Origin of the sequence: Streptomyces sp. NPDC014734, from assembly GCF_043083325.1 — a bacterium.
Taxonomy (GTDB): domain Bacteria; phylum Actinomycetota; class Actinomycetes; order Streptomycetales; family Streptomycetaceae; genus Streptomyces.
This window is the reverse complement of record NZ_JBIBYN010000028.1, coordinates 1-56,988: the sequence shown is the minus strand read 5'-3', so window position 1 is coordinate 56,988 and position 56,988 is coordinate 1. Positions and strand designations below refer to the sequence as shown.

Here is a 56,988-nt window from a genome sequence, read left to right as displayed (position 1 = left end):
GACGGCTCCATGTACATCGCCGACCTGGTCCCCGGCCGGGTCTGGCGCCGCCGACCCGACGGCACGTACACCCTCGTCCGCGACGACATCATCAATCCCAACGGCATCACCTGCATCGGCGACCGGCTGTTCGTCAACGAGATGAAGCCCAACGGCCGCCTGATGGAACTCTTCCCCGACGGCGGCGACCCGGTCGTCCTCACCGACGGACTGGCCCTCGGCAACGCCATGCAGCGCGGACCCGACGGCCACCTGTACTACCCGCACATGGTCACCGGTCAGGTCTGGAGGATTCCGCCCGACGGCGGAACCCCCGAGATCGTCGCCGAGGACGTGCACGAACCCGTCGCCGTGCGCTTCGACCGGGGCGGCGTCCTGCACGTCCTGTCCCGCGGTGCCGAGGGCATCGTGACCCGTATCGACCTGCACGGCACCGGCGCCCGCACGCTCGTCACCAGCGGCCTCGTCGGCCTGGACAACGCCGCCTTCGACGCCGAGAACCGGATGTACGTCTCCAGCTACGCGAGCGGCGGCATCACCGAACTGCACCCCGACGGACGGACCCGGGCGATCGTGCCGCGCGGCCTCGACGGTCCCTACGGCGTGACGATCGACCTCGCCGGAACCGTCAACGCCGCCGACCACTACCGCCTCGCGAGCCCGACGAGCCCGACGAGCCCGACGAGCACGCCGGGCGAGCCGGGCGAGGGCGGCGTCACCACGCACGCGCTGCTGACCTTCGCGCACGGCATCGCGTCCGACGGCCGACTCCTGCACATCACCTCCCAGTTCGGGGAGGTGCGGACGTACGACCCGGAGCACGGCGACTCCCGGAGACGGGCCGGCGGCCTGGACCAGCCGCTCGGTATCGCCGTCGCCCCCGACGGAACGCTCGTCGTCGCCGAGACCGGCGCCGGACGTGTCGTCGCCGTCGACGCCCGGGACACGGTCACCGTGCTGGCCGAGGGGCTCGACCACCCCGTGGACGTGGCCCTGGACGCCGAGGGCCGCTGCTACGTGAGCGACGACCGGCGGGGCACGGTGTCCCGGCTCGACGACGGCGTCGCGGTCGTCGTCGCGGAGGGGCTCGGCGCGCCGGAGGGGCTCGCGGTGCTGGACGGCGAACTGTTCACCGTCGACACCGCACGGCGCCGACTCCTCGCCGTCTCGCTCGGTACCGGCGAACTCAGGGTGGAAGCAGAGGAGTTGCCCGTCGGCCCGCCCCCGGGCGCGCGTCCGGAGGTGCGGCCCGCGCTGTTCGCGGGCGGAATGCCCGGCTCGGCGCGCCGTTTCGCGGGCCTGGCCGCCACCCCGGACGGCGGACTGCTGCTCTCGGCCGACGGCGAGGGCACCGTGCTGCGGCTCACCCCCGGACCGGACTGCGGCCGGGGGTGACCGCGGCACGGTGCCCCCTTCCCTTCTGCTCCCTTCCGCGCACCACGTGGTGGTCGGGTGACGAGGACGCGGAGGGCGACGGTCCCCCAGATCTGCGTCCACGGGATCACCGTCCGCGCGCCGACCACTTCGCCCGGCGCAACGCGCTGTCAGCCGAGAACGAACGGGAGCCGCGCGGCCGTTTCGCCAAGCTCCGCACGTTCCGCGTCGTCGGGGGCACGCCGCCCGGTACCCACCAGCAGCGCGTCCTTGTCGGAGAACGAGGAGGGGAACGCGGTCCCGGCGATCCGCTCCAGCATCTCGCGGGACCGGGCGGGCCCCTCCGCGGGCGGTGGTGGCACGTCCGGGAGGTGTGCGATCAGGTCGAGGTGGTGCAGCGTCCACTCCAGGACGTACGCGGTGAGGTAGTCGCCGACGGTGAGGACCTCGTCGCGGGTGCCCACCAGGGCGCCGGGGTCGGCGAGACCGGCGGCGCGTCCCGCCGCGGAGCCGACGTCGTCGAGGTGGAACTTCAGCAGCCGGGGATCCTCGTACGCGGCGGCCAGCCGGACGGTCAGCGCGTCGAGCGGGTCGTCGCCGGCCGGTGGCGTTCCGGTGACGTCCCAGTAGGTCACCGCGTCGCGCGTCGGTTCCGTCCGGGCCGGGGTCGCGAGTGTGATGAGGACGTCCTGCGCGTCGACGACCAGATGGCACACCAGGTCCCGCACGAGCCAGCCGGCGCAGCCGGACGGCCGTGCGAAGTCCTCGTCCGGGAGTCCGGCGACCGCCGCACGCAGGGCCGCCCAGGTCCGTGAGAAGAGATCCACGGCGGCACCGTAGTGCGGCACGGCGAGGACGGACAAGCGGATGCCCCGGGCCGGAACGGTTCCCGGGAACGGCTCCCGGGGGCGGGCCGACGCAGGGGCACCGCGGTTCAACCTCCGTCGCGGTGCGGCGGCCGGGCCCGGTACGCGGACGGGGCCCGGCCCAGCAGGCTCCGGAAGGCCACCGTGAACGCGGCGGGATTCTCGTATCCGAGCGATGCCGCGACCCGGGTCACCGGCGTGCCCTCGGCGAGCGCGTGCACCGACCTCAGGATGCACGCGCGCTGCCGCCACTGGGCGAAGCTCAGGCCCGTACCGCGCCGGAACAGCCGCCCGAGCGTGCGCTCGCTGACGTTCAGGGCGGCTGCCCAACGGGCCGGGGGATCGTGGACGTCCGGTGCGCGCAGGAACGCGTCGCACAGCCGCCGCAGCTCCGGGTCGGCGGGCAGCGGCACGTCGAGGGGGAGCGGCGTCAGGTTCCGCAGCTCGTGCAGGATCAGCTCGACGACGGTCGCGTCCCGGCCGTGCTCGGGATAGCGGGGCGCCATGTCGACCGCGTCGAGGAGCAGCGCCCGCAGCAGCGCGGAGACGTCCACCACCCGGCACCGCCGGGGAAACCACGCGACCGCGCCCGGCTCGATGTACAGACTGCGGGTGCTGACCCCCGTCATGGCGACCTGGTGCCGTACTCCGGGCGGGATCAGGACCGCACGGGCCGTGGGCACGGTCCAGGACCCGTCCGCCGTCTCGACGCCCATCACGCCGGTCGCCGCGTACAGGACCTGGGCGCGGCGGTGGGCGTGGAAGGGGAGCAGGTGGTCGTGCGGGTAGTCCGTGCCGATGGCCAGTACGGCACGGTCCAGGCCGTCCACCTCGTCGACCGGAACGTTGCGCATCCCCCGACCCTACGCCGTGCTGTCGTCTGCGCGTAAGAAGTCGGCTGATCATCGATTGTCCGCCGCCGAACCGGTGCCTAGCGTTTCCACCGTGCTTACCTCGTTCCTCCCGCTCCTCCCGCTCCTCCTGTTCGGCTGCCTGACCGGCGTCACGACGGTGCTGTTCGGCTTCGGCGGCGGCTTCGTCACCGTCCCCGTCGTCTACGCGTTCCTGACCACCGCGGCGCACGACGACGCGGGCGACGCCATGCACGTGGCCGTCGCCACCTCGACGGCCGTCATGGTCGTGAACGCGGTGACCGCCACGCTGGCCCAGTACCGGGCCGGACGGCTGCGGCAGGAGTACGTGTGGCCCCTCGCCGGTTTCGTCCTGCTGGGCGCGGTGCTCGGCTCGCTCGTCGCCACCCGCCTCAGCGGTGGCCTGCTCCACGTGCTGTTCGCCGTGTACCTGGTGGTCACGATCGCGGACAGCCTGTTGCGCAAGGGGTTCCTCGTCGTGGCCGACGGCGAGGAACCGCGTCCGCTCGGCAGGTTCACCACGACGTTCGGCGGTGTCGGTATCGGCGCGGTCGCGGCGAGCCTGGGCGTCGGCGGCAGCGTCATGACGGTGCCGCTGCTGCGCCGCCGCGGACTGCCCATGGCCTTCGCCACCGCGCTGGCGAACCCGCTGAGCGCCCCCGTCGCCCTCGCGGGCACCCTGGTCTACGCGCTCGCGCCCGCGGCCCAGGCGCACACCGGCCGGGTCGGCTATGTCGACCTGGTGGCCTGCGCCACGCTGCTCTGCGGATCATTGCCCACGATCGCCCTGGTCAGGCGGATCGGCGGACGCGTACCCGACCGCCTGCACTCCGCCGCCTACGTGGCCCTGCTCGTCCTGGTCCTGATCGTCATGCTCGTCACCGGGCCGTGACGGCGACGCCGCCGGATCCCGTACCGGGGTCCGGCGGCGTCACGCGTAGACACGGGCCTGGAGGCGGTAGAGCTCGGCGTAGAGGCCACCGGTGGAGAGGAGTTCACCGTGGCTGCCGGCCTGCGCGAGGCGGCCGTGCTCCAGGACGACGATCAGGTCGGCCATCCGGACCGTGGAGAAACGGTGCGAGACCAGCAGACTGACGGCCCCGGTGCCTGCCCGCGACTCGGCGACCAGTCGCGCGAACCGTTCGAAGAGGACCTGTTCCGCCGAGGCGTCCAGGGCCGAGGCGGGCTCGTCGAGGACGAGCAGGAGCGGGTCCCGGCGCAGCAGGGCACGGGCCAGTCCGAGCTTCTGCCACTGGCCGCCGGAGAGGTCCGTGCCGTCGCCGTAGCCGCGGCCGATGAGGCCGTCGAGACCTCCGGGGACGTGTCGCGCGACGGCGGAGGCCCCGGCCGACTCCATGGCCCGCAGCAGGGCCGCGTCGTCGTCCAGCCGGTCCAGGTCCCCGATTCCGGTGTTGTCGCGCAGACGCAGCTCCAGCCGGGCGAAGTCCTGGAAGAGCGGGGCGACCCGGCTCTGCCAGTCGGCGGGGTCGGTGGCGGTCAGGTCGGTTCCGTCGACCAGGATGCGTCCCGAGGTGGGCCGGTAGAGCCCGCACAGGAGCTTGACCAGAGTGCTCTTGCCCGCGCCGTTCTCGCCGACCACGGCGATCGCCGTACCGGCCGGGATGTCGAGGGTGACGTCGTCGAGGATCTTCCGGTCGCTGCCGGGATACGAGAAGCTCACGTGCTCCAGGCGGATGCCCCGGGTGAGCACCGCGGGGGCGGGGGAGCGGTGGGTTTCCGCTCCGGTGCCCGCCGCGGGCCGCAGGGCGTCGAGGCGCAGCGCCGTCCGTCCGGCGTCCTGGAGGACGGTGAGCAGCTGGATCGTGGTGCCCACCTGGAGGGACAACTGCGCGGCCAGCGTGATGACGAGGATGACGTCGCCGAGTGGTGACCCGCCCTGCTGGGCCCGGTGCACGACGAGCCAGATCGCTGCCCCGTAGCCGAGGGCGAAGCAGAGCTGGCCCGTGGCACGCAGGGCGGCGGCCCCGGCGTGGGCGCGGCGCAGGCACCGTGTGGTGCGTTCCCACTCGCGCCGGTGCCGGTCGAGCAGGAGCGGTCCGGCGCCGGAGAGACGGATCTCCCTGGCCGGGGAGTGGCTGGTGGAGACGTCCAGCAGATGCCGTCCGAGGCGGATTGCGGGGGCGGTGCGTTCCTTGGCGGTGTCGAGGATCCGCTGGGCGCGGTTGCCGGCCAGGACCGGGACGGCGCCGAGCAGCGGCAGCAGCAGGAGCCATGGACTGAGCGTGCCGAGCAGAACCGCTGTCAGGGACAACTGAAGGGCGAGGCCGGCGAGTTGCAGTGTCGCTTCGAGCGAGGCGCGGGTGCGCGGCAGATCCTCGCGGACCAGTGCGAGGGTGTCGGCGAACTGCGGGGTGTCCAGCGCCTCCATGCGTGGTGTGCCGTGGGCGAGTGCGATCAGCCGGTTCTGCAGCTCGATCTCGCCCAGGTCGCCGAGTTCGAAGTAGGCAAGGTGCGCGAAGTGCCCCATCAGCAGCTCCAGCACCAGCAGGGCCGCCGCCGCCAGTCCCAGCAGGACGGCCGTGCGGGTGTCGTGGGCGAGTGCTGCGGTGGTCAGTCCCTTCAGGGCCAGGGCGATCAGGGGGGTGGCGAGAGCGCCGACGGCCATCATGCAGGCGGCCCGGACGAGCCGGGACGGGTCGCACCGCCAGGCCAGGGACAGCAGATGACGGACCGCGGTGAGCAGGGTGGTCAACGCAGGGCCTCCTCGGCGGCGGGCAGCGGATCGGTGTCGGCGAAGCGTTCGGCCTGGGCACGGAACAATTCCGCGTAGCGGCCGTCGAGTTCCACGAGTTCCTCATGGGTGCCCGCCTCGGCCACCCGGCCGTCGGCCAGCACGACGATGTGGTCGGCCCGGCGCACGCTGGAGAAGCGATGGGCGATGATCACGCTGGTGACGCCCCGGGTCATGTCGAGGAACCTGTCGAAGAACGCCGCCTCCGCGCGGACGTCGAGCTGTGCGGTGGGTTCGTCGAGGACGAGCAGCGAGGCGCCGTCGGAGAGCGCCAGCAGGGCCCTGGCCAGAGCGATGCGCTGCCACTGGCCGCCGGAGAGGTCCGAGCCGCCCTCGTAGTGGGAGCTGAGGATCGTGTCCATTCCGTACGGCAGCGCGTCGACGGCGTCGAGGGCGCCGGCGAGGTCCGCCGCCGCGCGCAGCGCCTCCGGGTCGCCCAGGAGGGCGGGCCGGCCGAGGGCGATGTTCTCGGCGGCGGTGAGTTCGTAGCGGGCGAAGTCCTGGAAGATGATCGCGATCCGCCGGTGCCAGTCGGTGACCGGGCGTGCCGACACGTCGACGCCGTCGGCGGTGAGTCGTCCCCGGGTGGGTTCGTGCAGCCGTGCGAGGAGTTTGACGAGGGTGGTCTTGCCGGCCCCGTTGAGGCCGACGATCGCGGTGGAGCGGCCCGGCGGCAGCTCCAGTTCGAGGCCGTGCAGCACGTCGGGGCCGTCCGGGCGGTAGCGGAAGGAGACATCCTCGAAGCGGATCGTCCCGGCCGGGTGTGTTCCGGTCCCGTGGGTCCCGTTCGGGCGCGGCCCGCCGTCGTCGGCCATGTCCGGGCGCGACCGGCCGGGCGCCTCGTTCGGAGTGTGCGGGTGTGGCCGGCGGGGCGCTGCGTCCGGCCGGGGCCCGGCCGTTCCGCCCGGCGTGTTCGTCCCGGCCGTCGTGTCCGTCGCGTCCGTGCCGTCCTTCGGGGCCGGGCCGGGTGCGGCGGACCGTTGTTCCAGCCGGCGCAGGGCCTCCTCGGAGGTGAGCCCGTACAGGGTCTGCATGTCGCTCTCGGGGAAGAAGACCCCGAAGCGCATCGGGATGAGCACCGCCTGGAGGGCTGCCGTGAGCTGGAGCAGGGACAGGCCGTGATCGGCGCCGTCGCGGGCCAGCAGCGCGAAGGCGGTGCCGCCGCCCACCAGGCCGACCGCGGCGAGGGCGACGAAGGGCCCGAACAACAGGCGGCGTCTGGTGGCCCAGAGGGGTTCGAGGTAGCCGCGGGCCTCGTCCGCGTGCCGTCGGTGCAGCCAGGGGACCAGACCCAGCATCCGGGCCTCCTTGGCCAGCCCGGTTCCGGTGGCCGTGCGGCGGAGGTACGACAGGCGTCGGCGGCGACCGGTCATCGCGGCTCGGGCGGCGCCGAAGCGGCTGAGCGAACCGCGCTGGCCGAAGCGTATGACGAGGGCCGCGAGGGTGACCAGCAGCGCGGGCAGTGGCCCCAGGACGTACGCCACCATGGCGGCGGCGCCCGCGAGTTGGGCGTAGCGGGCGATCAGCGCCAGGGTGCCGGCGGCGGCCTCGCCCGGGGTGGGCGAGACCCGGTCGAATCCGCTCCGGGCCTCGGCGAGCAGATCGAGTACCTCCTGGTCCTCCAGGTCCGAGGCGCGCAGGCCGCCCAGGGCGCAGGCCATGAGATCGGCGATCCGGGCCCCGTCCACCTGACGGGCCACCAACTCGCCCACCAGCGACTGGAACGGGGCGAGTGCCTGTTGCAGCACGAAGGCTGCGGCGGCGATCAGCAGGGCGAGCATCGGGTCGGCGCCCGACCGGGCCGTCGGGCTGCCCGGCAGTCCGGCGATCACATGGCTGGTGGCCAGGATGAAACCGATCGGCAGCAGGCCGACCGCCAGGTGGAGGGCGACGGCACCGATCAGCGGGAGCGGGCCGACCAGCCGGAGCAGGCGGGCCGCGGCAAGCCGGTGACGGATCCGCCGACGAAGACGTTCGACTGGGGAGTTCGGGCGAGAGGGCACGGACGGGTGCCTCCGGATTCGGTGGGCAAGGTGCGCTCGGGACGCCGATGGGTGGTCTGCGGCGGGGCGCGTGTCGGGTGCCTGGCACCGGGACCGCGATGTCGCCGGGAGGCACGAGCCCCGAAGTCTGGACCAGGCCGGTCGACGACGTCAAGAATTCACCTGATGGTCATTCGATTGCGGTGGCTTCGACCTTCAAGACCTGGTCAAGGGAATTCTTTGGTCTAGACATGTGATCAGGGTGCGGGCTAGCGTCCTGAATCGGATCGAGCCGGTCGGACACCTCCGACTGCTCCGAATCTCTTTGCGCCTTACGGGGGTTGGCGCATTTCCCGTGCCGCGATATGCCGGCTTCCGGGGCTCTCGCGTCGACCGCCCCGCGGCCCATCAGGCCGACGGGCACGACGCACCCCCGACGCCGCCTCAACGTCGAGGCGCCTTCGCAGGTTGTTGTTCTCACGGCCGCCGCCCCGGCGTCCCGACCGCGTCCTGCCCCCCTCGCCTCCACCCAGCCCCGGCCGTCCTCGCCGGAGGCTGTCGTTCGCGCGCCGTCCGACGGTGCCTGCTGCAGAGGAATCCGTTGTGGAAGTGGAAAGCATGGAAAGCGTGTCGGGCGTCGGCGTCCGTTCGGTGGCGTTCCGCGGGACCGGAGCCGGGAGCGGGCCCATGACCTGGGGCCAGCGCGCGATCTGGAAATCCATCCGCTGGCTGGACGACGGCGCCCACTACTTCAACATCCGACGGAACGTCGAGATACCCCGCGAACTGACCCTCCCGCAGGTCGAGTCGGTGCTCGCGTCGCTGGTCGAACGGCACGAGGTGCTGCGCACCACCTTCCACGAGTCCGCCGGGGAATGGACCCAGGACGTCACCGCCGAAGGAGGGTTCGCCCTCGCCGTCGTCGAGGCGGCACCCGGAACGGCCCGGGAGACGGCGGACCGGCTCGCCGACGAACTCGTCACGGGGACCTTCCGGCATGCCGAGGAGTTCCCCTTCCGCTGCGCGCTCGTGCTCGAACGGGGCAGTCCCGCCTTTCTCGCCCTGGTCCTCTCCCACCTGGGCGTCGACTTCTGGGCCGTCCGCGAACTCCTGCACGACCTGCGGGAATCACTGCTCGGCCGGGAGCGGCCCGTTCCGTCGTGGCAGCCGCTCGACCAGGCACGCCACGAGACCGACGGGCCCGCGGCGGAGCGCGGCGCGGCAGCCGTCGACCACTGGCGCCGGACCCTGGAGAAGGTGCCGCCCACCCTGTTCCCACCGGTCGACGACGAGGGACGCCCGGAACGCTTCGTCCGCCTCGGCATGGACTCCCCGGCCGCCGCGGTCGCCGCCACCGCCATCGCCGAACGGTGCCAGGTCAGCACCGGCACCGTCCTGCTGGCCGCCACCGCGGTGGTGCTCGGTGCCTGGTCCGGACACCGCACCGTGCCGTTGCAGCTCATCGCCGTCAACCGCCACGACGAGCGGAGCCGCCGTCTGATCGCGGCGATGGCGGAGAACGCCCTGTTCGCGCTCGACGTCGACGGGGGCACCTTCGACCAGGCGGTCAAACGCGCGTTCCTGTCCGGCATGAACGCCTACCGCCACGCCCACTACGACCCGCTCGCCGTCGACGAGGTCCTGGAGCACGCGCGCGAACGCAACGGGGGCGTCCTCCAGCTCGGGAACTTCTTCAACGACAAGCGCATGAAGGACCGTTGGCCCGAACTGCCGGCCGTCGGCACAACGCCGCAGGACCTCGCGCCGCTGACCGGGAGAACACGGATCTTCCACGTCGGCTCCTGGGAGCGCCAGGACGCCGCCTTCTTCCTGCACACCGGCTACGCCCCCGACACGGCGCTGATCCACCTGATGGCCGACACGGAACTCATCCCCCGTGACGCCATCGCACGGTTGCTCCGCAGCTACGAGGCGCTGCTCGTCGGCAGTGCCGAAACCCCCGTCGAGCTCAGCACCCACCGAGCCGCCGCACCGCACGCGGCGAGCACCGCAGGACCCCGAGGAGAGAACCGGTCATGACCACCACCGCACCCGTCTGGGACGAGGAAGTCGCCGCCGCCGTCACCCGGCTGACCGCGGCAGCCGAGAACGAGTACTACAACCCCTACCAGACCTTCGACTGGCCCGACAGCATCCCCGACGGCGCCCTGTGGATGAGCCAGGAGCTGATCACCGTCCACGGCACCGAGGCCGCCGCGGAACTCACCCACGAGCAGTACCTTGCCCTCTCCAAGTGGGAGAGCATCAACTTCTACAGCCTCAACGTCCACGGCATCCGTGAGCTGATGCAGGAGGTCGTGCGCCGGATCCACGCGCCCGGATACGAGATCCCCACTCCGTTCTTCCACCACTTCCTCGGCGAGGAGAACGAGCACATGTGGTTCTTCGCCGAGTTCTGTCTGCGTTACGGCGGAAAGCTGTTCCCCGACCGGTCGATGGCCTTCCCCGGCGAACGGCAGTCGCCGATGCTGGACAACTTCACTGTCTTCAGCCGCATCCTGATCTTCGAGCAGATCGTCGACCACTTCAACAGCCGGATGGCCGCCGACACGGCACTCCCGGAGACGATCCGTGCCATCAACCGCGTCCACCACCAGGACGAGTCCCGTCACATCGCCTTCGGCGCCCAACTGGTCCGCGCCCTGTGGGAGCGGCTGCTCGACGCCGGGGACGAGCAGGAGATCACCGGCGCCCGCCGGTACATCGAGAAGTACATCGCCGCGTCGGTCAACCAGCTCTACAGCGTGGACGCCTACCGCGACGCCGGTATCCCCGATCCGTTCGGCTTCCGGGCCCGGGTGATGGCCGACCCGGCACGCCGTACGGCCCACGAGGCCATCGCCTCCCGCACCAACGCCTTCTACCGCCGCATCGGCGTACTCCTGCCGTGACCGGCGGGGTCCATCCCGTTCTGCCCACTGTCGGGAGGGTGTCGGATGCCGCCCGTTCTGCCCACCGTCCCTCTGCGCAAGGAATCCGCATGACCGTTCACCCCTCCCCGCCCGCCGCCGAGCCCGCCGTGCCCGCGCTGCGCGACCCCGGGCCCGGACTTGTCGTCCTCGACCCGGTCCGCGCCGCGCTGCTGAACGAACTCGACGCACTGTTCACCGGTCTCGCCGACCTGATGGCCGCCCCCACGGTCGTCGGCCCGCCGCTGCTGCCCGCCGACGGGCTCGCCCGGCTCGACTACTTCCGCAACTTCCCCCACCTCGGCGTGGCCGCCGCCCGCTTCCGGGACGACGCGCTGGACGCTCTCGCCGACGGGGAGCCCGCGCAGGACCAGCCCGTGCACGGCACCGGCTACCTGCTGCCCTCCGCGACCTGCTACGGCCTGCTGCTCTCGCTGGACTCCCAGGACGTCGGTGCCGAGCTCCGGCTCACCGCGATCGGCCGCTGCTTTCGCAACGAGGACCACTACGACGGCCTGCGCCGGCTCTGGGGCTTCCACATGCGCGAAGTCCTCTACCTCGGCTCGGCCGACGGTGCCCGCGACCACCTGGCCCGGTCGAAGGTCTTCATCGAGGACCTGGCCGGCCGCCTGGGGATCGCGCTGTCCTACCAGCCCGCCAACGACCCCTTCTACGACCGCACCGGGTCCCGCGCCAAGCTGATGGCCCTGGACCCGGTCAAGTACGAGTTCGTCGCCGAGGACGGCACCGCCATCGCCTCGGTCAACCGGCACCGCAACTTCTTCGGCGAGCGCCTGGGCATCACCGCCGACGGCACGGTGGCGCACAGCGGTTGCACGGCCTTCGGCGTCGAGCGCTGGGTGCACGCCATGATCCTCACCCACGGCAGCGCCCGGGCCGCACTCGACCGGGTCCGCTATGTCCGCGCCTGAACCCGCCGGGACCGCAGGGGCCGCCGGGCCCGTCGCGGCCGTCGCCCGGGGAGCCGCGGCGCTCGGTGTCGGCTTCCCGCTGGTCCAGGCCGGCATGGGCGGTGTGGCGGGCCCGGCCCTCGCGGCCGCCGTGAGCGACGCCGGGGCCCTGGGCACCGTCGCCCTCTACAAGAGCGACCGCGCCCTGGCCACGGCCCTGGTCCAGGACACCGCCGCACGCACCGACCGGACCTTCGGCGTCAACGTCATCCCCGAGGTCGCCGGACGCCTGCTCGTCGAGCAGCTCGCCGTCGTTCTCGCCCGTGCGGACCGGCGGCTCACCCTCAACAGTTACGGGCTGCCGCCGCGGTCCGCGGCCGAGGCGGTGATCCGCGCCGGTCACCGGCTGCTGGTGCAGGTGGGCGGCGTCCGGGAGGCACGGGCCGCCGCGGAGCTCGGCGCGCACGCCGTGGCCCTCCAGGGAACCCGGGCAGGCGGCCACCACCTCGGGGACGAGGACCTGGCCGACCTGCTCGCCCACCACGGACTGGACGTCCCCGTCCTCGCCGCGGGCGCGATCGCCACCGGCGCGGACCTGCTCGCGGCGGTCCGCGCCGGAGCCGCGGGAGCCCTGTGCGGGACGTTGTTCGTCGCCGCGGAGGAGTCGGCCGCCCACCCCGCGTACAAGCGGGACCTGATCGGCGCCGGGGCCTCGGACACGGTGGTCACCGACCGCTTCTCCATCGGCTGGCCCGGCCGCCCGCACCGGGTGCTGCGCGGCCCGGTCACCGACGCGCCCGGACCCCCGCCCTCGTCCATGATCGCCTGGACCACCGTCATGGGAACCAGGCGCCCCGTCCCGCGCGGCTCCGCCGCCGCCCCGACGGCGGAGGCCGAGGGCCGCGTCGGCGAGATGGCCCGCTACGCCGGGTGCGGTTGCGCCGCCACGACCGCGGTCGAACCCGCCGCCGTGATCGTCGCCCGGCTGAGGTCCCAGTTCGCGGCGGCCGTCACGGCCGGGGGAACCGCCACGGGGCAGGAGGCGGCCACCACGACGGGGAGCACCGCCACCGCGGGGGAAGCGGCCCGCACGGCGGGGGTATCGGCCACCGCGGCCGACGGAGCGGCGCGGTGACGGAACACGCCCTGCGGACGGAACACGCCCTGCGGACGGCGCTGGGCCGTCTGCTCGGCGAACCCCCCGACCGCGACGACCCGTCCCTGCGCCTCGGCGTCGACCTGGTGCACGTGCCCCGGGCGGCGGAGCTGGCCCGTCGGCACGGCGAGCGCTGGCTCGCCGACCACTTCACCCGGCGGGAACGGACTCAGCTCGCCGCCGCGGCCGGGACGCCGACGGCCACCCTGGCCGGCCGCCTCGCCGCCAAGGAGGCGTTCGTCAAACTGCTCGCCCCCACACGGACGCTGGTGCTCACCCGCGACATCGAGGTCCTCCGGGGACCCGGCGGCGCGCCGCGGGTCGAGCCGCGGGGCTCGGCCCTGCGCGAGCTGCGCGCCGGGGGGATCGACCGCTGGACCCTGAGCATCACCCACGAGGGCGACTGGGCCATCGCCGTCGCCGCCGCCCTGGCCCGCCCCGACGCCACCGTCCCACCGCACCGCGACGAGCCACCCGCGCACCGGACCACCCGCCCACCATCCGAAGGAGCCCCCGACATGAAGCAGATCGCCGACTGGATCTCGGCAAAGAACCCCGGACTCGGCCGCGAGGTCGATCCCGCCGAGGACCTCATCGAGGCCCGGCTGATCGACTCGCTGGACTTCCTGGAGTTCATCTACCTGCTGGAGAGCGTCTCCGGCCGGACCATCGACCTGGAGGAGGTCACCGTCGACGACTTCCGCACCCTGGACCGCATCCGGGAACGCTTCCTCGCCCCGGCCGGACGGGGCGCCGCGTGACCACCGTCCACTTCGGCAGCTGCGACGCCGAAGCCCACTGGCGCCCCGACGACCTCGCCGCCCTGCCCGCCGTGCGCAGCCCGCACGCGGAGCGGCTGACGCGGGACATGGACCAGCTCCAGGCGGTTCTCTGCGGACCCGGCGACATCCTGCTCACGCATCGCCGTCCCCCCGCGGCGTTCACCGAGCTGATGGGCGCCGCCGGATTTCCGGCCCGGCACCTCGAAGTGCCGGGCGATCCCGAGCACACGGTGGAGCAGCGTCTCGCCCGGCACGCCGTGCCCGGGCTCGCGGGCGCGCTGGCGGCGCCGTACGCGACACTGCCCGGCACCCGGGCGGCGGCCGGGCACCAGGGCCTGGTCGGGGACCTCCCCGACCAGGCCGCGGTCCGGCTGGTCAACTCCAAGACCTGGACGACCGGGCTCGGCCACCCCGGCTCCGGCACCGTCGTCACCTCGCTCGCCCAACTGCGCGAGGCCGCCTCGGCCCCCTGCGTGGTCAAGGACCCCTACGGAGTCTCCGGGCAGGGCAACATCGTCGTCGAATCGGCCGCCCGGCTCGCGTTCGTCGAGCGCCATCTCGCGCGCGGCGGTGCCCGGATCGAGCTGATCGTCCAGCCGCTCCACGACCGGGCGGAGGACTTCGCAGCCCACCTCACCATCGGCCCCCGCGGCGACATCGACTGGCACGGGATCCGGCAGGTCGTCAACGACGGCCACGCGTACCGGGGTTCGGACGAGCCCTCGCCGGACCTGCTGCGCCGGCTCGACCGGGCGGGCTACTGGGAGACCGCCGAATCCGTGGCCCGGGCCGCGGCACGGGCCGGCTACCGGGGACCCCTGTCGGTCGACTCGATGACGACGACCTCCGGTGAGCTGATTCCCGTGCTGGAGGTCAACGCCCGGCTCTCGCCGGGCATGATCGCCCAACGCCTGGGCGTCCGCCTGGAACTGCGCCTGGTGCCGGTCTCCGGCCCCGGCTGGTTCGAGCGGCTGGTGAACGCCCTGGACGAGGCGGACCTGCTCGCCCTCGACGGCCGCCCCGGCATCCTGCCGCTCGCCGCCGACACACTCGCCCCGCCGCGTGGATGGCTCTTCCACACCGTCACCGGCGAACCCGACCTTTCCCCCGTGCTGGACCAGCTCACCTGAGGAGACCGCCGACCGTGGCAGGAACCGCGTACGACGCCAAGACCGCCGCCGACTACCGGGCGGCCCGCGAGATCCCCCGCGAGGGACTGGAGGCATGGCGCCGGGCCGTCGCCGCCGAGACCGCACTGCGAACGGGCATGACCGTTCTGGACGTCGGCGCCGGAACCGGCTCCTTCGCCACCGCCTTCCACGCATGGTTCGGTGTGCGCGTCCTCGCCGTCGAACCGGCCGCCGCGATGCGCGCCCTCATCCCGGACACCCCGGGCGTGACCCCCCTCGACGGCCGGGCCGACGCGCTCCCGGTCCCCGACGGTTGCGCCGACGCCGCCTGGCTCGGCTCCGTCATCCACCACCTGCCCGACCTCGTGGCCGCTGCCCGGGAACTGCGCCGGGCGCTGCGGCCCGGGGCGCCCGTCCTGATCCGCAACACCTTTCCCGGCCGGTCCGAGCGTGATCTGCGTGTCCGGTTCTTCCCCGAGACCGCCGCCGGCATCGAGGGCTACCCCGACATCGACCGGGTCACTTCGGCCTTTGCCACCGCCGGTTTCCAGCAGGTCTCGCTCCAGGCCCTCCCTCAGCAGTCGGCCCCGGGTCTGGCCGCCTTCGCCGACGGCCTCCGCCGCGACGCCGACTCCAAGCTCAGGGCCCTCCCCGACGCCGCCTGGGCCGCGGGCCTCGACCGCCTGCGCCGCGCGGCGGCCGAGAACCCGGACGAGCCGGCCATCAGCTGGATGGACCTCCTGGTCCTGAGGTGACACCCCGGGGTCCCGGGCCCCGCAGCCCGATGCCCGCCCGGCCCCTGTGCTACCGGGGCCCCGGCGGAAGCTGGACGGTCATGATCAGGCGGCAGGACCCGTCGCCCGCGCCGCGGTAGGTGTGGGGGACGTCCCCGTCGAACGTGGCGGTCTGCCCGGCTTCGACGGTGTGCTCGGCCCCGTCGACGACCAGGACCATCCGGCCGGTGGTGACGCTGACGGTCTCGACCACCCCGGCCCGGTGGGGATGGCTGGGGTACTCCTCGCCCGGCTCCAGTTTCCAGTGCCAGACCTCCACCGGGGCCGGGCCCGACGTCGTCAGCACGAGCCGGGCCTCGCCGCCCCGCTTCCCGGTCCACAGCGGGGCGGTGGCGTCGGCGGTCACGACCCGGACGCGGCTTTCCGACGGCCCCTCCAGCAGGGCGGACACGGAGACTCCGAGGGTGTCGGCGAGCCGGACCAGGGTGGCGAAGTTGGGGTTGCCCTGGGCCTTCTCCAGTCCCACCAGGGCGCCCTTGCTGACCTGGGCGCGCCGACCGAGTTCGTCGAGGGACAGGCCCGCGCGGTTGCGGGCCGTCCTGACGTTGTGCGCGAGCGTCCGCAGGGCTGCGACCGAGTCGGCCATGTGATCACCATTTTCACAGCTGAGCTATTCGAATGCACCGATCGGTCGTTCGGTTGACGCCGGTCGGTCGACCTGCTGTACGGTTCGGTCGTTCCGTTGGATACTAAGGGATGTGCCGTGATCGCTCTGCTACTGGCCCTGGGAAGCTCGGTCGCGTACGGGTGCGCCGACTTCCTCGGCGGTCTCGGGGCCCGTAGGGCCCATGTGCTGCGCACCGTGATGATCGCGGCTCCGGCCAGTCTCGTGGTCGAGCTGCTGCTGTGGCCGTTCCTCGGCGCCTCGTTCGGCGCGGGCGCGCTCGGCTGGGGGGTCGCGTCCGGGTTCGCCTCGGCGGCGGCGTTCGCGCTGCTCTACCGGACCCTCGCGCTCGGCCCGATGAACGTGCTGTCGCCCGTGACCGCACTGGTCTCCGCCGTACTCCCGGTGGGTGTGGGCCTGACGCAGGGCGAGCACCTGGCCGTCGCCGGCCTGGTGGGACTGCCACTGGCGCTGGTGGCGGTGGTCCTGGTCAGCGCCGGGCACGGGGCCGGGGCGGCGCGCCCTTCCCGTACCGCGCTGCTGCTGGCCCTCGGCGCGGGCGCCGCCATCGCCCTTCAGCTGATCTTTCTGCACCAGGCCCCCTCCGGCAGCGGGGTGGCCCCGCTGCTCGTGGGCCGGGCGGTCTCCTCGGCCGTCACCCTCACCGCGGCGGGGCTGATGCACCGCAGACTCGGCCCCGAGCGCCCCGCCTACGCGATGTCGGCGGCCGCCGGGATGCTCGACTCCGTGGCGAACCTGCTGTTCCTGCTCGCCGCCCGCAGTGGGGACCTCGCCGTCGTCGCCGTGATCACCGCTCTCTACCCGGCCGGCACCGTCCTGCTCGCGCGCAGAGTCCTCGCCGAGCGCATCCACCCCGGCCAGCTCGTCGGCCTGGGCACCGCCGCCGTCGCCGTGAGCCTCCTCGCCCTGACCTGAGCCGGACCCGGCACCGGGCGCCGCCGTTGCCGGTCGATCCCGGTGCCGGGGCGGACAGCCCTCAGTCGTCGAGCAGCCGCCACGCGGTGAGGGCGAGCCTGGCCCGTACCAGGCCGGCGGGTTCGGTGAGCTCGATGCCCAGGGTCTTCGCGATCTGCTCGATCCGGCGGGCGATGCTGCTGTGGTGGAGATGGAGGAGGTCGGCGGCCCGGCGCAGCGAGCCGGTGGCGCAGTAGGTGTCCAGAGTCTCCAGATCCTCCGGGCTGCCGGCGATCCGGGCGATGGCGGCCACGTCGGCGTTCTCGCGTGCGGTGTCACGGGATATCTCCGCCAGCAGCGCCAGCGCGCCGAGGTCGGTGTAGCGGATGACGGGTTCGCGCGGGGTGGCGAAGCGAAGAGCGGTACGTGCCTGCCGCCAGGACCGGTCGGCGCTTCCGGCGGCGCCGATGCCCGCGCGTACACCCGGCGGGAAGCCGGACCGGTCCAGGGTGGTGGCCAGGATGACGCCCACGTCGGCGAGCGGCGCCGCCTTCACCGTGCGGGCCGGGCAGACCAGGCCGCCGATCCGGTCGAGCGGGAGCCGTGAGCGCACGGCGACGACATGGACCGGCAGGCCGGCGGCGAACCCCAGGAGCCGCAGTGCCCGTGCTCTGGCCCCCTCGTCGCTGCTGGAACTGATCACCAGTTCGACGAGGGCGGGGTCGGCCATGGTGGTGCGGGCCGGGCCGTATCGTTCGACGGCCGCCGCGGCGGCGAGGGCGAACCTGTCGAGGAGGACGTCGTCGAGGGGGTTGGGCGGGCCCGGACGCTCCAGCCACACCGTGCCGATCTCCTCCTCGTCGAGGGTGATCGGTGCCGTGGTCGACGGGGGAGCCGGTGGGGTGGACGCCTCCGTGCCGTGCGGCGAGATGCGAGTCGCCCGCCCCGTGCCGTGGAGCCGTATCCCGGCGACGCACTCGGCAAGGCCCGCCGAGGCCCGGGCGAGTGCCGGGAGGTCCACCCTCCGGCGCATCAGTGTGTCGTAGAACGCGACGATGCGGATCGCGCCGTCGACGTACGGATCAAGTCCCGACAGCCGTACGGCCAGTGCCTCCATGGCAGAAGCATAGAAGGACGGCGACGCGCCGATCGGCGCGCGATCGGCGCGGGACGCGCGACGGGCAGCGGGTGACTCCTCGGGGACGTCCGGGAGGACGGCCGTCACGGATCCCGGACGCGGATGCACGGGTCGCGGACGCGGGTGTCGGTGGTGCCCATTACGGTCCTCACCATGGAACAGCATTCCGCCGCACGCTTCGCCCCGCTGCCCGACCGGATCGGCCACGTGGGCGGCATCGAAGCGCTCACCCTGGACGGGCGTCGCCACTACTTCGGCCTCGACTACAGGAACGACCTGGTTCTTTCCCCGCTGATCGACGATCCCGCGGCGATGGCCGCCTTCGCGAGCGAGCACATGCGCCAGACCACGGGGACGCACGACGCGGCGTACTGGGCGGACCTGGTCGCCGCGGCGGCCGACGCCGGTGAGCCCGGACGCGTCGGGACGGAGGGGGAAACCGTCCCGGGCGGCGCGGGTGACGGTATGTCGGACGCCGAGGACCACCTGCTCTACCTTCTGGGCGCGGCCACCGGCTGGGACGACTGGTTCGACCAGGCGCCGGAGGTGCGGCGGGCCTACGAGCGCCTCGGATTCGACGAGGAGGAAACGGAGTTCGTCGACCACTGCCTCCAGGCCGTCCGGGAGCACGGTGCGCGGGCGCGCCCCGACGAGTGGGCCGTCGCGCGCTTCCACCTGACCACGGCGGCACAACACCTGCCGGACAACTGGCGAACGCTGCTCACACCGCTCGTGGAAGACCTCATGAACCGGCGGTGAGCGGAGCGGCGGAGCCCCGGCGGCCAACAGAAGCGGAGCGACGACCACCGCACCGGGCGGCACGGCGCCTCTCCGAGCGCACCGCGGCCGCCCCGACCGTCCGGATCCCCGTGAAGAGCGGCGTGTGCGGGGCATGCCCGTACGCGCCGGCCCCGCCACGGGTCTCATACCGCCCCGTCCGACCCGCCCTGCTCCCGGTCCCAGGCCGCCGCGAACATCTCGTGCAGCGGTGCCGTCGGCAACACCCGCCCGAACGGGGAGCGGATCTCGTTGCCCCACAGCGGGCGCACCGCGTGTGTCACCAACTTCGCTGCCTCCAACGGCAGGTGCGGGGCCTTCAGCTCGGTCCACTTCCCGGGCAGGAACAGGTTCCGGCCCGCCCGGGCCCGCTTGGCCTCCAGCACCGCGCCCGTGCCGAGCAGTTCCGCCCGGACCTCCGCGTGGTGCTTGGTCGTCCAGCCGTTCCACCTGCGCACGTTCCGGTCGGTGGGTGCGGCGAGCGCGGCCAGCTGGAGGTAGAGCGCCGCGGCGTCCGCGCCGACCCCGAGTTTCCCGGCCGCACGCGCGACCAGCTCAGGGCAGGACTGCCGCGGATCCGCCTCGTACGCCCCGGCCGGCACCGCCCCCGAACCGGCCCGGCGCATCATCCGTTCCAGCCCGCCGCCGGCCAGCAGCGGCGCCGCCCGGTCCAGTTCCTCGGTCAGGCCCGTGACGTCCCGGACCCGCTGCCACACCTCCGGGCCGGTGACCGCGGCGGGGCGGAGGAAGGAGACACCGCCGGGTGCGCACACCACCAGGGGTCCGGAGTCGTACGCGGTCGTCGGAACCGGCCCCTCCTTCTTGCGCCGGTCCCCGGCCACCGGCAGCCGACCGGGCCCGAACCGCTCCGCGATCCGCTCCGCGGTGTCCTTGACCCGACCGTGGGGAAGCGCCAGCAGCAGTTCCGGACGGGCAAGTTCGGACCGCAGCCGCTCGTAGAGGTCCCTCGCGCCGGCCACCGCCGGATCACCGACGGGCCGGTCCGTCCACGCCCACACCAGCGCGCTCGCGATCTGCCGGAGACCGATGCCCACCGGTGTCCCGTACGGCGGTTCGCACCCGGCCGCCGGTACGGCCCGGACATCGGCCCCGCTGCCGTACGGGGTCGCCACCAGCTCCCAGCCGGCCGCCTCCACGGTCGCGTCCGCGGCGGCTCCGTACCCGCCCGCGAGCCGCCGTGCCCATACCTCGGACAGGCCCAGACCGGCCTCCAGGGCATCGGCCGCCTCGTCGTGCACGGCGGGCAGCGCCCCCACGCGCTCCCGCCACACCCCGGCCATCCGCTCCACGGCCGCCTCGACGCCCCCGGGCCGCCACAGCGCGGTCGGATCGTCGGGCACGGCCGCCGCCAGAACCGCCCTCAGGCCCGCTTCCCCGAGCCGCGCCCGCAGCCTGTCGTAGGACTCGGCCGTCAACGGCGTGGCCCGGTACGGGGCCCCGCGCACCAGGGCGAGGTCCTCCGTATGCCCGGACCGGCCGACCAGGCCCGCCACCACGAGCCGGGCCACGGCCCGCCGTACACCGGTCAGTTCGGCGAAGCGCGCGGCCGCCGCCTCCGGCACCTGGACCGGGCCGTGCTCCTCGATCGCCGCGACCAGGGCCCGCAGCCGGGCGGCGTCGTCCCGTTCCACCAGGAAGCTCCGCGCCCGCAAAACCGCCGTCGGCACCGGGTCGTCCGCCGAGTCGTCGGCGGCGCCCGCAACGAACCAGCACTCCGAGCCCCCGGACCGCACCGCGCCGGACGCCACGGCCACACCGCCCCCGCGCAGCCCGTCCAGGACCCCGGCCGGCGCCCGACCCGCCCACCACCGCCCTCCGGCACGGGCGAACGGCTGGTCGGCCCAGGTGTCCAGCAGCGCCACCAGGGCGGCGCGATCCGCGTCCGGTGTCGGTGCCACCGCGGCCCGCCAGGCCGCCGCGTCGATCGCGCCCAGCAACTGCGACCAGTCGCGCGGCGGTGCCGGTGGTGAGAGCCGCCGCACCTCCTCCACGACGGTCCCCGCCAGGCAGGCACCGTCGGCGGCCAGCGCGCTCAGCGTCGCCGGAAGCGCCGCGTCCGGACTTCGCCGCCACGCGTCCCCGTCCTCGTCCGACACCAGGCCGAACAACGCGGGCATCAACTCGGTGTCCGGCGCCGACCGGCGCGGCAGGACCGGCGGTGCCTGCGCGAGCAGGGTGACCCGCCGGTGCAGGGCGAGCCTGCGCTCCTCCACCCGGGCCGCCCGCCCGGCCACCGCCACGACCGCCCCGACCAGCACCGGGTCGGTGATCTGCGGCAACTCCCGTGCCACGACGGCGCCCAGCGTCCCGGGATCGGCGCGGGCCGCAGCCAGCAACGCCTCGGCGGTCTCCCGCCGCACGGACCGCAGCGCCCGGGACCCGGCCGCGTCCCGGGTCCGCAGCAGGTACCAGAAGGCGGGCGGAAGAGCCACGCCGCCCGAGGCGGTGACCCGCCGCACCGGCCTCATCCGCGGATGCCGGGGTGAGCGGTGCCCGTCCAGCTCCCACAACAGGACCCCGTCGGCCGTGTACGCGCGCACGCCCGTCCGGGTCTCCGCCTCGGCGAGGACCACGTCCTCCACCGCCCCTTCCGGCGCCGCCCACAGAGCCCACGGCTCCTGTCCCGGCCGGTCGATGTCGAACCGGGCCGTGCGCCCGTCCACGCTCTCCACCAGGAAGTGGTCGGGCGCGTGGTCGCGGTGCCGGGTCCGGAACAGCACCCGGGTCCCGACCAGGCCGTCCCGGCTGCCCAACGGGGAATCGGTGAGCCCGTCGGGCAGCGGCGCCAGTTGCACGGCCTCCGAGGCCAGGGACATGCCCGCCCCGGGCCCCTTCGCGCCCGGACCGGCGTCGGGGGCGCGGCCCGGGAAGTCCGGCAGCGCCACCGCGCCCCGGGGCTCCCCGGTGACCGGGTCCACCACTTCCCACGGCCGCCGCCCGAAGACGGCGTTGGTCCAGATCCGCTCACCGTCGCCGAGCTGCAACTCGTCGCGGTCGATCCCCTCCCTGCCGCCCGGACGCAGCACCCGTCGGCCACCGTGCCGCCCACCCCCGTCGGCGGTCTCGAACTGGAAGCCGTACGCCCCGTCCAGGCTGCCGCCGAAGGGCACCAGACCACCCACCTCGTCCGGTGCGAACGGCTCCTCGGGGCGATCGGCCCAGACAGCGGTGTCGCAGTGGTACGGATTGGCGACGAGGGTCCAGCTCACCAGGAAGGAGCCTCCCACGTAGTGGACCGCGAACATGGTCGCGTCGTCGGGCACGGTGAACCCGCAGGAGCCCCGCACCCCGTCCGGACCGACGGCGACCGCCCGGTCGGCCCCGAACACCGTCAGCACCGGCCAGGTGGCGGTCACCCCCGCCACGCCCGGAAGCGGCCCGCCCGACGCCGAGTTGTGTGTGTCCTGTGTGTCCTGTGTGTCCTGCGTGTCCTGCGCGTTCTCCGGGTTCTCCGAGCCCTGCGAGTTCCTTGGGCTCTCCGAGTTCTCCGCGCCGTCCGCGTTCTTCGAGCTCTGCGCGAACCGCGCGTACACCGACTCCAGGGCCGGCCAGGCAAGTTCCTCCGGCAGCCCGGCCGCCAGCGAGCGCCGCAGCGCGCCCGCCGCTCCCGCGTCGGCGAGGGCGTCGGCTATCCCGCCGAGCGCCGCCACCGTCGGCCTGTCCAACAGGATCTCCAACTCGGCCACGGACTCCTCGGCTCCCGCCATGCCGCCGCCCGCGACGGTGTCCACGAGCCTGCCGACCCGCCCGGCGACCTCCTGGGCGATGCCCCGGTTGTCCGGCAGCAGGGTCACCGCCGACCCGGCCCGGCGTCGGTGTGCCGGCGACCGGCCGGGCAACAGGCCCGCGTGCACGGTGCCCTCCAGCCGAGGGCCGAACACCGGGTCCGCGGCCAGTGCGGCCAGGTCCCGCCGGGACCGCTCGCCCCAGAACCGCATCCCGGTCTCCGGACCCGGGTCGACCACCGCCACCCCGGCCGCCAGAGCGGCGTCCAGCACATCCGCGTCGAAGCCCTGGTGATGGTGCCTGGTCGTGTGCACCGTCACGGGTGTGCCCTCTGCCCGCAGCCGCGGCCCCAACCGGCCCACCAGGTCGAGGAATTCCACCGGCAGCGGCTGACGCCCGACCCCGCCGCCGGACTGCGCCGCGTATTGGTACATGTGCGTGAAGTTCCCCACCCAGCGGTGCAGTCCGCCCTCGGGCACGACCCGTCCGGCTTCCAGAGCCTCCGCCGCGCCGCAGCCGATCAGCAGCCGCAGCCACGCACCGCCGTCGGTGGCGCCGTCCGGGAAGACCTCCACCAGCCCGGCGGCGATCGTGTCCGTCGGCGGGTGGGCCGCCAGGATCGGTCCGGCGGAGTCCAGCAGCGCGTTGGGCACCGATTTCTTCCGCGTGACCGCCAGGATCGCGCCGACCACACGCGCGACCTCCTCGGTCCCGTGCCCGGCCACCTTGGCGGAGGCACGCACCCGGCGTACCAGATCGGCGGGCAGGTCCGCGGACGAGCCGGCCCACGCGGTCAGGAACGCCTCGACGGCGCTGTGCGCGGCGGCCGGTTCCAGCGTCGCGGCGAGGAAGCGCTGATGCGCGCCGAACTCCTTGGCGGGCATGGCCCCGCCCGCCGCGAACAACAGGGCGTTGGCCCGGCGGTAGCCGGGATCCACCGGCAGCCCGTGCTCGGCCTCGGCCGCCCGCGCCGCCGCGTAGGCCCGCCCGCCCGGCTTGCTCCCGCAGCCGATCAACCGGTGGCCCACGGTGTCCCAGAACCACGGCAGGTGCGCCGGCGGCAGCCGTCTGGCCCGCGCCGCCATCGCGTCGACGAACCGACCGGGCTTGGTCCAGGACCTGCCGAGTCCGGTACGCATGTCCTCGATCAGCTCGCGCGCGGCCTCCACGGCGTCCGGGTCGTGGACGGCGACCCAGTCGGCGTAGGTGTTCGATCCGTGCGGAGCTGCAGTGGGCACCAGGGACTCAAGCGAGACGATCATGTCCCGGATGGTCGCACACGCCGCTGACAGTGCCCCGGCCCCGGCGTCGTACGGGGGCGGTCGGCCGTCAACCGCCCCCGTACGGAGCCCGCTTCGCGTCACCGCCGGGAGCCGCGGAACGGACCACCTGGTTCCGTGCCAGGTCGGCCGTGGGCCGTACAGACGCTCCGTCCGCGCGCCCGCCGGGGGTTACGGGGCAGCCCTTCGGCCCTCGCGCCACCGCACCCCGACGTACACGGCGGGCAGCAGCACGATCCAGACCACCACCAGGACGAGCCACCCCCAGTCCTCGTGGCCCCGGCCCGACGAGGCGAAGGCGCCCGCGACGCCCGCCGGAATCGCGGCAAGGGCCCCCCACAACGCGCACATGCCGAAGAACCAGAAGCCGCGGGGCGGTCCGTTCGCGGCCACCTCCCTGGCGCGGGTGAGCAGTACACCTCCCAGGTAGAAGAGGTAACAGCCCAGAACCAGGCAGACCGCGGCCAGCCCCGCCTGCCATTCGGGCTCGCTCTCGGGGCTGTCATCGGACTGTTGTGTCACGCCGTCGCGACCGAGGGCGGTGGCATAGTCGCGCCACCGGGTGACGGTGACCTCGTCACCCGGTTTCAGCAGCTCGAAGAGCGGCCCCTCCGCCTCCATCTCCATCTCGTGGGGGACGCCCGCGGGCCCGTCGAGCCGCACCGTGTACTTCGGGTTCCTGCCACCCGTCCGCTCCGTGCTCCGAACGGTGGCGGTGATCGACCGGAGGCAGTCGGCCGGCGCCGTCCGGTCCGTGCACGGCTCGGCCGAGCGGAAGTCCCGGACCGTACTGACGGCTTCGGGTATCGACGCCGCGAAGCCGGCTGTCGCGACCAGCAGGAACAGGGCACCGAGCAGCGAGCCGACGCCCCACACCCGGCGCCACCGCGCCCGGCGGCGGACGGAGGAGGACCCGCCCGTCCGGCTCAGTGGAGACCGCTCGGAGGAGGACCCGCCCGCCCGGCTCCGTGAAGACCGCTCGGAGGAGGACGTCGGTTCCTTCCCATTTGGGCGACCACGTGGCGGTATTGCGGAGTTCATCCCGCAAGACTAAGGGCTGGCACCCGCGATCCCGAGGTCCACCCACCCGCAGCGGATCCGCGGTCCGCGCCGGTGCGGCGGGACCGGGCCCGGACGGGTGAAAGCGGGCCGGGCCCACCCGTCCGGCTCGTCGGCCCGTCGCCGCCGACGGGCCGGGACGTTCGTGGGCGGGGCGGCGCCCCGCCCACCGCGGATCGTGCGCCCGGAGTGCCCCTCGCGCATTCACCGCGGGGAACCCGCGGATGTTCCCGTGACTCCGGCGGAGGCCGACGGACGGGAGCCGAGGGGCCGGATCAGCCCCGGGGCGGGCTCGTCGGCAGGCCCCAGTCCGCGCCGACACCCTGCTCCAGCACGTCGAAGAGCCGGTCGGCCAGGGCGCGGAGATCGGCGTGGACGGCGTCCACCGTTTCGCCCGCGGACGTGCGCCGTGCAGCCTCGCGGAAGACGGTGTCGCGGATGGTCTGCACCGAGGTCGCCGTGTAACGCGCCTCCGGGTCGTGCGGGGGGCGGCCCGCGGCCCGGGCCAGGGCCTCCGCCAGCGCGACCGCCGCCTCCTCGCCCATCTCGCGCCAGCGGGAGCTCAACGCCGGGCTGTCCAGGACCACCTGAAGGAAGCTGCCCATTCCGTCGACCAGGCCGCTCAGGGGATGCCGTTCGTCGATGAGCCGCAGGCTCATGCGGCGCAGGGCGGCGAGCGGCGGCTCGTCCTGCTCGCGGTCGCGGACCGTCGAGGTCAGCAACTCGGCGATCTCCGGTCCACGGTCCAGGAAGAGGTTCTCCTTGCGCGGGAAGTGGTTGAAGACCGTCATCGTGGACACGTCGGCGGCCTCGGCGACCTCGGCCACGGTGACGCCTTCGAAGCCGCGCTCCAGGAACAACCTCGTCGCGACGCCCGAGATGTGGTTCCGCAACTCCCGCTTCTTGCGCTCCCGCCGCCCCGGCGGAGGTGCTTCGGTCCGTCCGTCTGTCATGTGCCCACAGTACGAGAAACATGGATTCGACTCAAAGGTTGTAGTCGCTAAAACTTTTGCCGCATACTCGTCCCCATGACAACTCAGCGCATCTGCAAGGAGTTCGACGCCGACGTACTGATCGCGGGGGCGGGACCGACCGGCCTCATGCTCGCCCACGAGCTGAGCACCGCCGGGATCTCCTCCGTCGTCGTGGAGCGCAACACGGAGATCGACCCGACGGTCAAGGCCGGGGCGATCGGGCCGCTCGCCGTGGAGGCGCTGCGCCGCAGGGGACTCGGCCCCGCCCTGGAGGCGGCCTCGCTGCGGGCCCTGGCCCAGGTGCTCGGCAACTTCCGCGCCCAGGCACCCGAGCTCGACGCGAGGATGCGGGCCCTGGAGGAGACCGGCGCCTCACCGGTCGAGGTCGCCGCCGTGGTGAACAGGGAATCGCCCATCGGCGGCAAGGGGCACTTCGCGGGCATCTGGCGCATCGACGCGTCCACGCGCGAGGACAGCGAACGGGCCACGATGCTGATCGGCCAACAGGCGCTGGAAGCCGTCCTCGGGGAGGCCGTGGAAGACGTGCCGGAGGTCCGGATCGCCCGCGGACGCACCGTCACCGGATTCGCCCAGGAGCCCGACGGCGTCGACGTCGAGACCGACGGGGCCGACGGACCGAGGACCCTGCGCGCCCGCTGGCTGGTGGGGTGCGACGGCGGGCGCAGCCTCGTGCGCAAGCTCGGCGGCTTCGCGTTCCCCGGCACGGAACCGACCATGACAGGACATCAGGCGATCGCCGAGTACGCCGACCCCGATGTGCTGCTCCCGCACGGCTGGCGCCGCACCGGGAACGGCATGATGGCCTACGGGCCGACACCCGGCCGCCTCTTCCTCGCCCGTTTCGACGGGCCGCCCGCCGACCGCGACGCACCGGTCACCCTCGACGAGGTACAGGCGGCCGCGCGCCATGTCTCGGGCACGGACGTGGTGATCACGGCGGTGCGTTCGGCGACGCGTTTCACCGACCACGCCCGTCAGGTGACCGAGTACCGCAGTGGCCGCCTCCTGCTGGCGGGCGACGCGGCGCACGTGCACTCGCCCTTCGGCGGACAGGGCCTCAACCTCGGGCTGCTGGACGCCGTCAACCTGGGCTGGAAACTCGCGTCCGTCGTCGCCGGGCGGGCCCCCGACGGGCTGCTCGACACGTACACCGCCGAGCGCCATCCCGTGGGCGCCAGGGTTCTTGCCAACACCCGTGCCCAGGTGGCCCTGATGCGGCCGGGCCCCCACGTGGACGCCCTGCGCGACCTCATGGGCGAACTGCTGGACGAGGTGGACGAGGCCAACGCGTTCTTCGGACGCATGATGGGCGGCCTCGACAACCGGCACGTGATGCCGTACGCGGACGGCGCGTCGGAGGAGGCGATGCCGTTGCTGGGGCGTCCGGTCCCGGATCTCCGGCTCGCCGACGGCTCATCGCTGTCGGACCTCGCGACGACCGGCCGCGGGATTCTTCTCGCGCCCGCGGCGGGGCCGGGGGCCGCCTGGGCGCACCGGGTCGACCTGGTGACGGCCGGTCCGGCGCGGGAGGAGGCACACCGCGGCATCGCGGCCCTGCTGATACGCCCCGACGGCATCGTCGCCTGGTCCGCGGGAACGGGCACCGAACCGGACCACGCGCTCCTGGAGAAGGCGCTGACCACCTGGTTCGGGCCACGCGGCTGACCGCTTACGTCCTCCTTCCCGTCCGCCGGAACCCGCCCACGGCCACCGATGTCGGTGGTGGCTGGGAGGCTGGACGGCATGAACGGCGATGAGCAGTTGTTGCGCGGGCGGGTCTACGGCCGGGACCACGACGACCCCGACCCGGGTCCCAGGCCGGGGCGGACCTACGTCGAGCTGACCGGCGGCCCGCTGGACGGGCTGCTGCTGGACGTCACCGGCTGGACGCGGGACGAGATCGGCAACGGCGCCGTCCTGCCCACCGAACTGGGGACGTTCGGTGCCGGTGGCAGGGCGGTGTACGGTCCGCGTCCCGGCGTCCCGGGACGATTCGACTGGTCCGGCGACACTCCCTGACCGGGAGCCGACGGGGGCGGTGCGTGGCCGTCGGACGCGACGTCCGGGAGGCGGCGGGCCGCCCCGCATACTTGGGCGTAAGCGGGCGGCCGGGAACCGGGCGGGCCGTCTGTTCGCGCGTCCGCCGCGGATCGGTGGACACGGAGGGCTCCTGAGCGAAGGTGGTGGACGGGGTGGCGATTTCCCTGGCGGCGAGGAGGCTCCTCGACGGGTACGCCGGTGATCCGGCGAGGATGACCCGGCTGGGGGAGTCGACGGCCGTGGACGTGGTGCTGAGGTACGGCTCACGCTCCGACGCGGAAGCGCTTCTCCCGGTGTTCCTAGACGATCCCGAGGCACGCGAAGGACTGGTTCCGGTATTCGCCCGGCACGGGGACCTCGCGGTGGCCGAACGCCTGCTGGAAACGTGCTTCGAGGCGGGCAGGCTGCGCGACGGCATGCCGCCCGGCGTGCTGCGCGCCATCGGCCACCTGGGCCACGAGTCGGCCGAGCGGGTGCTGTGGGAGCACGTCGAGAGTGCGTACCAGGCGTCGGCGGACGCCTGCCTGGGGCTGCTGCACCTGCCCTGCCGGGGCCTGCGGGCCGAGATCGCCCAGGCTCTGGAACGGCACGTGGGGTCCCACCTGTTCCCCGAGCTCCTGCCGGTCCTCGCGACGAAGACGGGTGATCCGTCGTGGTTGGGAAGGCTCGTCGAGTGGGGTGAGGGCGCCGCGTCCACGGACTGCAACGGCGGGCTGATCCTGGGCATCGCCCTGCACGGACAGGCCGCCCGCACCGAATTCACCCGGCTGTTGTGGAACCCGCGCTGGGAGGCGTACGGCGGTGGGACGGGATCGGACTACTGGGCTTACGCGGGCGCGCGCGTGCTGGGCCTCGGCATGGGGGAGCTGTACGCCGAACTTGTCGAGCGGTTGCGTTCCGACACGGGCTCCGACGGCAAACGTCACTGCGTCGAGACGTTCACCGCGCTGTTGCGGTACTGGGTGGACCGGAGATGGCTCGGTCTGCGCATGGCGCCCGAACCGGACGAGAGCAGCGAGGCGCTGTGCGAACTGCTCTTCGCGTGGTCCTCGCCCCATGAGGACGACTCGTTGAGCGGCCTGGCCGACCACCTGTTCGACCGCGACGACCCGCTCCTCAGCACCTTGCGCCACCTGGAGTCGACCCTGTGGAACGGGGCGAGGTACGAGCTGGAGCTCCGCACCGTCGCCTCTCGTTGAGCTGCGCATTCGTAGCGGCCTCGGAGGCCGGGGCCCGGCGTGCCGAGGTCTGACGACGGGGCGCGAGCCGGTCGTCGACGTTCCTCGCGGGTGTCGCGGGGGAGTCGGGGACGGGAGTGGTACCCGCACCCCGGCGCGTCCCGCCGGCGTGGCAGCGGTGCAGGACGCGCCGGGGCGCGGGAGGGCGTCAGGCGCCGCGTTCCACCGGGCCGACGACGGTGCCGGCGGCCACGTTCAGCCTGCCGTCGGCGAAGGACGTGCCGGGGATCTCGCCGTCCGGGGCCCGCAGCGTGAACGATGCCTCCTGCGCGGCGACGGAGCGGCCGTTGTCGGGAACCTGGATGTCGAAGTGCACCGGCCGTCCCGGACCGAAGGTCACCACGGTGGTCTGGTCGCCGTAGTGGCCGACGGCGATTCCGACGTCCGCGCCGTGGTTCGAGAACCGCACGTCGGTGGGCGAGCCGGCCAGCTCGCACGGCTCGTAGCCGCGCGGCGCCGTCAGCGTCACACGGTAGTGGCTGTGCCCGCTGCTGGCGGGCCCCGCGGTGATCTTCGCGAGGTGGTTGGCCGGCCGACAGGCCGAGGGAGCGACGCCGTCGGCCGTCGCGGGCGATGCCTGCGCGGCCCCCGCGCCGACGGCGCCCGTCATCAGCGCGGCGGCGGCGACGGCGGTGAACTTCCGGTTCATACGCATTCCGAACACTCCTTGCCTTGCTCAATGGTTCCGCGGGTGTTCTCCGCCGGAACCATGGTCAGCACGATTACTGCCCCTCGACCGCCGAGGGAAATGTCTCAGAATCGCCACACCGGACGGTGCTCCCGGCGAGGGGTTCCAGGAGCAGGCCGCGCGGGTCGCCGAGGTCGGTCCCCGGCCGGCCGACTCCGGCGGGAGAGCCCACACCCACCGGGCGCGGGACACAGTTCCGCTGGACCGGACGTTCAGGGACGTGCCCCGCTCCGGCGGTGTGAACACCGGGGCGGGTGCGCCCCGCCCCGGTGCCGACGGTCCGTCCTCGTACGGTGGCGGCGTGTCTCAGAGAACCGTCACGTTGAAGACCGGCGAGGCCGTGGTGCCGCTGACGATGCGCAGGTCGTTCTTGCCCTTCAGGCCGAGCTCGACGCCGAGCGAGTAGGAGCCGTCCTTCGAGGTGTTCGTGGAGGCGGGCAGCCCGACCCACTTTCCGTGCTGCTTCTGCTGGAGGGTCACCTTGCTGCCCGCCTGGAGACCGGTGGTCCGGCCCGTGACGCGGAACAGCTGCCAGGCGCGGACGGTGGACACCGACGCCTTGGCCGTGATGCTCGCCTTGGCGGGCACGGCCTTCTGGACGGCGGCCGGGCTCGCGGGGTGCGCGGCCGGGGTGGCCGCCGTCGCGGTGCCCGCGAGGGCGAGGGAGGCCGCGCCGAGGACACCGACGACAGCGACGCGCAGGGAGTGCCGATTCGAAACCATCACAGATCTGCCCCTTTTCATGATGAGAACAGCCTTTCGCGCCAAAGGGCACCTACGTGTCGATTGGCGCAGTCACTGGGAACGACGGTCCGGCGGAGGCGGACGTTCATCGGGGCTTTGTCACTGTCTTGCAACAGCCGAACGGGGCCGGTGGGGCCCGGAACGGCTCGGCAGCTCCGGGCGGGGCGGTTCGGTCCCTCCGTCTCAGCCGGCCCCCGGGCGGTCGTGGTCGTCCGCGCCGACGGCCCGGCCGAACGCCCAGTGGCGGCTCGGGCGGGGGGTGCCCGCGGCGCCGGTGAGCACACCCGTGAACCGGTCGGGAGAGAAGGCGCCACCGGCGGCGGCGACGGCCTCGGGTGGTGTGCGGCGCACGGTTTCCATCAGCCCGTACAGCGCCTCCGGGTCCGCGGGCGACTGGGGCGAGGGGTCCGCCAGCGCGTCCGCCAGACCGGCCTGGGTCGACCACGTGGTCAGCGAGACCCCGGCGAAGTGGGCGCACGCCAGCGCCACTTCACCGGCCGAGGGAGGACGGGCCGCCATGCGCGCCAGTTCGTCGCCCAGCGCCTCCACCAGGGCGTGGGCCTTGGACGGCGCCGTGTCCGCGGTGATGAACAGACGGTGGCCGCGCGCCCGGGGGAGTGCGCCCCCCGGCTGCGGCCGGGGCCCGCGTTCCTCCAGCTCCTCCGGCCGGACCCGGACGGCGTACGTGAAGCCGTGGCGCTCTCGCAGGCGGGTGACCAGCCGGGATCCCGGGTGACCGCCGAACACCAGGGACGCCAGGCGCAGCGCGGGGGTGAGCGGTTCGTCGTCCCGCGCGGCGCACAGGCACACCTGCGCGATACCGTCCCGCAGAGCGGGATGCAGCGCGATCGTGCGGGCGACCTCCTCGGCGGGCCGGGGCGGCGGGTCCTCGGGCAGCTGGAGGGCGGGCGGCTGCGTCACCGCGGCGGTCCAGCCCGCGAACGCCTCACGGGCCGCCTCGACGGCCCCGTCCGGGTCCAGATCACCCACCAGGACGAGCCTCGCACGCGTCGGGTCGAGCCCCCGCGCATGCAGTTCGCGCACCTGCTCGGGGGTGATCGCGGCGATGATTTCCGCGGGCGGCGGTTCCTGCGGGGCACCGGCCCACCCGGGGGCGTGCCGGTGCAGCAGGGCACGGGCGGCCGCGGCCGGCCGCATCCCGGCCACGGCCGCCTGCCCGCACAACACCGTGCGCGCCGCCCTCATTTCGTGGTCGGAACACGTCATCGAGGTCAACGCGCCGGCGACGGTGTTCAGCAGGGCCCCCAGCCCACCGGCGAGCACACCGCCGCGCAGCACCAGGCGGTCGGCGCCGGCGAGCGGGACGACGTCGCCGCCGATCCGCCCGAGGGCGGTCTCGATCCGGGTGCCGTCCACGCCCGTGGTGCCGCGCAGCACGGAGGCGGCGAGCAGCGCCGCCCGCGCCGACGGCACCGGCCCGGTGAGAGGGCTTCTGACGGCCGCGGGTCCGGAGCACGGAGGGGCGAGCGGCATCGTGAGCCGCAGTTCCGCACGGGCCACCGTCGCCAGCCGGACGGCGGTCACCCGCAGACCGTTGGGGAGGCGGGCGGTGACGCTCGGCGGGACGACGGCCGCGGCGCCGGAAAGCGGGCCGGAGGCCGCGAAGCCCGTGCTGTTCGGTCCGCGTGCCGCCCCGGCCGCCGTACGGCTCGTGCCACCGGCCGTGTTCGTCGTCCTGCGGGTCATGGGCGCGCCTCACGGCCGGGGGACGGGGGACGGGGCCGGTCGTCCCGCGGGACCAGGGTGAGGACGGCACGGTGCGAGTCGCTCAGCCGTCGTGCTGCCGCGGCGGTGGCGGCCGGTGCGGTCGAGGCCAGCAGACGGGGGACGCGCCGGTGCAGCGTCGCGTCCCCGTGGAGCAGTTCGAAGGTGCCGAGGGAGCGCGCGCGGGCGTGGGGCTCGTCGTGGTGGCGCAGCAGGCCGCTGATCCACCGGTTGGCGACGAGGAGGAGTTCGTCCGGGCCCGGACCGTGCGTGGCCAGCGCGGCGAGCTCGGTGTCGAGGGCGTCCACCGTCTCCCGGGTGCCGATCGACTCGGTGTGCGTGACCGTGCAGGCCAGGGTCACCGGATGGCGGGCGGCGAACGCCCCGCCGACCAGTCCGCAGCCTGCCGTCACCGCCACGGCGGTGTTCTCCCGCGTCACCAGCCTCTCGCGCAGGCGTTGTTCCACGAGCGCTGCGAGGAGCACATGCGCGAGGTAGCCGGGCAGGTCGGCGACGGGGTCGGGGAGCCGGTAGCCGACGCAGACGGCGGGCAGCGGCGCGAGCGGGTCGGTGTGCCGCCCGTAGCGGTCGGCCGTCGGCTCCGGCTCCGGCGGGAGGGCCGTCGCCGGTACCGGCCGCGCCGGCAGATCACCGAACCGCCGCTCGATCAGCCGCCGTGCGGCCTCCGGATCGAAGCCGCCGACGACGGTGAGGACGGCGTTGCCGGGAACATGGTGCCGGTCGAAGAAGTCGCGGCACTCCTGCGGGGTGACCCGCGCCAGCGTCTCCGGGTCGCCGTACCCGTCGTGCGTGTGGGCGTGGTCGCGGTAGAGCAGCGGGGGGAGCACGGACTTGGGGAACCCGCCGTAGGGACGGCCGGTGACGTTGCGACGGATCTCCTCGGCGACGACCTCCCGCTCCGCGGCCAGCGCGGCGGCGCCCGGCGGCGGACCCGCCATCCTGTCGCGTTCCGCGGCGAGGGCGCTCTCCAGCAGGCCGGCCGGGACCACCTGGTGGAAGTCGGTGGAGTCCTGCCCGGTCGCCGCGTTGGCGTACCCGCCGGCCGGTCCCGCGCGGTCGGGGACGTCGGAGCCGGGGCCGCCCGGCCGTGAGCGGCGCCGGAACATCAGGTGTTCGAGGAGGTGCGCGAGCCCCGGCCGCCCCGGCGGGTCCGAGCGGAACCCCACCCCGTACCGCAGCCCGACGGCGCAGACGCCGGTGCCCCGTTCGGGCGCGAGCACCACCCGCAGACCGTTGGGGAGGGTGAACCGCCGGAGGCGGTCGGTGGTGGTCGACGCGAGCGCCGCGGCTGCCCCGTACGCCGGATCAGACACCTGCGCCCACCCGCAGACCGAGCCGCTGTCCGCGTACCAGTTCCGCGAACATCGCGCAGCGGTCGAGGAGTTGGTCATGGGTGCCCGCGTCGAGGCAGCGTCCGTCGTCCAGGACGACGATGTGCCGGGCCCGGCGGACGGTCGAGATGCGGTGCGCCACGACGACCACCGCGCGGTCCCGGGACAGCCGGTCGACGACTTCGCGCAGCCGGTTCTCGTTGATGCTGTCGAGCTGGGAGGTCGGTTCGTCCAGCAGGACCACCGGCGCGTCGGTGAGCAGCACGCGGGCCAGCGCGAGCCGCTGTCGCTGGCCGCCGGAGAGGTCGTCGCCGCGGCCCACGACGGTGTCGAGCCCCCGGGGCAGCAGGGCGATCGTCTCGCCGAGCCCCACCGCAGCCAGCGCGTCCCGCAGGACGTCGTCCCCGGCGGGAGCGGTCCGGCCGAGCAACAGGTTCTCCCTGACGGTGCCTTCGAGGAGGGTGAACGCCTGGTCGAGGTAGGCGACGCGGCCACGCAGTTCGTCCAGCGACCAGTACGTGGTGTCACGGCCGAGGAGCCGGACGGTTCCGCTGTCGGGTATGAGGAAGCGTTCCACCAGGTTCAGCGCCGTCGTCTTCCCGGCGCCCGAGGGCCCGACGAGGGCGGTGACCCCGCGCCGGGGCACCGTGAAGGAAAGCCCGTCGACGGCCCGGCGGTCCCCGTCATGACTGAACGTCACCCGGTCGAACTCGATCGCGGCCGCGCCCGGCTCACCGGGGCCGGCGAGAGCGGGGAGAGCGGGACGGCCGGGGGATCCGGCGTGGTCGAAGGAGCCGGAGCCGGAGCCCGCGGCCGGGGTGTCGTCCGGTGTCCGGGGGGTGTGCGGCCGGTGGAGGGCGTCCTCGGTCTTCTCGGCGAGGACGCCCTCGATGCGCGACTGCGCGGCGAAGCCGAGTTGCAGGCGCGCGATGCCGCTGGCCACCAGGGAGAGCGGTGCGACGAGTTGGAGCAGGTACAACAGGAACGCGGCGAACTCGGCGATGCTCAACGAACCGGAGGCGAGCCGGGCGCCGCTGCCCAGCACCACTCCGATCAGGGCGAGTTGCTGGCCGAGCCCCATGATCGGTGTGACGAACGCCTGACGGCGGGCCGCGGTGACCGCGGAGCGGGCGGACGCTACCGCGTCGGCGTCGATGAGACCCGTGACCTGGGCCTCCGCCCGGCACGCCTTGACGGTGGCGAGGGCGCCGAGCGCGGAGGTGAAGCGCTGGGCGAGTTCGCCGAGTGCCTCCTGCTGGGCGGCGGTGCTGTTCCGGATGCCCTTGATGAACACCGTGATCGCCAGGCCCGCCACCGAGAAGGTGCTCAGCACGATGAGCAGGAGCACCCAGTCGAGCAGGCCCATGATGACCAGGGTGGCGGTGACCGTGAGCGCGGCCATCGGCAGCTGGGTGACGCCGATGTCGACCACCGACCGCAGCTGGGTGGAGTCCGAGGTGACCCGGGCGACGAGTTCCCCGGCTCCGACCCTGCGGGCGCCGGACAGCGGCAGACGCAGCGCGTGGGCCACCACCCGCTGCCGGACCGTCAGTACCGCGGACTCACCGGCCCGGGCCAGGCAGAAGGACGACAGGGCCGATGCCACCGCGCCGGTCAGCGCCAGCGCCGTCATCAGCATGACAGATCCTGTCACGGCCTGGTGCAGCGAGAAGCCGCTGACGATACGACGGACCACCAGCGGCACGGTGAGCGTCGCCGCGGTGGCCGCCAGTGCGAGGAACACGGCCGGGACCGTGTTCCGGCGGTCACGGGCCACCTGGCGCAGTACGCGCAGTGGGGGCCGCGGGGGTTTCGGGCGTGTCTGTTCGGCCGACATGGCTGCTCCTCCGTCGGATCGTCGGCCTCCGCGGCGGGAAAGCCGCGGAGGACACCGACTGTGGTACCCGATCGAACCCATAGGTTGTCAAGTTTCATGCCAAACTCGTTCTGATTCTTGACATAGCTTGGAAGGGTGGGAGTACGGTCCTGGTCATGACGATTGACAGCATGGCGAGGACGGGCGAGCACACCCGCCGTCGGATCGCCCCTGCGGACCTTTCCGACTTTCCCGCCGTACCCGGCCTCCTGAGCCGCCTGGGCACGGGCACCTTCACCGAGGAGACACTCAGCGCCTACCCCGGCCGCAACGACAACTGGGCGGGCACCACCACCCGGGGCCGGCCGGTCTTCGTCAAGCACATCGGCGGGGAGACCACCGAGGCACTCCGGCGGTTCCGCCGGGTCCTCGGTTTCGAACGGGCGGCCTCGACGGTCACGGACGACGGCGACGGCTCGATCCCCCGCCCCCGCCTGATCGGCTCCGACGAGACGGCCCGCCTCCTGGCCTTCGATCTGGTCGCGGACGCGTCCTCGGGCAGCGACCTGGCGGCGCGGGACGAGTTCGGCACCTCGCTCGCGCGGGAGGCCGGCCGGATCATCGCCACCGTGCACGAGCTGCGGCCCGCCGACCGGGCGGACATCGAGGACACACCCCCGCCGCTGCCTCCCCTCGGCCACCTGCGGGCCCTGCCCTGGGCGCTGTACACCCGGGCCAGCGCCGGAGCCCTGGAGGCATGGCGGCTGATCCAGGGCGATGCCGCGCTGCACGAGGCGCTGCGCGGCCTCAGGGCCGACGAGGCACGCGCGCCCCACACCCCCGTCCACGGCGATCTGCGCCTGGACCAGTTCCTCACCACCCCCGACGGCCGGACGCTGCTGACGGACTGGGAGGAGTTCCGTTTCGGGGACCCGGCCCGCGACCTCGGCGCGTTCGCCGGCGAATGGCTCTACCGGGCCGTCCTGAAGGTGCCCGCGGGGTTGCCCCGGACGCCCGGGGCACCCGTCTCCCACGACGAGATCGTCGCCGCCGGCACCGCCGAACTGGCCAGGGTCACCCCGCTGATCGGCGCCTTCCGGCACGGCTACGCCCGGGCGCGGCCGGACGCCGTCGGGCAGGACCCCGGCCTGTTCACGCGCGCCACCGCCTTCGCGGGCTGGCACCTGCTCGACCGGCTTCTCGCCACGGCGGAACGCAGCGCGCGCCTGGGCGCCGCCGAACGCGCCGCCGCCGGCATCGGCCGCACCGCCCTGCTCTCCCCGCACTCCTTCGTGTCCGTACTCGGCTGGGAGGGAACCCCGGCATGAACACCACCCCGAACGCACCCACCGCCCCGCCCCTGGCGCCCGCGATCCTGCGCATCCTCCACGGGACCACCGTCGCCGCCGACGTCACGAGCGCCCTGACCGACGGACGCGAAGTGACCGCCGACGATCCGCGCGCACTGCGCGCCGCACTCGCCGCCGCGTTCTACCGCCGCCACCACATGGGCCGTACCGACGACGAGACACCGGCCCCCAGATCGCCGCGGGACACCGCGCTGGAGGCCCGGCTGCTGGCGGCCATGCCGCACCGCCACCTCACCCGGGTCGTGGAACTGCTCGGCGAGGGCGACGAGACCGGCGTCCCGGTCGTGCTGGAGGGGGTCCGGGTGACGGTGCCCCGCGAACGCGTGGACACCACCCGCACCGGTTCCGGTGGCCGTGCCCGGGTACGCCTGGACGCCGCCCGCCCGGCCGTGTCACCCGGCTTCTTCCTCTGCGAGGGCACCACGCCCGCCCGGACCCGCCCCACCGGCATCCTCCGGGTCTACCTGCACGTCACCGAACCCGAGGCGGCACCGCCGCTCTGGGCGGACGTACTGGATCTGCTGGAGGGCGAACGGCTTCCGTACCGGGCCAAGATCGCCTCCTCCCGGACCGGCTATCCGCGCCAGGACGGCTGCGTGGTCTACCTGGGCCCGGACAGCTGGGACGCCGCGGAACTCATCGCCGACACCGTCCGCGGCCTGCCCGGACTCGGCTCCACCGTCTCGGCCTTCGCACGGGAACTCGCCCCCGGAGTCGGGGCGGCCTGGGAGCCCGACGACGGCCGGCCCGGCATGCGCCGGGTCAGTTTCGGTGAGCACCGCGCCGCCGCGGTGGCCGCCGGCCTCGTCGAACACGCTCTGGACCCCACCTCCCGTTCCCGCGCGCGGGCCGTGCACGACTGCCTGCTGGAGGCCGGAATCGACCCGGCCGACCCCGCCCACAACATCGCCTCACCGCGCGAGGTGCTGCCCGCCCGCACCGCTCCCGCCGCGGCGACGGGCGCGCCCGCCCCCTCGTCGGCACGGGCCGCCGAGACGTCTCCACGACCGCCCGACGGCCTGCCGGAGCCGCTCGCCACCGCCGGGCGCTGAACCACGATTGGACCCACGCCATGGTCAAGTCCCCGCGGGCCGTGCCCGCCGTGATGATTCCGCACCAGCCGGACTGCGTCGACGACGCCCTGCCCTACGCCGAACTGGCGCTCCGCCGCCGCGCCCGCCGCCTGTGGACGGGGCAGTCGCTGCGCCTGGACCCCCTCCAGCTCTTCGCCCACCTCGCCGGACGCGGGCTGCGCCCACCGGTCGGCACCGGCGTCTCCCTGATGCCGCTGCGCACCCCGTACGACGCCGTCGTCCAGGCCCGCTCGCTCGCACTGATCACCGGCAGGGCCGTGGTCATGGGCTACGGCCCCGCCACCCCCGGCTTCGTCGCCTCCCTGCACGGCGCCCCGTACCGCAGCCCGCGCACCGCGGCCACCGAGTTCCTCACCGTCGCCCGCACCCTGCTCGACGGCGACACCACCGACCCGACGGGCGAGTACCACCGCCCGCGCACCGCGCTCACCCCCACCCGCCCGCACCCGGCCGTCGAGCTCGGCGCGGGCGTGCTGCGCCCCGCCATGGCCCGGTTCGCCGCCCCCGTGACCGACGTCGCCGTCACCTGGCTCACACCGGCCGACTACGTGCGGGACGTACTCGTCCCCGCGCTGCGGGAGGGCGCCGACGACCGGCCGCCGCCTCGGGTGGCGACCGTGGTCCACCTCGCCGTCGACCGGCCGGGACGCGACCCGGCCCGTCTCGCGGGCGCCGTGCTCTCCGCCCACCTGTCCGCCTCCCACTACCTCGACATGCTGCGCCGCGCGGGCGTGGCCATGCGCGCCGAGGACGACCTGTTCGTCAAGGCCAAACAGCTCGTGGACGCCGGGGTGTTCGTCTACGGGAGCCCCGCGCACATCGCCCGCGAACTGGCCCGCCACCGCGCGGCCGGCATCGACGAGGTGATCCTCAACGTCGGCGGTGTCCAGTTCACCCACGGCCTGCACGAGGCCCTGGCCGACCTGGAGGACGTGTTCACGGCCGCGGAGGAACACCATGGCTGAGCCGGAGAAGAGCCCGACGCGCCCGGGCGGGACCCCGGCCGGCCCGGGCGGGGACGCGACCGGGGGTGATGCGACCGGGACGAGGGACGGCGCGACCGGGACGAAGGGTGAGCCGACCGGGACGACGGACGGCGCGGGGGCGGGCGCGCCCCGGACGCGCGCAGAAGCGTCCGGCCCCGGACGGGAGCCCCCCACGGCACCGGCCGACGACCCGCCGCCCGCGCCGTCCCGGCTGCTGATCCTCGGCACGGGAGCCCTGAGCGTGGCCTTCCTGCCGTTCTGGCTGAACTGGCTGCGCACGGCCCACCCGCGCACCGAGGTCCGCCTGGCCGTCACCCGCAGCGCCGAACGGTTCGTCAGCAGGGCGGCCCTCGGGGCGATCCTGGGCGGCGAGGTGCTGCTCGACGCCTGGCCGGGCACCGTCGACACCCCGGAGCCACGCCTGGACCACGTCGAACTCGCCCAGTGGCCCGACGCGGTGGCGGTGCACCCGGCGGGCCTGCACTTCGTCGGCCGGTTCGCGCAGGGCCTCGCCGACACGCCCGTGCTGATGGCGCTCCAGTGCACCCGGGCGGTCATCGGCATCGCCCCCGCGCTTCCGCCGGGCGCCGAAGCGGCCCCGGCCTATCGCGCACACCTCAAGGCACTGGAACGGTACGACAACGTGCTCGTCGCGCCGCCGCACCCCGGCCGCAGCGCTTCCACCGGCCGCGACGACGCCTCGGTCGCGGCGCCGCTGCCCGCACTGCTCGACCTGATCGCACGGCACCGGTCCGTGTCCCGGCGGACGGAGGGGGCGTCGCATGCCCGCACGGTCTGAGGTGGCACCCGGCACCGGCATCCGGGTGGCGCCGGACGAACGCCTGGCCCGCGAACTGGGCACCCGCCATATCGTCACCGCCGTCCTGGCCGTGCCCGCGGGCGGCTACGTGTGGGCCCGTCGGCCGGGGCCGGCCCGCGACACCCCCCTGCCCCTGCCGGGCGCCCGCCCGGCCGCGGCGGCCCGAGCGGTGTCCGCCGGCTCCCCGGTCGGCCTCGCCCTGGCCGCGTCCGACCCCGGCCAGCCCGGCGTCCTGCGCTACTGCGCGCCCGGGACCCACTCCGCCGCGGCGGTGCTCCGCGACGATGCCTCCCCGGACGCCCGGACGGCCGTACGCGACGCCGTGCGCGGCCTCGGCGCGACACTGCGGATGCTGCACACCCGTTCCGCTCCCGGGGCGGCACCCGGCGTTCCCCCCGCACCGGCCAGGCTCGTCCGATGGCTGCGCACCGGCGCGGGGCCGGGTGTCGCGCCGCGCCTGCACGCGGCGGCCCGGTCCCGCCTCGGCGACCGGCGGCTCGGGCTGATCGCCGCGTGGGGCGAGGAGGCCGCGCACGGCCCGGCCCCGTACGTCCTGCTGCACGGCGGCCCCGCCCTCGGGGTGCTCGTCCTGCCCACCGGAGCGGGTCGTCCGGTGCTGTTCACCGGCGAGGAACTCACCTGCGGATCATGGGAGTTCGACGTCGCCTGGCAACTTGCCGAGTTCGCCGAGATGGCAGCGGGGCAGCGTTGGGGCGTCTGCGGTTCCGCCGACTACGTCGCCCTGGCCGGGGCCCTCCTGGAGGGCTACGGCAAGCAGCCGTCCCCGACCGCGGTCCGCCGGGCGGTGGTCCTGCGGAGCCTCACCCACGCCCACGACTACGCCGCGTACGTCGCGTGGCACGACCAGTTGCTCATCTACCTGGACCTGGTCTCGGAGGCCATGGACGCGGCGGAGGACCCGGACGCCGAGGAAGGGTGGGATGCCACGCGGGTGTGCGCGGGCGCGCATGTGTGACGTGTGAGGCGTCCCGGGGCCGATGGGCTGGAGGCCGGGGCCGATGGCACGGTGCCCGGTCTGTCGGCCCGTCGGTCCGTACGCACCGACCGGATCCGGAACGCAGCCCGGCACGCTCGGCGCGACGAGGGCGCCACCGGCCCCGTACGGGTTCGGCGCGACCAGGGCGCCACCGGCGACGACGGCGCCACCGCGAGGCGGCGCCCCTTCACCCCTTCACCGCCGCTTCCGCGAGGGCCTTCCACGCACGTGTGGCGAGATCGAGGTTGCCGGAGCGGGTCGACTCCTCGGCGATCCGGCGCAGTTCCGCCGCGGCGGGTTCACCCGCACCGGCGGCCAACTCGGCCTCGTGCAACAGGATCTCGGTCCGGACACGGTCGTGATGGCCCATCGTGCCGAACGCGGACAGAGCCTCGCGGCACAGGTCGGCCGCGGTGGCGTGGTCGCCCCGGTGGAAGGCGATCCGCGCCTGGGCGGCCCGGAGTTCGGACAGGTACCCGGCCCCGTCCATCATGACGAGCGCGGTCTCCGCCTCGCGGCACCAGCGTTCCGTGTCCGCCGTCACCGTCCCGTGCACCTCGACGGACGCGGAGACGGCCGCCAGACGCAGCCGGGCCCACAGCAGCAGATCGCTCCGCGCGTCCGAGGAAGCCAGGGCCTCCTCCAGCAACGGCAGGGCCCGGTCGTGGGCGTCGCGCGCGGCGTGGACCGTGGCGGCCGTCCACAGCGCACGGGCCCGCCTGCCCCCGGACAACTCCTCCGCCCGCTCCAGCAGCAGGGCCGCGTGTTCCTCGGCCTCGCCGAGACGGCCCGCCGCCACCTCGGCCGCGGCGAGGGCACGCAAGGCCTCCGCCCGGTCGGCATGCGCCGCGCCCTCGTCCGCGGCCACGGCCAGTGCCTCGCGCGCCCGGGCGATCGCCGCCTCCGTCTCCCCGAGCGCCCGCTCGCAGTCGGACAGCGCGGCCGGGACACGGACCCGCAGAGGGGTGATGCCCGACTCGTGAGCCACCGGGCGCAGGCGTTCCAGCGCGTCCCGTCGCGCGCGTACGTCGCCGAGCCGTTCCTGGGCGCGGGCCAGGTGCCACAGCACCTGCCAGGCGAGGTCCGCGGACACGTCGGGCAGGGCGGCGCAGGTGGTGAGCAGCCCCACGGCCTCGGCGGGCGCACCGTCGTCGAGCGCCGTGACGGCTGCGGCCAGGAGCGCGGGCGCCCGGTCGGCGCCCACCGCACCGGCGGCGACCCGGAAGACATCGAGCGCGACGCCGAGACGCTCCGCCAGGTGCGCCGCCGCCTGGGGCGTCACCGCCCGGCCGCCCGACTCCAGACGTGAGACGTAGCTCGCCGAGACCTTGGAGCCCACGAGGTCCGCCTGTGACAGACCCCGCTCGACCCGGAGCCTGCGCAGCAGCCGGCCGAACTCAGGTTGGCCCAACAGTTCCATCCGCTGTCCATTCCGCGTACGTGTCAAGGAGTGGGACGTAGCTTACGGGGCCGTCGCCAGGACCGGAGCGGCAGCCGTCACCGGACCCGGCCTCTCTCTCCTTCCTCTTCGTGACTCCAGGGAAACGCCGGAAACTCTTATGCATGACAAATCTAGTCACGTACCTTGACAGAGATTCCTCGGGGTCGTAGAAATGAGTCACACCCCGCGGGGAGCCAGCGGGCGGGGCACCGGCCCCACCTCGCAGACGAGAAGGAGACGCTCATGTCCAGCAGCGACCTGATGAACGGTTTTGCCGCCTACACCGACGTCGACGAGCTGGCCGCCGAGGCGGTCACCGAGGTTGCCGACCAGGAATCGACCATCACCATCAGCATCACCATCGCGACCATCAGCGTGATGCACACCTACGACACGGGCTGCTGAGGAACCGTCGAAGCCGCCGCGCCCTCGTCCCGGCTTCCATGAGCTCGGGGCGAGCTCGCATGACTTTGAAAGTCATGAAAATTGACTTGATGAGTCCGGTGTTCGAAATGCTCTCGGGGCAACGTGACAGCCTTGAGCGCCGAGTCACCGCCAACACCCACCGACAACACCCACCGACAGAAGGAGACACCCATGTCCGCTCAGGATCTGATGAACGGTTTCGGCACCTACACCGACGTCGAGGAGCTTGCCGCGCAGGCGGTCGTCGGCGTCGCCGACCAGGAGTCGACGCCGACCATCTGGATCAGCGTCGGCGTGTCCGTGTCGCTCACCGCCGAGCACACCTGCTGACCGGCCCCACGGATTTTGAGGAGAAGACGTGACCGCTCACGAACTCATCGACGGGTACCGGGCCTTCGTGGACACGGACGAACTGGCCGCCTCGGCGGCGCAGGAACTGCCGCCGACATCGACCATCTTCTCCATCATCACCACCACTGCCACCACCACACCGTCGACCGTCACCTTCTAGTGCCGGGAGCGGCACCGGTACCGCGACGGGGCACACCTTGACGGTAGGGGCACGAGTGCCGGGAGAGGGGTACCGCCAACGGTCCACGGGCACCGGAAGGAGACCGTGGACCGGGTGGCGGGCCCGGGCAGGAACCATGAGGGGCAGGAGGGCCGAACCGGCCGTCCTGCCCCTCAGAGCCTGTCGGGTGACCTCTGACCGGGCGGCCACGTCCTGGCACGCACACTTCCGGCGTTGCCGGAACGACCGAACAGCTCCGCCACTGGGCCCCGGCCTTGGTGCTGGTGGGCTCGCGTATTCAACTGTCGCCAGTTCCGCCTGGGGCCCAGCCTGCTGGTGACCGTACGTGGTCGTCGGCGTAGCGACTCCAGTCTTCTCCGACCTCGGATGCGAGGCGGGTCGCGATGACGTCGTGGTAGCCGAGGGCATCGACGACGACGGGGCGGGCATCTCCAGGACCCACTGTGGCGGATCGCTCCGGTCCGGGCGGCGGCTGTGGGGACGCCGAGGTCGTTGAACTGACCGGAGAGGGCAGCCGTTCTTCACGGTGGCGTCGGCGAGGGCGAGCCAGGCCGACATCGACGCCGCGGGCTCAACGAGTCACCCCGGCAGGTCGCGACACCTGGTTGCGGCACTAACCTGCGGTGGTGACCGGAACCGAGCTGGATGAGTTGATCGTTGCCGACGGCGCGGCGCTGCGCGCGTGGCTGCTGGACAACCACACCGCCTCTCCTGGCGTGTGGCTCGCCCTGACCAGGAAGGGCGGCACCGTTTCCACACTGACCTGGCAGCAGGCGGTCGACGAGGCACTGTGCTTCGGCTGGATCGACGGGCAGGCCCGCAAGCGCGACGAGGAGAGCTCCTGGCGGCGGTTCACCCCGCGTCGGCCCCGCAGCGTCTGGTCCCAGCGCAACGTCGCCAACGTGGCCCGGTTGGAGGCGGCCGGCCTGATGCAGCCCGTCGGCCGCGCCGCGGTCGACGCCGCGAAGGCCGACGGGCGGTGGACGGCCGCCTATGCGCCGTCATCGGAAGCGGAGGTGCCGGCCGACCTGCGCGTCGCGATCGCCGCCGACCCAGCGGCGCAGGCGATGTTCGAGGTACTCACCAAGACCAACCGCTTCGCCCTCATCAGCCGGGTCAATGCCGTCAAGCGGGCCGAGACGCGAACCCGGAAGATCGCCGAGTGCGTGGCGATGCTGGTCCGGCACGAGACGATCCACCCGCAGAGGGCCAGGCCAGCGGACCCGCCGGCGTCGTGACCGGGCTCCTGCCGGAACGGACAAACCCAGCCTATTGAGCGGAACTGTTCTCGAAGCCCTGACTCGTCCGCTTCAAGACGGGTGAAGGTCTCCGCTGGTGCGCGGCCGGCCGTATCGTTCGACGAGGGCGTTGCCGATCGAGGCCAGGCGGTCTCGGACACTCGGAGGGCCGGTCACCTCGACCCATTCGACCAGCCCTGAGAGCTCGCCGGCGAGGATGTACTCGTTGGGGCCGCGGATCACGACCTCGATGCGGCCGTCGGTCGTGGAACCTCCCACGTAGAGCCGGTCTCCGAGCGCCATCCGTAGGATGCCTATCCCGTCGGGTGTGCATACCGCCTGGACCTCCAGCGGCGTTCGTTTGCGATCGACCTCTTCGGCGATCTCGTTCCAGCTCTCGGCAAGGTCGAAGTCCCCGGGTCGGTGCACAGGGTCGCCGGTCGGGTCGGCGGACGACACGCGGTCGATCCGGAAGACCCGTCGGCCAGTCTCGGTGTTGGAGACGAGATACCACACAGGACCTTTGGCGACGATGCCCAGCGGGTGGACGGTTCTCCGGGTTTCGACGCCTTTGCTGTCGACGTAGCCGAGCGACACCTGGACGCCGCGGATCACCGCGTCCTGGAGTTCGTCGAGGAAGCGAGGCGGCCGGTGCTCGATCCGGCTCGCCCCCCATCGCTGCGGGTCTACGACCAGCGACGCTGCCGCTGCCTCGGCCTGCACCTGGAAGGGCTTCGGTAGAGCATGGACGAGCTTGCGCAGAGCTGCCTTCATCGCCGGCGTCGCATCCGAGGCCGGACCGACAGCCAGGAACAGGGCGCGTGCCTCACTGGCGGTCAACCCGGACAGGTCGGTACGAGCACCGCCCACCAGGCGCCAGCCGCCGCCTCGGCCCTGCACGGAGTACACGGGCACCCCGGCCATGGCCAGGGCGTCGAGGTCACGGCGGGCGGTGCGCTCGGAGACGTCCAGCTCTCGGGAGACCTCTGCGGCTGTCACCTGCTCGCGCCGTTGGAGCAAGAGGAGTATGGCCACCAGCCGATCGGATCGCATACTGACAAAACTCTCATAAAAACCGGTCATGAGGTGACCGGTTTGGGGAGCAAGCTGGCGACATGACCTCATCGAGGAGGTCGACCACCGGCGAACGCCCCCAGAGAGGAAATGCAGTGTTCAGCCAAGTAGAATTTCCCGAGCCCACCCTCATCCAGGTCAACGGTGTGGAGCTCGAAGTCTTCGAAGCAGGCCGGGAAAACAAGGGCAAGCCCATCGTGCTCAGCCACGGCTGGCCGGAGCACGCCATCACCTGGCGTCACCAGATGCCCGTCCTCGCCGCAGCCGGCTACCACGTCATCGCACCGAACCAGCGGGGATATGGCAACTCATCCCGCCCGACCGAGGTGACGGACTACGACATCGAACACCTGACGGGTGACCTCGTCGCGCTCCTGGACCACTATGGCTACGAGGACGCCACCTTCGTCGGCCATGACTGGGGTGCGTTCGTCGTCTGGGGACTGACCCTGCTGCACCCCGACCGGGTGAACAAGCTGATCAACCTGAGCCTGCCTTACCAGGAGCGCGGAGAAACGCCGTGGATCGAGGTCATGGAAACCTTCCTCGGCGGTGACTTCTACTTCGTCCACTTCAACCGGCAGCCGGGCGTCGCGGACGCCGTATTCGATGCCAACCCCTCCCAGTTCATCCGCAACCTCTACCGGAAGAACGTGCCCCCCGCACCCCCTGAGCCGGGCATGGCATTCATCAATCTCGCCAAGGCGGAAACACCACTCGGTGAACCTGTCATGACCGAGAGTGACCTGGCCGTCATCATCTCCGCGTTCGAGACGTCGGGATTCACGGGCGGCATCAACTGGTACAGAAACCTCGACCGCAACTGGCACCAGCTGGCGGACGCGGACCCGATCATCAAGCAGCCCACCCTCATGATCTACGGCGACCAGGACTTCGCGGTCCCGAGGTTCGAAAGACTGGCAGAGTTCGTGCCCAACGTGGAAGTGGTCGGCCTGGACTGCGGTCACTGGATCCAGGGGGAAAAGCCCGAAGAAACCAACCGCGTGATCTCAGAATGGCTGGACCGGCAGGGCTAGTGTCCTGTGATCCGGCTCGTATCACCTGAAGGCCGAGTTCTCGCATCACACCGATGACAAATGGGCTCGCGAAATCAACTCTCGCCGGTTGTTTTGGGTGCCCAGCCGACCGGTGACCTCCCGTGGTCTCCGGCGGCGTATCGGCTCCATGTGCCGCCGGTCTCGTTGCGGAGCCGGGTGGTGGTCTTGTGGTGGTAGCCGAGAGCGTCCGCGACGACGGGAGCGGGCAGTTCGAGGAGTTGCTGTCGGATGGCGGCGCCGCGGGCTGCTGCCACCGGGACACCGATCTCGTTGAGGAGTGCGGACAGGTGGTCGGGGCGGAAAGGCTGGCCGGCCCGGCGGCCGGGGAACAGCCAGGGGGATGCCTGGTTGGTGGCGGTGTTCATGTGGTCGCGGTCGGCGATGTAGTCCCGCAGCAGGGAGGCGGCGGGTTCGGGCACGGGTGAGGCTGGTTCCCCGAGCCGCAGGAGTACGGCCTGTCCGTCGTGGATCACGTCGTCGACGGTGAGCCGGATGATCCGGGTGAGGGGTTGTGCGTAGAGGAACACGATGACGCCGGCGACGCGGAGGTTCTTCGGTGTGTCCGGGTCGGTCAGCAGCCGGCCGAGGGCGTCCAGGCGTTCGTCTTCGCTCAGCGCGGCTCGCCGGGTGGTCTTCATCGTGGGTATGGAGAGTGAGCGTCGGCAGTGGCGGCTCTGCATGGCCCAGTTGAGGAAGGCCCGAAGGCAGTTGCGGCCGTGCTCGCTGTTCTCGGCCCACCAGGCGTCGACGTCGGTCTGACCGCAGGAGGCGAGGGTCGCGTTCCGCTCGCCGAGCCACTGGAGAAAGGCGGTCGCGTGCTTGATCTGCTCGGCGGCGAAGCGGCGGATGCTGGGTGTGATGTGGCCGCGGTCGGCTCGTGCCCGCAGTCGAGGAAGGACGCGCCAGGTCGCGAAGAGCCTGATCGTCTTCGCGTGCTCGGGGTCGGCGATGTCGGCCAGATGACCGGGCAGCCAGCGCTGGAACGAGCAGATGTACTTGTCGACGGCGGGTAGAACCCCACTCGCCATCAGCAGTTCTTCCAGGTGAGCGGCCGACCGCCAGGGCTGGAGTTCGTGGAAGGCGTCGTGGGTCAGTGGGATCTGGCCGAGGCCGATCTGCCGGAGCCGCTCGGAGGCGTTTCCCGGTTGGTCGCGGCGCATGGCCAGCCAGGCCAGTCCGCTGCTGGGCTTATCCATCGCCACCAGCAGGTCGAACAGCGGTGTCAGTTCCGGGCGGACGCGGCCGGTGCCGTCGTCCAGCAGAGCGGTGAGCCGGTCGGCGAGCGTGCAACGTTCGCAGAGCCGCCCGCCCAGGAGCTTGCCTTCGAAGCCGCAGCGTGAGCAGTCGAAGGTCTGGGAGAAGCCGGCGCAGGTGGTGCAGATAGCGGCGCCGTCGCCGGGACGGAGACCAGGAAGGGCCCGGTCCTGGCCGCATCCGGGGCAGGTGCCCCGTGTCCGAACCGCGCGGTCCGAACAGGTCCGGCAGACGTAGCCGTCCGGCCAGGTGCCAGCCTTGTGCTTGCGGCGTCCGCAGCGGCAGCACTCGGCCAGGAACCAGCGTTCGTACTGCTCGTCGGTGGCATAGGTCCGGCTCATGCGTCGGGCAGGATGCGGGCCGCGCGGGGCCGCAGCTTGGCGACGTTCGCGGACAGGGCCGGAAGGTCGCCGGTGGCGGTCTTGCGGACCCCGGCGTTCTCGGCGGTGGTGGCCACCAGGTCGGCCGGGGTGCAGGCGAGGATGTCGCAGAGCGCGGCCATGACCTGCAACGACAGCCGTTCCGGGGTCCCGGAGACCAGACGGTGGACCTGCGAGGCGGACAGGTCGATCCCGCGTTCACGCAGCAGCGGGACCAGCTCGGTGGCCGTGAAGATCTGGTGTTGGGCCATCACCTCGCGCAGCCGCCAGGTGTAGCCGACCTTGCGCTTCATGCGTTCCTCCCGTTTCGGGGCTGAAGGGCCGCGGCGACGGTGTCGTCCAGGTGCCGTCGCAGGGTCCGGGTGCGGAAGTCCGACGAGACACAGGTGTAGATGGAGGTGGTGCTGGCGTGCTCGTGACCGACCTGTTCCTGGACGAAGCGGGGGTCCCACCCGTCCTCGATCAAGTGGGTGACGTAGGACCTCCGCAGCGAGTGGAAGTCCAGTCCGTCGTCCAGGCCCAGGGCCTCGCGGTATGCCTTGAAACGGGAGCTGATCAGCTGGCAGCCGATCCCCAGGCCCCGTTCGGACGGCCACGCTGCCGGATTGCCGTCGGCCCCGAAGTGGGGTCGGACCTCGGTGAACCACTCGTCCAGGACGTCCGGGGTCCAGCCGAACACGGTCAGCACTCTGCGGCGCTTGGGAGGCGAGCCCTTCTTCGCCTTGCCGAACCTCACCTGGCAACGGCCGAACTCGCCGAACTCGGCCCCGTGGGGGTTCCGGCCGAAGTCGGCGGCGTCGAGCATCCGTGTTTCGTTGCGCCGGGTCCCATAGGCGTAGGCGGTCTTGAACACGGTGGCGTCGCGGAACGCGGGCAGCCAGCCCTTGCGGCCCAGCGAGCGGATGCGGGCGACCTCGTCGTCGCAGTGGGCGAAGAAGGCGTGTAGCTCAGCCTTGGTGAACGCCCGCTTTTTCGGGTCGGACTCGTTGTCCTGGACGTGCACCGCGGTGTTCCACTCGTGCACCACCTGAACCGGGTGGGTGCCGAAGCGCTCCTCGCAGGTCGCGGTCCACTCATAGAGGGGGTCGGTCACGAAGTGGCAGAAGGACCGGACGGCCTCGGAGTACGAACGGATCGTCGAACGCTTCAGATCGCGCAGCGAGCGCAGATCCCCAAGCCACTCGTCGACCATCGCCGGCGTCCAGTTCCACGGGTAGGTGTTCACGTACGCGGTGAACGCCTTCACCGCGTTCTCCCGGCCCTCCACCGTCGTGCGGGCCAGGTTCCGTGCCAGCTGCTGATTGGCGAACCCCGTCAGCATCGCCGTGAAGACCTGTTCCTCCGGCCGCAGCAGCGCGACCCCGTCCACCAGATGCAGCCTCACCGCACCCGGTATCGACCCGTTGAACCCCACCGATCCACCACTCTCCGTGACTCGCATCTGATGCGAGGAAATCGCATCCTATGCGAGTCGCCAGAAAACCCGCAGGTCAGCCCCCGGGTGAGTGGCGGCAAGGCTGTTCCTGCCGCTACTGTCACCAGTAGCTCAAGCGCCCAACGCCACCAATCCGCAGCGCGGTTGGCGCCCTCCTTCAGGGCGATTCGCACGCTGTCGCCAATTCGCATCTGATGCAATTGGCGGCGGTTGGACCAGCGGAACAGCCAGTAACGCTAAGCACTTGATCTTGAGCGTCTAGCACAAGGTGATCGGTCCCGTGCGGGGGTTCGGCGGAAAGTCCCTCGATCACTGGTGGGGGATGGCTACGGTCCGCCGCATGCCGGTGGAATTTCTGACTGACGAGCAGGCTGAGACGTATGGGAAGTTCGCCGAGGAGCCGACGAGGCCCGAGCTGGAGCGCTTCTTCTTCCTCGATGACGAGGACCTGAAGCTGATCGCGAAGCGACGCGGGGACCACAACCGTCTTGGTTTTGCTCTCCAGATGTGCACGGTGAGGTATATCGGGCTGTTCCTGGAGGACCCCCTCGCGGTGCCATGGCCGGTCGTCGAGCATCTGGCCGAGCAGCTGGGGATCGAGGACGTCTCCCAGATCAAGCGGTACACGGAGCGCAGACCGACGCCGTACGAGCACGCGTGGGAGATACGTGACGCGTACGGCTATCACGCGTACGAGGACCGCGAGTGGGGCCGGTAGTTCCGGGCCTTCCTGCACGGCTGTGCGTGGACGGCGCACGCGGAGGGGCCGAAGGCGTTGTTCGATCACGCGGTGGGCTGGCTGCGCCGCAACCGAGTGCTCTTACTGGGGGTGAGTGTGCTGGCCCGGCAGGTCGCCGAGGTCCGTGCCGTCGCGGACAAGCGGCTGCATGCCACGGTCGCCAAGGCGGCCCGGCGGGCGGATCCGGCGCTGCCCGGTGACCTGGTGGCCACGTTGAAGACGCCGGAGGGCGGGCGGTATTCGGAGCTGGAGCGGATGCGCCGGCCCCCGACGCGGTCCACGGGCACCGCGATGAAGGGCGCGTTGCAGCGGGTGGAGAACATCGCCGCCTTCCAGCTGGGGCGAGTGAAGCTGGAGCGGGTTCCGCCGAACCGGCTGTCCGCGCTGGCCCGGTACGGGCTGGGTACCAAGGCGCCGAAGCTGGAGCGGACCCCGGAGCCCAAGCGCACGGCGATGCTCACCGCGGTGATGCGGCACCTGGAGGCGAAGGCGGTCGATGACGCGCTGGACCTGGTCGAGATCCTGATGGCGACGCGGCTGATCAGCACCGCGAAGCGGTCCACGGACAAGCAGCGTCTGTCGACCCTGCCGCAGCTGGAGAGGGCGGCGCGGATCACGGCCCGTATCTCGAAGGTTGTCATCGAGGAGCTGGAGCTCATCGACGAGACCGGCTGCAGTGTGGATACGGCCGCTCTGTGGCAGGCGCTGGAGGAAATCGCACCCCGGGCCGTGCTCTCCAGCGCGGCGGCCACGGTGGTGAGCCTGGTGCCGGAGGACGAGGACACGGCGGAGACCGCGCTGCGCGGGGCGCTGGCGCTGCGCTAAAACACCGTGCGCCCGTTCCTGTCGCTGCTGGGCGAGTCGAAGGCGCTGGATGCGGCGCCCGGCGGAAGACGGATTCTCACCGGGGTGCAGCGGCTCCCGGCCCTGTCGCGGAGGAAGGTGGGCGAGAAGCCGCTGCTGCCGCGCGAGATCGACGACAAGTTGGTGCCGGCGCAATGGTGCAAGGCGGTCTACGCGAACGCCGAGCTGCCCCAGGGGGCGGTGGACCGTGACGCCTATGTGGTGTGGCGTTCTGGAACAGCTCTTCCGCGCGCTCAAGCGCCGTGACGTCTTCGCCTCTTCATCGCACCGCTGGTCCGACCCGCGTGCCCGACTGCTTCAGGGCAAGGGCTGGGAGGCGGTGCGTGAGGACGTCTTGGCGGGCCTGAGCCTGGACGAGGACGCCGAGCAGCACCTCGGGGAGCTGATCGCCGTGCTGGACGCGGCGTAGAGGCAGATGGCCGAGCGGCTTCAGGAGGCCGGCGCCGACGCGAAGATCAGCATCGAGGTGCAGCCGAACGGGCGGGCGAAGCTGAAGGTGGAGAAGCCCCACGCGCTCGCTGAGCCGAAGTCGCTGAACTGGCTGCGCAAGCGGGTCGAGAAGATGCTCCCGAAGATCGACCTGCCGGACCTGCTGTTCGAGGTGCACGCCTGGACCGGGTTCCTGGACGCCTTCGTACACCTGGGCGACGGCAGGACCCGTATGAAGGACCTGGCCACCTCGGTCGTCGCCCTGCTGGTGAGCGAGGCATGCAACATCGGCATGACCCCGATCATCAACCCGAACATCGAGGCACTCACCCGTTCCCGGCTGGTCCACGTCGACCAGTACTACCTGCGCGCGGACACCATCGCCGCGGCGAACGCCGCGCTGATCGAGGCCCAGACCCAGGTGCCGATCGTCCAGCACTGGGGCAAGGGGGCTGCTCGCCTCCGTCGACGGCTTGCGGTTCGTCGTCCCCGTCCGCACCATCAACGCCGCGCCGAACCCCAAGTACTTCGCGAAGAAGACCAGGATCACTTGGCTGAACGCGATCAATGACCAGGTGATCGGGATCGGGCAGGTGGTGATCCCCGGCACTCCGCGCGACTCCCTGTTCATCCTGGACGCGCTGCTGCACCTGGACGGCGGGGTGAAGCCGGAGATGGTCGCCACCGACAACGCCTCTTACTCCGACATGGTCTTCGGCATCTTCAAGCTGCTGGGCTACCGCTTCTCTCCGCGGTTCAAGGACCTCGAAGACCAGCGGTTCTGGAAGGCGACGATGCCCGGCGCCGAACCGGCGGGCGGGTACGGGCCGCTGGAGGCGATCGCGCGGAACAAGGTGAACGTGAAGAAGGTGGTCACGCACTGGCTGGACATGCTGCGGTGGCGGGCTCCCTGGTCACCAACCAGGTACGGGCCTACGACCTGCTGCGGATGTTCGGCCGCGAGGGGCATCCCACGCCGCTGGGGCAGGCGTTCGCCGAGTACGGGCGGATCGCCAAGACCCTCCACCTGCTCGCCGTGGTCGACCCGGTCGATGACACCTACCGGCGGCAGATGCACAAGCAGCTGACCGTCCAGGAGTCCCGCCACAAACTTGCCCGCGACATCTGCCACGGCAAGAAGGGCACCATCCACCAGGCATACAGGGACAGGATGGAAGATCAGTTGGGCTCGCTGGGTCTTGTTTTGAACGCAGTCGTCCTGTGGACCACCAGGTACATCGACGTCGCGGTCGCCCAGCTCCGCGCCGAGGGCCATGAGCTCAGGGATGAGGACGTCGCGCGGCTGTCCCCGCTGAAGCACCGGAATCTGAACTGCCTGGGCCGCCACAGCTTCACGGCCTCCACCCCGGCTGCCGGGTCCCTGCGGCCGTTGCGCGATCCGGACGCGCCCGACCTCGATGACGACGACGGCCAGGAGGAGTGACCGCCGCATCCGCCCTTCGGAAGGGTCAGCCTCCTCACGCCCGCCGACCGGCGCGGCCTGACTCCGCTCACCTTGGCTGAACCCGTCATAGCCGCGACCCATCGGACGGATGGCTGCACGACCACTACTCTGGCGGTAGATTTCCGGATCTGAAGGGGGGCGCGTGCCCGACCAGAACACCCGTAGCGAGGATGCCGGGAGCACTCCCGGCACCGGCGGTGCAGCCATGAGCCTGCTGAAGGGCTCCGCCACCCTGGCTGTCGTTGCTGCTGGCTTGCTCATCAAGGTCGCCATGAAGCAGTCCACCGTGGGGGCCGTCGAGGTCGACGAGTCGCCGGGCTCCAGGATCCCGACGTCTGCGGAGATCGAGTTCGCCGCCCTCGTGCGCGCCGTCGCAAAAGACGCCTGGCGGGTCAGGAGGGTCGTGACGAACGGCTTCTGCGTGGAAGCACTGATCGAATCCAACGGGAGAGGAACGTGGACGGCGTTCTTCGTTTTTGATCCCGAGACAGGCGACCACCACCACTCCCACCCTTATCCGGGCGCGAAGGCTCCTGTGTTCTTCGGTGACGAGGTCCGTCGCCGGATGAGGGAAGCAGCGGGCTACTGACAGCCGGCTCCAACCGAGCGCGTCACTGCTGCTGAAGGGGAACGGGCAGCGGCAAAGACGGGGGTTGGGCAGGTTCTCCACGTAGTGTGCGTGCCGCGCGGGCGGCATCAGGGACTGCGCCTGGGCGGTCAGGGCCTTCAGCTCATCGCACAGCCGGGGCAGCCGCCGGTGCAGGTCCGCAGCACAGAGATCAGCAACCAGTCGAGGGTGCGTGAGCCCGCGTACATTGGAAACCAAGGAGCCCCCTCCGCGTGAGATGTGGAGGGGGCTCCTGTGTTGCTGGTGGATCAGATGGCGGCCGGGGCCTTCTTGTACCAGTCCGTGATCACCTTGGTCAGGTGCACGACGTTCTGCTGACGCATGATCGGGGCGGAGGCGTTCGGCTCGAAGTCCTCGTTCGCGGCTGTGGTACGCCAGATGCTGTCCTCTGTGACCGGGGCGGTCATGTGCCGGTCGAGCCGCTTGAAGAATTCCTGGATGTCACCGTCCTCGACTCCATCCTCCCGCAGGTTGCGATAGACGCCGCCCAAGACGCGGAGCATGCCCACGGAACCCAGGAGCGAGGACTCGCGCAGCCTCATGGCCTTGGTGGGGGGTGCCGGCGGCTCGTTCTTCTTCTTCTCGGAGAGCGAGGGGTCGTAGTGGTCCACGTCCTCCTCGGTGATCTCCGCGAGCGCGGTGAAAGCGATGGAGATGACATCTAGGAAACTGCGGACGCTTTCGATGACCTCGTTGTCGGTCAGCGACTCGACCTTCTTGCTGACACGGCCACCGGGGCCAGCGATGACAGCCCGCGTGATGTCGGCGACGTGCTTGGCGCCCATCAGGTTGCGGTTGGCCAGAGTCATCCGGTCCCGCTCGATGTCGATCTTGCCCAGGAAGAGGGGGTGGGTGACGATGTCGCTGAGCGTGCGGTTGGCGATGCGCGAGGTGTCAAAGCGTGCCCGGACGGCACCGGAGATGCCCTTGGCGTTGTCTGCGACATCGACGAACATCTGCTGGCCGCTGACGCCGTCGGGCTCCACGTAGATGTCAATGCCGACGAACTCGTCCTTGAGTCGCTGCATTCTGCCGATCAGGGCCTCGCGGTCCTGTTCCAGCTTCGCCTTCTTGGCCTCGTTGGCGCGGTGGATCTCCCGGTCGATGCGGGAGACCTCGTCCGTGATTCGCTTCTTTTCCAGGTGGACCCCGAGGATGCGGTGCTGGCCGTCGATCGTGATCAGGCGTCCGATGCCACCAATGGACCATGGGATGGTGAGGTAGCCGACCGAGCCGTCTTCGCTGATCGGCTCGAAGCGGCAGCCGCCGGTGTCGCGGATGAGGAGGGTCGGGGCCACCCAGCCAGGATTGTCGGCAAGGTACTGGCCGAAGCCCTTGGCGTGGTTGATGTCCACCTTGCGGTTGTCCGGGTCCGGCTTGGCCGGGTCGGGGATGGTGAGGATGACCGAGAGGTCGGCGAGCGGGATGCGCGTCGTGTAGACGGTCCGACCGCCCTGGCTGGTGTGGAGCGCCAGGTAGGTGGACTCCTCACGGACCAGGGAGAGGCGTGAGGAGTCGACAGTGATGGTCACGGATAACTTCCTTTCCAAACAAGTTGGTTGCTATGTGGCTCACGTAATATTCAAAGCTACGCACGCTCCTCACTATGTGTCAAATTAGATCGCTAGTAAGTCATTTAAGCTCCAAGATGGCCCCAGTATCCAGCAATCGAGGATGCGCGCGGGCCTCCACTTCGTCGCGAGCCTTCACGTCCGGTTGATCCGATGGGTGGGCGGATGTTTGCTGTCGTCAAACGATCGTTTGACGAGAGGCGGCCGACGCGTCCAATGAACCAGTGCAATCCGGGGGTTCACGGCGGCGCGAATCCAATCAGATCCGATGATGATTGCTGACAGGGTTTAACGACAGGTAGGGGCCGATCCTCCACGCGGAAGGGGCCCCTCGGTGGCGAACCTTGTCTACAAGCGGGTCTCGACCGACCAGCAGTCGACCGCCCGGCAGAACCTCGTCCTGGACGAGGCCGGGATCGAGGACTCGGTCGTCTTCGAGGAGGACCCGGGCACATCCAGCCGCCTCCACCCCCTTAGAAGTCATCTCATTTGGGCGACTCGGTATTCTGTGAGTCATGGTGGGGATCGTTGAGCGGCTGGTGCCGGACGAGTTGTGGGAGTTGTTCCAGCGGGTGGTGCCGGAGGCGCCGTCTCGGCCGCAGGGTGGTGGTCGGCGTCGGCACGGCGACCGGGAGGTGCTGGCCGCGATCGTCTTCGTGGCCACGTCGGGTTGTACCTGGCAGCAGCTGCCTTCGGCGTCGTTCGGCCCGTCCGGAGCGACCGCCCACCGGCGGTTCTCGGAGTGGTCGAAGGCCAGGGTGTGGGCCAAGCTCCACCGCCTGGTCCTCGACGAACTCGGTGCCCGCGGCGAGCTGGACTGGTCGAGGTGCGCGATCGACTCGGTGAACATGCGGGCCCTGAAAAGGGGGACCTGACAGCTCCGAATCCTGTCGACCGGGGCAAGTACGGGTCGAAGATCCACCTGATCACCGAGCGGACCGGTCTGCCTATATCCGTCGCAATCTCCGGCGCCAACGTCCACGACAGCCAAGCCCTGATCCCGCTCGTGACAGGCATACCGCCCATCCGCTCCCGCCGAGGCCCCCGCCGACGCCGGCCCGGCAAGCTCCACGCCGACAAGGGCTACGACTACCGTCACCTGCGGAAATGGCTATGCCGACGCGGGATCCGGCACCGCATCGCCCGCAAAGGCATCGAGACCTCACAACGACTCGGCCGACACCGCTGGACCATAGAACGCACCATGTCCTGGCTCGCCGGCTGCCGACGACTCCACCGCCGCTACGAACGCAAGGCCGACCACTTTCTGGCCTTCACCAGCATCGCCTGCACCCTCATCTGCTACCGCAGACTCGCCAAATGAGATGACTTCTAAGACGGTGTCCTATGTGGTGATCACTCGTTGGGCTGTTCATGGGGCGGGATGCGTGGAGCTGGATTGTTCCGGACGGGCTGTGGGAGATTGCGAAGCCGTTGATCCCGCCGTCGAGGGTGCGTCCGCAGGGCGGCGGGACGCAGGACACGCCTGATGAGACCCTGTTCGCGGCGATCGTCTACGT

Annotated in this window: 47 protein-coding genes and 3 pseudogenes (1 of these 50 only partly in view); 30 read left to right on the top strand and 20 right to left on the bottom strand. The window is 72.2% G+C overall.

All coding sequences use genetic code 11. The features are described 5' to 3' along the window. Positions 1–1,395, top strand: the 3' portion of a protein-coding gene (locus ACF1CT_RS32365) for a hypothetical protein (protein ID WP_391787605.1). 252 nt of this gene lie to the left of the window's left edge; only the last 1,395 of its 1,647 coding nucleotides appear in the window; the start codon falls outside the window, past its left edge; the stop codon is at positions 1,393–1,395. A 149-nt stretch (positions 1,396–1,544) separates the two neighbouring features. On the opposite strand, the gene ACF1CT_RS32360 is transcribed toward ACF1CT_RS32365, so the two are convergent. Together ACF1CT_RS32360 and ACF1CT_RS32355 are read right to left on the bottom strand one after the other, a co-directional pair. Further along, positions 1,545–2,201 (bottom strand): maleylpyruvate isomerase N-terminal domain-containing protein, encoded by a 657-nt coding sequence (locus ACF1CT_RS32360; protein ID WP_391787566.1) that lies wholly within the window; start codon positions 2,199–2,201, stop codon positions 1,545–1,547. 107 nt (positions 2,202–2,308) lie between these two features. Next, on the bottom strand, positions 2,309–3,094 hold the full coding sequence (locus tag ACF1CT_RS32355; protein WP_391787565.1) for an AraC family transcriptional regulator: 786 nt from the start codon (positions 3,092–3,094) through the stop codon (positions 2,309–2,311). Positions 3,095–3,185: 91 nt separating this feature from the next. On the opposite strand from ACF1CT_RS32355, the gene ACF1CT_RS32350 reads away from it, so the two are divergent. Further along, positions 3,186–4,004, top strand: coding sequence for a sulfite exporter TauE/SafE family protein (locus ACF1CT_RS32350; protein ID WP_391787564.1), 819 nt, complete (start codon positions 3,186–3,188; stop codon positions 4,002–4,004). 39 nt (positions 4,005–4,043) lie between these two features. On the opposite strand, the gene ACF1CT_RS32345 is transcribed toward ACF1CT_RS32350, so the two are convergent. After that, positions 4,044–5,825 carry an ABC transporter ATP-binding protein gene (locus ACF1CT_RS32345; RefSeq protein ID WP_391787563.1) on the bottom strand — a complete coding sequence of 594 codons (1,782 nt, stop codon included), beginning with the start codon at positions 5,823–5,825 and terminating at the stop codon, positions 4,044–4,046. Then, complete coding sequence (locus ACF1CT_RS32340) at positions 5,822–7,867, bottom strand: ATP-binding cassette domain-containing protein (protein WP_391787562.1); 2,046 nt, start codon at positions 7,865–7,867, stop codon at positions 5,822–5,824. Before ACF1CT_RS32340 ends, ACF1CT_RS32345 begins: the two co-directional genes overlap by 4 nt. A gap of 666 nt (positions 7,868–8,533) precedes the next feature. Here ACF1CT_RS32340 and ACF1CT_RS32335 point away from each other — a divergent pair. The 8 genes and pseudogenes from ACF1CT_RS32335 to ACF1CT_RS32300 all read left to right on the top strand — a co-directional run bounded on the left by ACF1CT_RS32335 (position 8,534) and on the right by ACF1CT_RS32300 (position 15,510). Then, a complete protein-coding gene (locus ACF1CT_RS32335) occupies positions 8,534–9,886 on the top strand; it encodes a condensation domain-containing protein (protein WP_391787561.1) in 1,353 nt (450 codons plus the stop codon). Beyond that, positions 9,883–10,758: a diiron oxygenase gene (locus tag ACF1CT_RS32330; protein WP_391787560.1), complete on the top strand. Its 876-nt coding sequence runs from the start codon at positions 9,883–9,885 to the stop codon at positions 10,756–10,758. Before ACF1CT_RS32335 ends, ACF1CT_RS32330 begins: the two co-directional genes overlap by 4 nt. 89 nt (positions 10,759–10,847) lie before the next feature. After that, entirely contained in the window at positions 10,848–11,708 is an 861-nt protein-coding gene (locus tag ACF1CT_RS32325) for an aminoacyl--tRNA ligase-related protein (RefSeq protein WP_391787559.1), read from the top strand. Beyond that, complete coding sequence (locus tag ACF1CT_RS32320; protein WP_391787558.1) at positions 11,695–12,822, top strand: NAD(P)H-dependent flavin oxidoreductase; 1,128 nt, start codon at positions 11,695–11,697, stop codon at positions 12,820–12,822. The genes ACF1CT_RS32325 and ACF1CT_RS32320 overlap by 14 nt, the downstream gene beginning before the upstream one ends. Next, a pseudogene (locus ACF1CT_RS32315) lies at positions 12,819–13,253 on the top strand (holo-ACP synthase); the annotation flags it as partial. The gene ACF1CT_RS32320 and the pseudogene ACF1CT_RS32315, both read left to right, overlap by 4 nt. Before the next feature lie 108 nt (positions 13,254–13,361). Next, entirely contained in the window at positions 13,362–13,604 is a 243-nt protein-coding gene (locus ACF1CT_RS32310) for an acyl carrier protein (protein ID WP_391787604.1), read from the top strand. Next, positions 13,601–14,755 carry a hypothetical protein gene (locus tag ACF1CT_RS32305; protein ID WP_391787557.1) on the top strand — a complete coding sequence of 385 codons (1,155 nt, stop codon included), beginning with the start codon at positions 13,601–13,603 and terminating at the stop codon, positions 14,753–14,755. Before ACF1CT_RS32310 ends, ACF1CT_RS32305 begins: the two co-directional genes overlap by 4 nt. 14 nt (positions 14,756–14,769) lie before the next feature. After that, complete coding sequence (locus ACF1CT_RS32300; protein ID WP_391787556.1) at positions 14,770–15,510, top strand: class I SAM-dependent methyltransferase; 741 nt, start codon at positions 14,770–14,772, stop codon at positions 15,508–15,510. Positions 15,511–15,559: 49 nt separating this feature from the next. Here ACF1CT_RS32300 and ACF1CT_RS32295 read toward each other — a convergent pair whose 3' ends face one another. Then, positions 15,560–16,135 (bottom strand): helix-turn-helix domain-containing protein, encoded by a 576-nt coding sequence (locus tag ACF1CT_RS32295; RefSeq protein ID WP_391787555.1) that lies wholly within the window; start codon positions 16,133–16,135, stop codon positions 15,560–15,562. A 117-nt stretch (positions 16,136–16,252) separates the two neighbouring features. Between ACF1CT_RS32295 and ACF1CT_RS32290 the strand changes: the two genes are divergently transcribed. After that, positions 16,253–17,089, top strand: a complete 837-nt coding sequence (locus ACF1CT_RS32290) for an EamA family transporter (RefSeq protein ID WP_391787554.1) — start codon at positions 16,253–16,255, stop codon at positions 17,087–17,089. A 61-nt stretch (positions 17,090–17,150) separates the two neighbouring features. Here ACF1CT_RS32290 and ACF1CT_RS32285 read toward each other — a convergent pair whose 3' ends face one another. Continuing rightward, the gene (locus tag ACF1CT_RS32285) at positions 17,151–18,185 is read right to left on the bottom strand and encodes a PucR family transcriptional regulator (RefSeq protein ID WP_391787553.1); all 1,035 of its coding nucleotides are present in this window, start codon (positions 18,183–18,185) and stop codon (positions 17,151–17,153) included. A 174-nt stretch (positions 18,186–18,359) separates the two neighbouring features. On the opposite strand from ACF1CT_RS32285, the gene ACF1CT_RS32280 reads away from it, so the two are divergent. Then, complete coding sequence (locus ACF1CT_RS32280; protein ID WP_391787552.1) at positions 18,360–18,965, top strand: hypothetical protein; 606 nt, start codon at positions 18,360–18,362, stop codon at positions 18,963–18,965. Positions 18,966–19,129: 164 nt separating this feature from the next. Here the strand turns inward: ACF1CT_RS32280 and ACF1CT_RS32275 are convergent, their stop codons facing one another. From ACF1CT_RS32275 to ACF1CT_RS32265, 3 genes are all read right to left on the bottom strand, one after another. Continuing rightward, positions 19,130–23,992: a hypothetical protein gene (locus tag ACF1CT_RS32275; protein WP_391787551.1), complete on the bottom strand. Its 4,863-nt coding sequence runs from the start codon at positions 23,990–23,992 to the stop codon at positions 19,130–19,132. 189 nt (positions 23,993–24,181) lie between these two features. Continuing rightward, a complete protein-coding gene (locus ACF1CT_RS32270; RefSeq protein ID WP_391787550.1) occupies positions 24,182–24,886 on the bottom strand; it encodes a hypothetical protein in 705 nt (234 codons plus the stop codon). A gap of 458 nt (positions 24,887–25,344) precedes the next feature. Continuing rightward, positions 25,345–26,022, bottom strand: a complete 678-nt coding sequence (locus tag ACF1CT_RS32265) for a TetR/AcrR family transcriptional regulator (RefSeq protein ID WP_391787549.1) — start codon at positions 26,020–26,022, stop codon at positions 25,345–25,347. A gap of 75 nt (positions 26,023–26,097) precedes the next feature. Here ACF1CT_RS32265 and ACF1CT_RS32260 point away from each other — a divergent pair, with 75 nt between their 5' ends. The 3 genes from ACF1CT_RS32260 (at position 26,098) to ACF1CT_RS32250 (ending at position 29,303) form a co-directional block, all read left to right on the top strand. After that, positions 26,098–27,729, top strand: coding sequence for an FAD-dependent monooxygenase (locus tag ACF1CT_RS32260; RefSeq protein WP_391787548.1), 1,632 nt, complete (start codon positions 26,098–26,100; stop codon positions 27,727–27,729). A gap of 78 nt (positions 27,730–27,807) precedes the next feature. Then, positions 27,808–28,083: a hypothetical protein gene (locus ACF1CT_RS32255; RefSeq protein ID WP_391787547.1), complete on the top strand. Its 276-nt coding sequence runs from the start codon at positions 27,808–27,810 to the stop codon at positions 28,081–28,083. Between the two features lie 173 nt (positions 28,084–28,256). Beyond that, positions 28,257–29,303 carry a hypothetical protein gene (locus ACF1CT_RS32250; protein ID WP_391787546.1) on the top strand — a complete coding sequence of 349 codons (1,047 nt, stop codon included), beginning with the start codon at positions 28,257–28,259 and terminating at the stop codon, positions 29,301–29,303. Between the two features lie 187 nt (positions 29,304–29,490). Here ACF1CT_RS32250 and ACF1CT_RS32245 read toward each other — a convergent pair whose 3' ends face one another. From ACF1CT_RS32245 to ACF1CT_RS32225, 5 genes are all read right to left on the bottom strand, one after another. Then, on the bottom strand, positions 29,491–29,997 hold the full coding sequence (locus tag ACF1CT_RS32245) for a DUF4232 domain-containing protein (protein WP_391787545.1): 507 nt from the start codon (positions 29,995–29,997) through the stop codon (positions 29,491–29,493). A gap of 339 nt (positions 29,998–30,336) precedes the next feature. Beyond that, positions 30,337–30,753, bottom strand: coding sequence for a hypothetical protein (locus ACF1CT_RS32240; protein WP_391787544.1), 417 nt, complete (start codon positions 30,751–30,753; stop codon positions 30,337–30,339). A gap of 204 nt (positions 30,754–30,957) precedes the next feature. Beyond that, positions 30,958–32,481: a M16 family metallopeptidase gene (locus ACF1CT_RS32235; RefSeq protein WP_391787543.1), complete on the bottom strand. Its 1,524-nt coding sequence runs from the start codon at positions 32,479–32,481 to the stop codon at positions 30,958–30,960. Continuing rightward, positions 32,478–33,833, bottom strand: coding sequence for a M16 family metallopeptidase (locus tag ACF1CT_RS32230; RefSeq protein WP_391787542.1), 1,356 nt, complete (start codon positions 33,831–33,833; stop codon positions 32,478–32,480). Before ACF1CT_RS32230 ends, ACF1CT_RS32235 begins: the two co-directional genes overlap by 4 nt. Continuing rightward, positions 33,826–35,688, bottom strand: coding sequence for an ABC transporter ATP-binding protein (locus tag ACF1CT_RS32225; protein ID WP_391787541.1), 1,863 nt, complete (start codon positions 35,686–35,688; stop codon positions 33,826–33,828). The genes ACF1CT_RS32230 and ACF1CT_RS32225 overlap by 8 nt, the downstream gene beginning before the upstream one ends. Positions 35,689–35,843: 155 nt before the next feature. On the opposite strand from ACF1CT_RS32225, the gene lxmK reads away from it, so the two are divergent. Genes lxmK through ACF1CT_RS32200 form a run of 5 tightly spaced genes read left to right on the top strand, consistent with a single transcriptional unit; the run spans position 35,844 to position 40,913 of the window. After that, on the top strand, positions 35,844–36,995 hold the full coding sequence (lxmK, locus tag ACF1CT_RS32220; RefSeq protein ID WP_391787540.1) for a class V lanthionine synthetase subunit LxmK: 1,152 nt from the start codon (positions 35,844–35,846) through the stop codon (positions 36,993–36,995). Continuing rightward, entirely contained in the window at positions 36,992–38,089 is a 1,098-nt protein-coding gene (locus ACF1CT_RS32215) for a T3SS effector HopA1 family protein (protein WP_391787539.1), read from the top strand. The genes lxmK and ACF1CT_RS32215 overlap by 4 nt, the downstream gene beginning before the upstream one ends. Before the next feature lie 20 nt (positions 38,090–38,109). Continuing rightward, positions 38,110–39,096, top strand: a complete 987-nt coding sequence (locus ACF1CT_RS32210) for an LLM class flavin-dependent oxidoreductase (RefSeq protein ID WP_391787538.1) — start codon at positions 38,110–38,112, stop codon at positions 39,094–39,096. After that, entirely contained in the window at positions 39,089–39,916 is an 828-nt protein-coding gene (locus tag ACF1CT_RS32205; RefSeq protein ID WP_391787537.1) for a flavoprotein, read from the top strand. The genes ACF1CT_RS32210 and ACF1CT_RS32205 overlap by 8 nt, the downstream gene beginning before the upstream one ends. Continuing rightward, a complete protein-coding gene (locus ACF1CT_RS32200) occupies positions 39,900–40,913 on the top strand; it encodes a hypothetical protein (RefSeq protein WP_391787536.1) in 1,014 nt (337 codons plus the stop codon). Before ACF1CT_RS32205 ends, ACF1CT_RS32200 begins: the two co-directional genes overlap by 17 nt. 208 nt (positions 40,914–41,121) lie before the next feature. On the opposite strand, the gene ACF1CT_RS32195 is transcribed toward ACF1CT_RS32200, so the two are convergent. Continuing rightward, the gene (locus ACF1CT_RS32195; protein ID WP_391787535.1) at positions 41,122–42,354 is read right to left on the bottom strand and encodes a helix-turn-helix domain-containing protein; all 1,233 of its coding nucleotides are present in this window, start codon (positions 42,352–42,354) and stop codon (positions 41,122–41,124) included. A gap of 264 nt (positions 42,355–42,618) precedes the next feature. Between ACF1CT_RS32195 and ACF1CT_RS32190 the strand changes: the two genes are divergently transcribed. The 4 genes from ACF1CT_RS32190 to ACF1CT_RS32175 all read left to right on the top strand — a co-directional run bounded on the left by ACF1CT_RS32190 (position 42,619) and on the right by ACF1CT_RS32175 (position 44,571). Then, positions 42,619–42,780: an LxmA leader domain family RiPP gene (locus ACF1CT_RS32190; RefSeq protein ID WP_391787534.1), complete on the top strand. Its 162-nt coding sequence runs from the start codon at positions 42,619–42,621 to the stop codon at positions 42,778–42,780. A 192-nt stretch (positions 42,781–42,972) separates the two neighbouring features. Further along, on the top strand, positions 42,973–43,131 hold the full coding sequence (locus tag ACF1CT_RS32185) for an LxmA leader domain family RiPP (protein WP_391787533.1): 159 nt from the start codon (positions 42,973–42,975) through the stop codon (positions 43,129–43,131). Positions 43,132–43,159: 28 nt separating this feature from the next. Beyond that, entirely contained in the window at positions 43,160–43,312 is a 153-nt protein-coding gene (locus ACF1CT_RS32180) for an LxmA leader domain family RiPP (RefSeq protein ID WP_391787532.1), read from the top strand. 644 nt (positions 43,313–43,956) lie between these two features. After that, positions 43,957–44,571, top strand: a complete 615-nt coding sequence (locus tag ACF1CT_RS32175) for a YdeI family protein (protein WP_391787531.1) — start codon at positions 43,957–43,959, stop codon at positions 44,569–44,571. Positions 44,572–44,643: 72 nt separating this feature from the next. Here ACF1CT_RS32175 and ACF1CT_RS32170 read toward each other — a convergent pair whose 3' ends face one another. Further along, on the bottom strand, positions 44,644–45,624 hold the full coding sequence (locus ACF1CT_RS32170; protein ID WP_391787530.1) for a helix-turn-helix transcriptional regulator: 981 nt from the start codon (positions 45,622–45,624) through the stop codon (positions 44,644–44,646). A gap of 116 nt (positions 45,625–45,740) precedes the next feature. Here ACF1CT_RS32170 and ACF1CT_RS32165 point away from each other — a divergent pair, with 116 nt between their 5' ends. Then, the gene (locus ACF1CT_RS32165; RefSeq protein WP_391787529.1) at positions 45,741–46,682 is read left to right on the top strand and encodes an alpha/beta fold hydrolase; all 942 of its coding nucleotides are present in this window, start codon (positions 45,741–45,743) and stop codon (positions 46,680–46,682) included. Positions 46,683–46,756: 74 nt separating this feature from the next. On the opposite strand, the gene ACF1CT_RS32160 is transcribed toward ACF1CT_RS32165, so the two are convergent. The 3 genes from ACF1CT_RS32160 to ACF1CT_RS32150 are packed head-to-tail and all read right to left on the bottom strand — an operon-like array spanning position 46,757 to position 49,721. After that, a complete protein-coding gene (locus ACF1CT_RS32160; RefSeq protein WP_391787528.1) occupies positions 46,757–48,298 on the bottom strand; it encodes a hypothetical protein in 1,542 nt (513 codons plus the stop codon). Continuing rightward, positions 48,295–48,630 carry a helix-turn-helix transcriptional regulator gene (locus ACF1CT_RS32155; protein ID WP_267242279.1) on the bottom strand — a complete coding sequence of 112 codons (336 nt, stop codon included), beginning with the start codon at positions 48,628–48,630 and terminating at the stop codon, positions 48,295–48,297. The genes ACF1CT_RS32160 and ACF1CT_RS32155 overlap by 4 nt, the downstream gene beginning before the upstream one ends. After that, positions 48,627–49,721 (bottom strand): tyrosine-type recombinase/integrase, encoded by a 1,095-nt coding sequence (locus ACF1CT_RS32150; RefSeq protein WP_391787527.1) that lies wholly within the window; start codon positions 49,719–49,721, stop codon positions 48,627–48,629. Before ACF1CT_RS32150 ends, ACF1CT_RS32155 begins: the two co-directional genes overlap by 4 nt. 391 nt (positions 49,722–50,112) lie before the next feature. Between ACF1CT_RS32150 and ACF1CT_RS32145 the strand changes: the two are divergent. Then, positions 50,113–53,248 (top strand): annotated as a pseudogene (locus tag ACF1CT_RS32145) (Tn3 family transposase). A gap of 163 nt (positions 53,249–53,411) precedes the next feature. Beyond that, positions 53,412–53,858, top strand: coding sequence for a hypothetical protein (locus tag ACF1CT_RS32140; RefSeq protein ID WP_391787526.1), 447 nt, complete (start codon positions 53,412–53,414; stop codon positions 53,856–53,858). A 287-nt stretch (positions 53,859–54,145) separates the two neighbouring features. Here ACF1CT_RS32140 and ACF1CT_RS32135 read toward each other — a convergent pair whose 3' ends face one another. Beyond that, positions 54,146–55,429 (bottom strand): DNA sulfur modification protein DndB, encoded by a 1,284-nt coding sequence (locus ACF1CT_RS32135; protein WP_391787525.1) that lies wholly within the window; start codon positions 55,427–55,429, stop codon positions 54,146–54,148. Positions 55,430–55,802: 373 nt separating this feature from the next. On the opposite strand from ACF1CT_RS32135, the gene ACF1CT_RS32130 reads away from it, so the two are divergent. From ACF1CT_RS32130 to ACF1CT_RS32120, 3 genes and pseudogenes are all read left to right on the top strand, one after another. Further along, positions 55,803–56,000, top strand: a complete 198-nt coding sequence (locus ACF1CT_RS32130) for a hypothetical protein (RefSeq protein WP_391787524.1) — start codon at positions 55,803–55,805, stop codon at positions 55,998–56,000. Continuing rightward, positions 55,984–56,792, top strand: a protein-coding gene (locus ACF1CT_RS32125; protein WP_391787523.1) for an IS5 family transposase whose coding sequence is annotated in 2 segments (ribosomal slippage) — positions 55,984–56,332 and positions 56,332–56,792 — 810 coding nt in all. Because the reading frame shifts where the segments join, the coding sequence is not laid out codon by codon here. Before ACF1CT_RS32130 ends, ACF1CT_RS32125 begins: the two co-directional genes overlap by 17 nt. Before the next feature lie 50 nt (positions 56,793–56,842). Next, positions 56,843–56,988 (top strand): annotated as a pseudogene (locus ACF1CT_RS32120) (IS5/IS1182 family transposase); the annotation flags it as partial.

Excerpts from the sequence above, each read along its gene's own strand:
- ACF1CT_RS32265 (WP_391787549.1), bottom strand. The coding sequence starts at position 26,022 with ATGACAGACGGACGGACCGAAGCACCTCCGCCGGGGCGGCGGGAGCGC.
- ACF1CT_RS32160 (WP_391787528.1), bottom strand. The coding sequence starts at position 48,298 with ATGAGCCGGACCTATGCCACCGACGAGCAGTACGAACGCTGGTTCCTG.
- ACF1CT_RS32210 (WP_391787538.1), top strand. The coding sequence starts at position 38,110 with ATGGTCAAGTCCCCGCGGGCCGTGCCCGCCGTGATGATTCCGCACCAG.
- ACF1CT_RS32285 (WP_391787553.1), bottom strand. The coding sequence starts at position 18,185 with ATGGAGGCACTGGCCGTACGGCTGTCGGGACTTGATCCGTACGTCGAC.
- ACF1CT_RS32335 (WP_391787561.1), top strand. The coding sequence starts at position 8,534 with ATGACCTGGGGCCAGCGCGCGATCTGGAAATCCATCCGCTGGCTGGAC.
- ACF1CT_RS32215 (WP_391787539.1), top strand. The coding sequence starts at position 36,992 with ATGAACACCACCCCGAACGCACCCACCGCCCCGCCCCTGGCGCCCGCG.
- ACF1CT_RS32260 (WP_391787548.1), top strand. The coding sequence starts at position 26,098 with ATGACAACTCAGCGCATCTGCAAGGAGTTCGACGCCGACGTACTGATC.
- ACF1CT_RS32325 (WP_391787559.1), top strand. The coding sequence starts at position 10,848 with ATGACCGTTCACCCCTCCCCGCCCGCCGCCGAGCCCGCCGTGCCCGCG.
- ACF1CT_RS32255 (WP_391787547.1), top strand. The coding sequence starts at position 27,808 with ATGAACGGCGATGAGCAGTTGTTGCGCGGGCGGGTCTACGGCCGGGAC.
- ACF1CT_RS32200 (WP_391787536.1), top strand. The coding sequence starts at position 39,900 with ATGCCCGCACGGTCTGAGGTGGCACCCGGCACCGGCATCCGGGTGGCG.
- ACF1CT_RS32280 (WP_391787552.1), top strand. The coding sequence starts at position 18,360 with ATGGAACAGCATTCCGCCGCACGCTTCGCCCCGCTGCCCGACCGGATC.
- lxmK (WP_391787540.1), top strand. The coding sequence starts at position 35,844 with ATGACGATTGACAGCATGGCGAGGACGGGCGAGCACACCCGCCGTCGG.
- ACF1CT_RS32310 (WP_391787604.1), top strand. The coding sequence starts at position 13,362 with ATGAAGCAGATCGCCGACTGGATCTCGGCAAAGAACCCCGGACTCGGC.
- ACF1CT_RS32195 (WP_391787535.1), bottom strand. The coding sequence starts at position 42,354 with ATGGAACTGTTGGGCCAACCTGAGTTCGGCCGGCTGCTGCGCAGGCTC.
- ACF1CT_RS32240 (WP_391787544.1), bottom strand. The coding sequence starts at position 30,753 with ATGGTTTCGAATCGGCACTCCCTGCGCGTCGCTGTCGTCGGTGTCCTC.
- ACF1CT_RS32225 (WP_391787541.1), bottom strand. The coding sequence starts at position 35,688 with ATGTCGGCCGAACAGACACGCCCGAAACCCCCGCGGCCCCCACTGCGC.
- ACF1CT_RS32355 (WP_391787565.1), bottom strand. The coding sequence starts at position 3,094 with ATGCGCAACGTTCCGGTCGACGAGGTGGACGGCCTGGACCGTGCCGTA.
- ACF1CT_RS32245 (WP_391787545.1), bottom strand. The coding sequence starts at position 29,997 with ATGCGTATGAACCGGAAGTTCACCGCCGTCGCCGCCGCCGCGCTGATG.
- ACF1CT_RS32295 (WP_391787555.1), bottom strand. The coding sequence starts at position 16,135 with ATGGCCGACTCGGTCGCAGCCCTGCGGACGCTCGCGCACAACGTCAGG.
- ACF1CT_RS32185 (WP_391787533.1), top strand. The coding sequence starts at position 42,973 with ATGTCCGCTCAGGATCTGATGAACGGTTTCGGCACCTACACCGACGTC.
- ACF1CT_RS32320 (WP_391787558.1), top strand. The coding sequence starts at position 11,695 with ATGTCCGCGCCTGAACCCGCCGGGACCGCAGGGGCCGCCGGGCCCGTC.
- ACF1CT_RS32190 (WP_391787534.1), top strand. The coding sequence starts at position 42,619 with ATGTCCAGCAGCGACCTGATGAACGGTTTTGCCGCCTACACCGACGTC.
- ACF1CT_RS32275 (WP_391787551.1), bottom strand. The coding sequence starts at position 23,992 with ATGATCGTCTCGCTTGAGTCCCTGGTGCCCACTGCAGCTCCGCACGGA.
- ACF1CT_RS32170 (WP_391787530.1), bottom strand. The coding sequence starts at position 45,624 with ATGCGATCCGATCGGCTGGTGGCCATACTCCTCTTGCTCCAACGGCGC.
- ACF1CT_RS32155 (WP_267242279.1), bottom strand. The coding sequence starts at position 48,630 with ATGAAGCGCAAGGTCGGCTACACCTGGCGGCTGCGCGAGGTGATGGCC.
- ACF1CT_RS32330 (WP_391787560.1), top strand. The coding sequence starts at position 9,883 with ATGACCACCACCGCACCCGTCTGGGACGAGGAAGTCGCCGCCGCCGTC.
- ACF1CT_RS32235 (WP_391787543.1), bottom strand. The coding sequence starts at position 32,481 with ATGACCCGCAGGACGACGAACACGGCCGGTGGCACGAGCCGTACGGCG.
- ACF1CT_RS32205 (WP_391787537.1), top strand. The coding sequence starts at position 39,089 with ATGGCTGAGCCGGAGAAGAGCCCGACGCGCCCGGGCGGGACCCCGGCC.